56 protein-coding genes (2 of these 56 running past the window's edge) are annotated in these 57,671 nt (G+C 45.0%); 39 read left to right on the forward strand and 17 right to left on the reverse strand.

Annotated elements, in window-relative coordinates:
* The 6 genes in view from ACHUFN_RS13255 to ACHUFN_RS13280 are tightly spaced (at most 9 nt apart) and all read left to right on the forward strand, a layout consistent with a single transcriptional unit that may run on beyond the window.
* On the forward strand, positions 1–1,587 hold the 3' portion of the coding sequence (locus ACHUFN_RS13255) for a chemotaxis protein CheA (RefSeq protein WP_394222885.1). 498 nt of this gene lie to the left of the window's left edge; 1,587 of the gene's 2,085 nt are visible here — the last part of the coding sequence; the start codon falls outside the window, past its left edge; the stop codon is at positions 1,585–1,587.
* Positions 1,571–3,607 carry a HAMP domain-containing methyl-accepting chemotaxis protein gene (locus ACHUFN_RS13260; RefSeq protein WP_394222886.1) on the forward strand — a complete coding sequence of 679 codons (2,037 nt, stop codon included), beginning with the start codon at positions 1,571–1,573 and terminating at the stop codon, positions 3,605–3,607. The genes ACHUFN_RS13255 and ACHUFN_RS13260 overlap by 17 nt, the downstream gene beginning before the upstream one ends.
* 9 nt (positions 3,608–3,616) lie before the next feature.
* On the forward strand, positions 3,617–4,132 hold the full coding sequence (locus ACHUFN_RS13265; RefSeq protein ID WP_394222888.1) for a chemotaxis protein CheW: 516 nt from the start codon (positions 3,617–3,619) through the stop codon (positions 4,130–4,132).
* A complete protein-coding gene (locus ACHUFN_RS13270) occupies positions 4,125–4,946 on the forward strand; it encodes a CheR family methyltransferase (RefSeq protein ID WP_394222889.1) in 822 nt (273 codons plus the stop codon). The genes ACHUFN_RS13265 and ACHUFN_RS13270 overlap by 8 nt, the downstream gene beginning before the upstream one ends.
* Positions 4,943–6,025 (forward strand): protein-glutamate methylesterase/protein-glutamine glutaminase, encoded by a 1,083-nt coding sequence (locus tag ACHUFN_RS13275; RefSeq protein ID WP_394222891.1) that lies wholly within the window; start codon positions 4,943–4,945, stop codon positions 6,023–6,025. Before ACHUFN_RS13270 ends, ACHUFN_RS13275 begins: the two co-directional genes overlap by 4 nt.
* Complete coding sequence (locus ACHUFN_RS13280; protein ID WP_394222893.1) at positions 6,012–6,530, forward strand: chemotaxis protein CheD; 519 nt, start codon at positions 6,012–6,014, stop codon at positions 6,528–6,530. The genes ACHUFN_RS13275 and ACHUFN_RS13280 overlap by 14 nt, the downstream gene beginning before the upstream one ends.
* 57 nt (positions 6,531–6,587) lie before the next feature.
* Here the strand turns inward: ACHUFN_RS13280 and ACHUFN_RS13285 are convergent, their stop codons facing one another.
* Positions 6,588–8,750, reverse strand: a complete 2,163-nt coding sequence (locus ACHUFN_RS13285; RefSeq protein ID WP_394222894.1) for a molybdopterin oxidoreductase family protein — start codon at positions 8,748–8,750, stop codon at positions 6,588–6,590.
* Positions 8,751–8,881: 131 nt separating this feature from the next.
* On the opposite strand from ACHUFN_RS13285, the gene ACHUFN_RS13290 reads away from it, so the two are divergent.
* The 8 genes from ACHUFN_RS13290 (at position 8,882) to ACHUFN_RS13325 (ending at position 17,616) form a co-directional block, all read left to right on the forward strand.
* Complete coding sequence (locus tag ACHUFN_RS13290) at positions 8,882–9,142, forward strand: hypothetical protein (RefSeq protein WP_394222895.1); 261 nt, start codon at positions 8,882–8,884, stop codon at positions 9,140–9,142.
* Between the two features lie 184 nt (positions 9,143–9,326).
* Positions 9,327–9,890: a hypothetical protein gene (locus ACHUFN_RS13295; protein WP_394222896.1), complete on the forward strand. Its 564-nt coding sequence runs from the start codon at positions 9,327–9,329 to the stop codon at positions 9,888–9,890.
* Between the two features lie 21 nt (positions 9,891–9,911).
* Positions 9,912–11,168 (forward strand): hypothetical protein, encoded by a 1,257-nt coding sequence (locus ACHUFN_RS13300; protein ID WP_394222897.1) that lies wholly within the window; start codon positions 9,912–9,914, stop codon positions 11,166–11,168.
* 73 nt (positions 11,169–11,241) lie between these two features.
* Positions 11,242–12,702 (forward strand): hypothetical protein, encoded by a 1,461-nt coding sequence (locus tag ACHUFN_RS13305; RefSeq protein WP_394222898.1) that lies wholly within the window; start codon positions 11,242–11,244, stop codon positions 12,700–12,702.
* Positions 12,703–12,713: 11 nt separating this feature from the next.
* A complete protein-coding gene (locus ACHUFN_RS13310; RefSeq protein ID WP_394222899.1) occupies positions 12,714–14,696 on the forward strand; it encodes an SUMF1/EgtB/PvdO family nonheme iron enzyme in 1,983 nt (660 codons plus the stop codon).
* Between the two features lie 125 nt (positions 14,697–14,821).
* Entirely contained in the window at positions 14,822–15,592 is a 771-nt protein-coding gene (locus tag ACHUFN_RS13315) for a MotA/TolQ/ExbB proton channel family protein (protein WP_394222900.1), read from the forward strand.
* 15 nt (positions 15,593–15,607) lie between these two features.
* Positions 15,608–16,666 carry a VWA domain-containing protein gene (locus ACHUFN_RS13320; protein WP_394222901.1) on the forward strand — a complete coding sequence of 353 codons (1,059 nt, stop codon included), beginning with the start codon at positions 15,608–15,610 and terminating at the stop codon, positions 16,664–16,666.
* Positions 16,666–17,616 (forward strand): VWA domain-containing protein, encoded by a 951-nt coding sequence (locus tag ACHUFN_RS13325; protein ID WP_394222902.1) that lies wholly within the window; start codon positions 16,666–16,668, stop codon positions 17,614–17,616. The genes ACHUFN_RS13320 and ACHUFN_RS13325 overlap by 1 nt, the downstream gene beginning before the upstream one ends.
* A 36-nt stretch (positions 17,617–17,652) precedes the next feature.
* On the opposite strand, the gene ACHUFN_RS13330 is transcribed toward ACHUFN_RS13325, so the two are convergent.
* On the reverse strand, positions 17,653–19,197 hold the full coding sequence (locus ACHUFN_RS13330) for a hydroxymethylglutaryl-CoA reductase (RefSeq protein WP_394222903.1): 1,545 nt from the start codon (positions 19,195–19,197) through the stop codon (positions 17,653–17,655).
* A 439-nt stretch (positions 19,198–19,636) separates the two neighbouring features.
* Here ACHUFN_RS13330 and ACHUFN_RS13335 point away from each other — a divergent pair, with 439 nt between their 5' ends.
* The 5 genes from ACHUFN_RS13335 to ACHUFN_RS13355 all read left to right on the forward strand — a co-directional run bounded on the left by ACHUFN_RS13335 (position 19,637) and on the right by ACHUFN_RS13355 (position 24,706).
* Complete coding sequence (locus ACHUFN_RS13335) at positions 19,637–20,890, forward strand: HlyD family secretion protein (protein ID WP_394222904.1); 1,254 nt, start codon at positions 19,637–19,639, stop codon at positions 20,888–20,890.
* 2 nt (positions 20,891–20,892) lie between these two features.
* Positions 20,893–23,085, forward strand: coding sequence for a peptidase domain-containing ABC transporter (locus ACHUFN_RS13340; protein ID WP_394222905.1), 2,193 nt, complete (start codon positions 20,893–20,895; stop codon positions 23,083–23,085).
* Positions 23,082–23,393, forward strand: coding sequence for a helix-turn-helix domain-containing protein (locus ACHUFN_RS13345; protein ID WP_394222906.1), 312 nt, complete (start codon positions 23,082–23,084; stop codon positions 23,391–23,393). The genes ACHUFN_RS13340 and ACHUFN_RS13345 overlap by 4 nt, the downstream gene beginning before the upstream one ends.
* Before the next feature lie 46 nt (positions 23,394–23,439).
* Entirely contained in the window at positions 23,440–23,646 is a 207-nt protein-coding gene (locus tag ACHUFN_RS13350; protein WP_394222907.1) for a hypothetical protein, read from the forward strand.
* Positions 23,647–23,758: 112 nt separating this feature from the next.
* Entirely contained in the window at positions 23,759–24,706 is a 948-nt protein-coding gene (locus ACHUFN_RS13355) for an ATP-grasp domain-containing protein (protein WP_394222908.1), read from the forward strand.
* 127 nt (positions 24,707–24,833) lie between these two features.
* Here the strand turns inward: ACHUFN_RS13355 and hslU are convergent, their stop codons facing one another.
* Together hslU and hslV are read right to left on the reverse strand one after the other, a co-directional pair.
* A complete protein-coding gene (hslU, locus tag ACHUFN_RS13360; RefSeq protein WP_394222909.1) occupies positions 24,834–26,162 on the reverse strand; it encodes an HslU--HslV peptidase ATPase subunit in 1,329 nt (442 codons plus the stop codon).
* Positions 26,163–26,245: 83 nt separating this feature from the next.
* Complete coding sequence (gene hslV / locus ACHUFN_RS13365) at positions 26,246–26,770, reverse strand: ATP-dependent protease subunit HslV (RefSeq protein WP_394222910.1); 525 nt, start codon at positions 26,768–26,770, stop codon at positions 26,246–26,248.
* Positions 26,771–27,008: 238 nt separating this feature from the next.
* Between hslV and ACHUFN_RS13370 the strand changes: the two genes are divergently transcribed.
* The gene (locus ACHUFN_RS13370; protein WP_394222911.1) at positions 27,009–27,422 is read left to right on the forward strand and encodes a DUF1294 domain-containing protein; all 414 of its coding nucleotides are present in this window, start codon (positions 27,009–27,011) and stop codon (positions 27,420–27,422) included.
* Between the two features lie 124 nt (positions 27,423–27,546).
* Complete coding sequence (locus ACHUFN_RS13375; protein WP_394222912.1) at positions 27,547–28,215, forward strand: hypothetical protein; 669 nt, start codon at positions 27,547–27,549, stop codon at positions 28,213–28,215.
* 77 nt (positions 28,216–28,292) lie between these two features.
* Here ACHUFN_RS13375 and ACHUFN_RS13380 read toward each other — a convergent pair whose 3' ends face one another.
* Both ACHUFN_RS13380 and priA read right to left on the reverse strand, forming a co-directional pair.
* Positions 28,293–28,871 carry an SPOR domain-containing protein gene (locus ACHUFN_RS13380; RefSeq protein ID WP_394222913.1) on the reverse strand — a complete coding sequence of 193 codons (579 nt, stop codon included), beginning with the start codon at positions 28,869–28,871 and terminating at the stop codon, positions 28,293–28,295.
* Between the two features lie 132 nt (positions 28,872–29,003).
* Positions 29,004–31,193: a primosomal protein N' gene (priA, locus tag ACHUFN_RS13385; RefSeq protein ID WP_394222914.1), complete on the reverse strand. Its 2,190-nt coding sequence runs from the start codon at positions 31,191–31,193 to the stop codon at positions 29,004–29,006.
* Between the two features lie 386 nt (positions 31,194–31,579).
* Here priA and rpmE point away from each other — a divergent pair, with 386 nt between their 5' ends.
* Positions 31,580–31,792, forward strand: coding sequence for a 50S ribosomal protein L31 (rpmE, locus tag ACHUFN_RS13390; protein ID WP_394222915.1), 213 nt, complete (start codon positions 31,580–31,582; stop codon positions 31,790–31,792).
* A 177-nt stretch (positions 31,793–31,969) separates the two neighbouring features.
* Here rpmE and ACHUFN_RS13395 read toward each other — a convergent pair whose 3' ends face one another.
* Positions 31,970–32,287, reverse strand: coding sequence for a hypothetical protein (locus tag ACHUFN_RS13395; RefSeq protein WP_394222916.1), 318 nt, complete (start codon positions 32,285–32,287; stop codon positions 31,970–31,972).
* A 634-nt stretch (positions 32,288–32,921) separates the two neighbouring features.
* Here ACHUFN_RS13395 and ACHUFN_RS13400 point away from each other — a divergent pair.
* Positions 32,922–34,157: a malic enzyme-like NAD(P)-binding protein gene (locus ACHUFN_RS13400; protein ID WP_394222917.1), complete on the forward strand. Its 1,236-nt coding sequence runs from the start codon at positions 32,922–32,924 to the stop codon at positions 34,155–34,157.
* Between the two features lie 148 nt (positions 34,158–34,305).
* Here the strand turns inward: ACHUFN_RS13400 and metJ are convergent, their stop codons facing one another.
* Entirely contained in the window at positions 34,306–34,638 is a 333-nt protein-coding gene (gene metJ / locus ACHUFN_RS13405) for a met regulon transcriptional regulator MetJ (protein ID WP_394222918.1), read from the reverse strand.
* Between the two features lie 161 nt (positions 34,639–34,799).
* Between metJ and metF the strand changes: the two genes are divergently transcribed.
* Complete coding sequence (metF, locus tag ACHUFN_RS13410; RefSeq protein ID WP_394222919.1) at positions 34,800–35,687, forward strand: methylenetetrahydrofolate reductase; 888 nt, start codon at positions 34,800–34,802, stop codon at positions 35,685–35,687.
* Between the two features lie 222 nt (positions 35,688–35,909).
* Positions 35,910–36,794, forward strand: coding sequence for a virulence factor BrkB family protein (locus tag ACHUFN_RS13415; RefSeq protein ID WP_394222920.1), 885 nt, complete (start codon positions 35,910–35,912; stop codon positions 36,792–36,794).
* A 113-nt stretch (positions 36,795–36,907) separates the two neighbouring features.
* Here ACHUFN_RS13415 and ACHUFN_RS13420 read toward each other — a convergent pair whose 3' ends face one another.
* Together ACHUFN_RS13420 and ACHUFN_RS13425 are read right to left on the reverse strand one after the other, a co-directional pair.
* Positions 36,908–37,546: a DUF2959 domain-containing protein gene (locus ACHUFN_RS13420; RefSeq protein ID WP_394222921.1), complete on the reverse strand. Its 639-nt coding sequence runs from the start codon at positions 37,544–37,546 to the stop codon at positions 36,908–36,910.
* Positions 37,543–37,785: a hypothetical protein gene (locus ACHUFN_RS13425; RefSeq protein ID WP_394222922.1), complete on the reverse strand. Its 243-nt coding sequence runs from the start codon at positions 37,783–37,785 to the stop codon at positions 37,543–37,545. The genes ACHUFN_RS13420 and ACHUFN_RS13425 overlap by 4 nt, the downstream gene beginning before the upstream one ends.
* 188 nt (positions 37,786–37,973) lie before the next feature.
* Between ACHUFN_RS13425 and pip the strand changes: the two genes are divergently transcribed.
* The 3 genes from pip (at position 37,974) to ACHUFN_RS13440 (ending at position 40,446) form a co-directional block, all read left to right on the forward strand.
* A complete protein-coding gene (gene pip, locus ACHUFN_RS13430) occupies positions 37,974–38,951 on the forward strand; it encodes a prolyl aminopeptidase (RefSeq protein ID WP_394222923.1) in 978 nt (325 codons plus the stop codon).
* Complete coding sequence (gene dtd, locus ACHUFN_RS13435) at positions 38,948–39,385, forward strand: D-aminoacyl-tRNA deacylase (RefSeq protein ID WP_394222925.1); 438 nt, start codon at positions 38,948–38,950, stop codon at positions 39,383–39,385. Before pip ends, dtd begins: the two co-directional genes overlap by 4 nt.
* 146 nt (positions 39,386–39,531) lie before the next feature.
* Positions 39,532–40,446: a bifunctional GNAT family N-acetyltransferase/hotdog fold thioesterase gene (locus tag ACHUFN_RS13440; RefSeq protein WP_394222926.1), complete on the forward strand. Its 915-nt coding sequence runs from the start codon at positions 39,532–39,534 to the stop codon at positions 40,444–40,446.
* Between the two features lie 121 nt (positions 40,447–40,567).
* Here ACHUFN_RS13440 and rpoH read toward each other — a convergent pair whose 3' ends face one another.
* Positions 40,568–41,422 (reverse strand): RNA polymerase sigma factor RpoH, encoded by an 855-nt coding sequence (rpoH, locus tag ACHUFN_RS13445; protein WP_394222927.1) that lies wholly within the window; start codon positions 41,420–41,422, stop codon positions 40,568–40,570.
* Between the two features lie 606 nt (positions 41,423–42,028).
* Here rpoH and ACHUFN_RS13450 point away from each other — a divergent pair.
* Positions 42,029–43,255 (forward strand): EAL and HDOD domain-containing protein, encoded by a 1,227-nt coding sequence (locus ACHUFN_RS13450; protein WP_394222928.1) that lies wholly within the window; start codon positions 42,029–42,031, stop codon positions 43,253–43,255.
* 148 nt (positions 43,256–43,403) lie between these two features.
* The gene (locus tag ACHUFN_RS13455) at positions 43,404–44,639 is read left to right on the forward strand and encodes an EAL and HDOD domain-containing protein (protein WP_394222929.1); all 1,236 of its coding nucleotides are present in this window, start codon (positions 43,404–43,406) and stop codon (positions 44,637–44,639) included.
* A 96-nt stretch (positions 44,640–44,735) separates the two neighbouring features.
* Here ACHUFN_RS13455 and ftsX read toward each other — a convergent pair whose 3' ends face one another.
* Genes ftsX through ftsY form a run of 3 tightly spaced genes read right to left on the reverse strand, consistent with a single transcriptional unit; the run spans position 44,736 to position 48,030 of the window.
* Complete coding sequence (gene ftsX / locus ACHUFN_RS13460; protein WP_394222930.1) at positions 44,736–45,716, reverse strand: permease-like cell division protein FtsX; 981 nt, start codon at positions 45,714–45,716, stop codon at positions 44,736–44,738.
* Positions 45,713–46,426, reverse strand: coding sequence for a cell division ATP-binding protein FtsE (ftsE, locus tag ACHUFN_RS13465; protein ID WP_394222932.1), 714 nt, complete (start codon positions 46,424–46,426; stop codon positions 45,713–45,715). Before ftsE ends, ftsX begins: the two co-directional genes overlap by 4 nt.
* Before the next feature lie 26 nt (positions 46,427–46,452).
* Positions 46,453–48,030, reverse strand: coding sequence for a signal recognition particle-docking protein FtsY (ftsY, locus tag ACHUFN_RS13470; RefSeq protein ID WP_394222933.1), 1,578 nt, complete (start codon positions 48,028–48,030; stop codon positions 46,453–46,455).
* A 66-nt stretch (positions 48,031–48,096) separates the two neighbouring features.
* Between ftsY and rsmD the strand changes: the two genes are divergently transcribed.
* Complete coding sequence (gene rsmD / locus ACHUFN_RS13475) at positions 48,097–48,768, forward strand: 16S rRNA (guanine(966)-N(2))-methyltransferase RsmD (protein ID WP_394222934.1); 672 nt, start codon at positions 48,097–48,099, stop codon at positions 48,766–48,768.
* 45 nt (positions 48,769–48,813) lie between these two features.
* Here the strand turns inward: rsmD and ACHUFN_RS13480 are convergent, their stop codons facing one another.
* Positions 48,814–49,392, reverse strand: coding sequence for a YjaG family protein (locus ACHUFN_RS13480; protein ID WP_394222935.1), 579 nt, complete (start codon positions 49,390–49,392; stop codon positions 48,814–48,816).
* A complete protein-coding gene (locus tag ACHUFN_RS13485; RefSeq protein WP_394222937.1) occupies positions 49,393–49,995 on the reverse strand; it encodes a YhgN family NAAT transporter in 603 nt (200 codons plus the stop codon).
* A gap of 476 nt (positions 49,996–50,471) precedes the next feature.
* Here ACHUFN_RS13485 and ACHUFN_RS13490 point away from each other — a divergent pair, with 476 nt between their 5' ends.
* Entirely contained in the window at positions 50,472–50,654 is a 183-nt protein-coding gene (locus ACHUFN_RS13490; protein ID WP_394222938.1) for a helix-turn-helix domain-containing protein, read from the forward strand.
* Between the two features lie 134 nt (positions 50,655–50,788).
* Here ACHUFN_RS13490 and pepB read toward each other — a convergent pair whose 3' ends face one another.
* Positions 50,789–52,072 (reverse strand): aminopeptidase PepB, encoded by a 1,284-nt coding sequence (gene pepB / locus ACHUFN_RS13495; protein WP_394222939.1) that lies wholly within the window; start codon positions 52,070–52,072, stop codon positions 50,789–50,791.
* 179 nt (positions 52,073–52,251) lie between these two features.
* On the opposite strand from pepB, the gene sfsA reads away from it, so the two are divergent.
* The 7 genes from sfsA to panC all read left to right on the forward strand — a co-directional run.
* A complete protein-coding gene (gene sfsA / locus ACHUFN_RS13500) occupies positions 52,252–52,968 on the forward strand; it encodes a DNA/RNA nuclease SfsA (protein ID WP_394222940.1) in 717 nt (238 codons plus the stop codon).
* Between the two features lie 242 nt (positions 52,969–53,210).
* Entirely contained in the window at positions 53,211–53,660 is a 450-nt protein-coding gene (gene dksA / locus ACHUFN_RS13505) for an RNA polymerase-binding protein DksA (RefSeq protein WP_025257553.1), read from the forward strand.
* 70 nt (positions 53,661–53,730) lie between these two features.
* On the forward strand, positions 53,731–54,660 hold the full coding sequence (gene gluQRS, locus ACHUFN_RS13510; protein WP_394222941.1) for a tRNA glutamyl-Q(34) synthetase GluQRS: 930 nt from the start codon (positions 53,731–53,733) through the stop codon (positions 54,658–54,660).
* A 98-nt stretch (positions 54,661–54,758) separates the two neighbouring features.
* On the forward strand, positions 54,759–56,078 hold the full coding sequence (gene pcnB, locus ACHUFN_RS13515) for a polynucleotide adenylyltransferase PcnB (RefSeq protein ID WP_394222942.1): 1,320 nt from the start codon (positions 54,759–54,761) through the stop codon (positions 56,076–56,078).
* The gene (folK, locus tag ACHUFN_RS13520; RefSeq protein WP_394222943.1) at positions 56,071–56,568 is read left to right on the forward strand and encodes a 2-amino-4-hydroxy-6-hydroxymethyldihydropteridine diphosphokinase; all 498 of its coding nucleotides are present in this window, start codon (positions 56,071–56,073) and stop codon (positions 56,566–56,568) included. The genes pcnB and folK overlap by 8 nt, the downstream gene beginning before the upstream one ends.
* A 58-nt stretch (positions 56,569–56,626) precedes the next feature.
* On the forward strand, positions 56,627–57,421 hold the full coding sequence (gene panB / locus ACHUFN_RS13525; RefSeq protein WP_394222944.1) for a 3-methyl-2-oxobutanoate hydroxymethyltransferase: 795 nt from the start codon (positions 56,627–56,629) through the stop codon (positions 57,419–57,421).
* A gap of 11 nt (positions 57,422–57,432) precedes the next feature.
* Positions 57,433–57,671, forward strand: the 5' end (the start) of a protein-coding gene (gene panC, locus ACHUFN_RS13530; protein ID WP_394222945.1) for a pantoate--beta-alanine ligase. 610 nt of this gene lie beyond the right edge of the window; the window shows 239 of its 849 coding nt (coding positions 1–239); the start codon lies at positions 57,433–57,435; its stop codon lies off the right edge, out of view.

A 57,671-nucleotide genomic window follows, 5' to 3' on the forward strand; every position in this document is an offset into this window, starting at 1 on the left:
CGCGAATTGAGCGAACTTGGGGAGTGCGTGGTGTCTACAAGCCTCAACCCACGCGAAAATTTAGAATTTGAGCCAACAATGTGTCAGCTCTCTTTCGTTGTATTGCTAGATGGCAACATAGATGAAGCTTCAGTCATGTCTGCATTCATGTTTGTAGAAGATGAGTGGCAGATCGAATGTGACTTTCATTCCTTAGAGGAAAGCAGCAGATTAGGAGACATCCTTGTGTCAATGGGCGCGGCAGAAGAGTCGACCATTGAGGATACACTGGCTGACAAACCAAAAGTCGGTGAACTGCTTACCGAGCGCGGCGTGGTGTCTGAACGAGATGTGAAACAAGCGCTTGATCAGCAAAGTTTTGTTGAAACGAAACAAGTACAAAGCGCTAAAAAGCAGGCGAACGTAAAAGTCTCTGCAGATAAGCTTGATAAACTATTAGATCTTGTCGGTGAGCTTGTCATCGTTCAGTCTGCGGTTAACCAACATGCCGAAAACCAAAGCGATTTATACCTAACGAATATTGGTGAAGAGCTGAGTAGACTAACCACAGAAATACGCGACACAACCTTCGGGATCCGAATGCTCCCCGTTGGCTCTACTTTTGCTCGATATAGAAGGCTCATTCGCGACCTCAGTCAGTCGCTCGATAAAAAAGTTCAGTTGGTTACCAAAGGCGCTGACACCGAGGTCGACAAAATGGTACTTGAAAACCTTAACGACCCGCTTATACACCTGTTAAGAAATAGCATGGATCACGGTATTGAAACGCCCCAAGTCCGCCTTGATGCTGGCAAAGAAGAGACCGGTACCATTCTACTGGAAGCCAGCCATAGAAACGGCAAAGTCAGTATAGTAATCAAAGATGATGGCGCAGGACTGTGTACAAAGAAAATTAAGGAAAAGGCACTTAAAAACCGACTCATTCAGCCTGACGACGTGCTCAGCGATCACGACATTCACCAACTTATTTTTGCGCCAGGTTTTTCTACCGCCAGCGAAGTCTCTGACGTCTCAGGTCGCGGCGTGGGTATGGATGTGGTTAAAACGTCCATCGAGAATATGCAAGGCAGTTTAATTTTACACAGTGAGGAGGGGAAAGGTACTTCAACAGAGATTTTATTACCTCTAACGCTGGCCATAATCGACGGACTGATGGTGAACGTGGCCAATGAAATTTTTATCATTCCACTTTCAACTATCGAAGAGTGCGTTGAAATAAACCAACCTAAAAGTCGTCGAGAAGATGGTGCGTTGTTGGTAAAAACAAGGGGAGAGTTAGTCCCCGCCATTTCGCTTAGAAGCCATTTTTCGATAAGGGGGGATTTTCCCCCTTACCCTCAATGCGTCATTGTAAACTCAACTGAGAGTCGTTTTGGCATTATGGTCGATAGCGTCATCGGCCAACATCAAACTGTCATAAAAAGCTTGGGAAAACTTTATCACAATGTTCGAGGCCTGATGGGAAGCACAATATTAGGAAATGGAGATGTAGCCATGATTATTGACACTACTCAACTTTTCGAAGATGTCATTTTGCCTCGACAAGAAAATTCCTTCACGGAGAAAAGCTATGTTGACGAAAATTAACTTAAATTCACTCGTCGTCGCTGGTTTTAGTATCTTATTGATACTGTTGTTACTAAGTGGTGGTTATGCCGTAATATCCGCATCAGGTCTAAACGATGCTTTGAGCAACGTTATTGACGGCCCTGCTGAGCGTGTAAAGATAGCGGATAGAGTAAAGCAGTCTACCCTTACGCTAGCTGGGCAAAGCAGAAAGCTTATCCTCGCCAAATCTCCTGAGCAAATGAAGCGTATCCAAACCGTCATTTCTAATGAGCAGCAGCGATTAGATGAACGCATCGCTGCACTGGAAGCCATAACACCCGTAAGCGCCAAACCTCGCCTTCAAAAAATTGCATTAGAGGTCGACACCTACGGCGAAATTCTTGAAGAAGTGATCACCCTTGCGTCACTGAATTCCAATGCAAAGGCAAGGCAAATTAGTGAAAACCAAGGTGCAGATGCCTTCGATGCACTGCTGGCAATAATTGCTAATATAAAAACCGCAATTAGAGAGAGCGCCGCGCGCACCGGCGTTACCCAAGCTAATCAACAACAACGTGAATATCTAGACAACATTTCAGAACTTGCAGCACGCTTAATTCGTCAAGAAAAGAACTATATTCTGGCGACCAATCCACAGCGTTTAACTGAAGTAGAGCAAGACATAAATAACTTACGCTCTGATCTGAACACCGAAATTCAGAGGCTTGCCTCCAGCGTAACCTCTTCACTTACACCAGTAGTTAACGACTTAAAAAGCACTGCGACCACTTACCTTAGCTTTCAACAAGACGTTGTTTCGCTCTCTAAGGAAAATGGCAACAATCGCGCTTTCAAGCTATTGAGTGAGCAAGGTGAAAACGCAATCGACAATATTGAAGCCCTTGTTGGAGATATTGCTCAAGACAACGACACTCAGCTGGTAGACGCTATCGCAGCAACAGACAACGAATACGTGTCAATTAGACGAAGCCTTCTCATCGCTGCGACTATTTCCTTACTTCTGGGAGTGATTATTTCTTTTGTCGTATCAAAACGCTTGAAAGAAGTGTCGAAAATTGTTTCCGAAATTGGTCAAGGTAACTTGAACAACCAGTTCAAAGCTGGGTATAGCGAGAAAGATGTGTATACCAGCTTGAGCAATATGAACACCAAGCTCACAAACATAGTGAGCGACATTCAACAGTCTGCCGAAAATGTATCATCGGGAAGCAGTGAACTTGCCAGCACGGGCCAACAGATAGCGCAAGGCGCAACCGAGCAGGCTGCGTCACTTGAAGAGGTTGCCTCTTCTATGGAAGAAATGTCCTCTAATATTGCACACAGCGCAGACAACGCGAAACAAACGGAAAGTATTGCGCAGCAGTCTGCAATAGAAGCACAGGAATCGGGAAATGCGGTAAGAAATTCCGTTTCGGCAATGCAAAACATTGCCGAAAAAATAAGTATTATCGAAGAAATTGCTCGCCAAACGAACCTGCTTGCATTGAATGCCGCCATTGAAGCTGCTCGCGCAGGCGAACACGGTAAAGGCTTTACCGTTGTTGCAGCAGAGGTGAGAAAACTGGCTGAAAGAAGTCAGCATGCGGCGTCTGAAATTGTCGATTTATCAACAGAAACGCTTACCGTATCTGAGCGTGCTGGAAAAATGCTCGACTCGTTAGTACCCAACATTCAGAAAACAGCCGAACTAGTGCAAGAAATAAGCGCTGCGTCGGTTGAACAAGACAAAGGGGCAGCAGAAATTAATAAGGCGCTTCAAGAGCTTGATCAAGTCGTACAGCAGTCGGCAGCTTCCGCTGAGGAAATGGCATCGACGTCAGAACAGCTTAGTGCGCAAGCACAACAGCTAACTGCCTCAATGTCGTTTTTCACCATTGACGATAGCAATCCCCCTTCTTCGCCTCCAAAGGCAAGGCCCGGCAATACCTCAAGAACGCTACCAGCACGCACAACAACCTACTCACCGTCTAGTGGTAGCACAGGCGTAGATATTTCGCTAGATGATGACGATGGCTTTGTAAAATATGGAAATCAATAGGAGGGCTCCGTGGAAACACAAGATCATGTTGAAACGTTACAAGTGCTCTCTTTCGTACTAGACGGTGACTTTTTCGCTATCGGGATAGATAGTATTCAGGAAGTAATTGAGTATAAAAATGTGACTCGCGTTCCTCGTTCTCCTGAGTTTATGCAGGGCGTAATCAACCTGCGCGGCCAAGTAATTCCCGTAGTTGATTTGCGCGTTCTTTTTTCTATGCACGTGTCAGAAGTCACCTTAGACACGTGCATTATCATCATAGATGTCGACGTAGACGGTGAAGAAAACCCCATAGGCATTGTCGCTGACAGTGTAAAAGAAGTTGTCGAATTCAACGTCTCCAAGATACAAGCAGCCCCTAAAATAGGATTATCAGTAGATAATCGGTTTATTTACGGCATGGTGGAGCAAGAGCATAATTTACTCATTCTGTTAAGCATTCAACAAGTTTTCAATGCTGATGACATTCAACAACTTCTTGTTCCTGTAGAGGATACGGTGGCCGTTGAGGAAGCCGATGCCTGAAAGCACAATAAGCTATGACAGTTTAAGTGATAGAGATCATACTCGTGTTTCTCAATTTATGGACAGGCACGCGGGTATACAGTTACCGAAGAATAAAAAGAACCTTATTGAAACCCGTTTGCGTAAACGTCAGCGGGCATTAAATTTCAAAACACTGTCTGAATATATTAAATTTGCGCTCGAATCCTCTGAAGACGAACAAATCCATCTTATTGATTCACTCACTACAAATAAAACAGAGTTTTTTAGAGAAGCGAGCCATTACGACCACTACATCTACTATCTACAAAGTGTGCCTAGTAACACACAAGTTAAGATTTGGAGTGCCGGTTGTTCAAGTGGTGAAGAGCCCTACACCTTAGCGCTATTGGCATCTGAACATCGTCCTCAAAGTACGGCAATATTCGCCACGGATATCTCTGTTAGCATGCTGCAACGAGCTCGCCGTGCCATATACCCACACTCAAGCATATCCTCTATCCCTCTGACAATGCGCAGGCGGTATCTCCTAAGAAGAAAAACCGAAGCTGCAGACGAAATAAAGATATCAGCGCCAGTTAGACAACTTGTTAATTTCGATACGTTTAACCTTATTACAAGTAGCTACAAAAGCTTGCCGGTGTTCGACATCATTTTTTGCCGAAACGTGATGATTTACTTTAATGCGCAGCAACGAGAGTCCATTATCCGGCAGTTCTGTAACCGACTGAAACCTCAGGGTTTACTTTTTATAGGTCATTCAGAAACTTTGAATAATGAAAAACCGCACTTACGCGCCGTTGCACCAACGGTTTATCAACGGGAGTCGACATGACAAATGCGCAGCCCATTAAATTAATGCTAATTGATGACTCTGCACTTGTGCGCCAAGCATTTACTTCGCTCTTTGAAAAAGTAGATGACATTAAGGTGGTAGCCGTCGCGCCAGATCCCTTTATTGCGGTTGAAAAACTTAAAAAAACGGTGCCAGATGTGATACTTCTCGATGTTGAAATGCCCAAAATGGACGGCGTCACCTTCCTGAAGAAGCTAATGGCGCAGCACCCCATTCCCGTTATTATCTGCTCTACCTTGGTTGGTCAGCAAAGTGCTACCCATATGGCAGCATTAGAGGCAGGTGCGGTCGACATTATTCCTAAACCGTCTGTCGGTATTAAACAATTTGCACAAGATGCAGCCACCATACTTTACGACGCGGTACGCGCTGCATCTAATGCAAAAATTAAGTTAATTAAAAAGCAGGCTAAGCACGTTCAAAAGCTGAAAGCAGATGCAGTCATTGCTCGAAAGCCAACCTCAGCAATGCATGAAACCACAGACAAAATAATATGCATTGGAGCGTCAACAGGAGGGACTGAAGCCATCAAAGCCGTGCTAATGAAAATGCCACGAGACTGCCCAGCCATCGCAATAGTTCAACACATGCCAGAAGGATTTACCGCCTCCTTTGCCAAGAGGCTGAATGATCAATGTGCAATTTCTGTAAGCGAAGGAACTCATGGTATGAGCCTGTTACGAGGGCATGCCATCATTGCGCCTGGTAATCACCACATGACGATTCGAAGAAGCGGTGCCAAATACTTTGTTGAGATTAAAGACGGGCCTTTAGTATCTCGGCATCGGCCTTCGGTGGACGTACTATTTCGCTCTGCCGCCAATACTGCGGCAAGTAACTCAGCTGCTGCCATCCTCACGGGAATGGGAGATGATGGTGCGCAAGGGCTTTTAGAGCTACGCGAAAGTGGCGCTGTTACCTTTGCACAAGACGAGGCCACAAGCGTTGTTTGGGGAATGCCGCGAATGGCTATTCAAAAAGGTGGGGCAGAAAAAGTGATTGCGTTAGAGAATGTTGCCCAGTACTTGTTAAAAGCATCCGGCTATGCAAGCAAATAAGCGCAAAAATAGTGAACGTAATTATGTTGTCTTACACGCGGGAGAATTGTTGTTTGGCAAGGGAGACAAAACGGTGAGCACGGTTTTAGGCTCATGTGTATCCGTCACCTTATTTCACCCAAAACTCAAATATTCTGGCATTTGTCACTTTGCGTTGCCTTACCCTAAAAATAAAGACAAGGATGAATTTGATCCAAGGTACGGCTCAGCATGCTTTGCCCTTTTTCAGCTTAATGCTAAAAAATTACACGTTAAACTGAACGAGTTTGACGCAAACATTATTGGAGGCGGAAACATGTTTGACGACCCAACCAATACATTTATCGATTCTTCTGAACGCGACACCGTAGGGGAAAGAAACGCAAGAATGGCCCTAGAACAAGCAACAAAACTTCAGCTTAATATTCAGAGCATAGATGTAGGTGAATTTGGGTATCGAAAGCTAATATTCGATACAAAAACGGGCGAACTAACTGTGACGTTTAATCCTAACGCCTTGTCTTAACAGAGAAAGCGTTCACCCAATCTTTACTTATTCATCAATATTTAAATAAGCTGGCACTTAACCCGCCTTTTCCAACTCAACAGGTACACCGTTTAATACGGCATTGCCAGATAGCACATCTACCTGCCTGTCGTCGGTAAGAATATTAGTATTTACTCCCGGGTGCTGGCTAGCCACCGACAGCTTAATGCCCTTTTTGTTGTGCCCCCACCCATGAGGAATCGACACCACGCCGGGCATAATCGCATCGGTAACTTCGGCTTCAATGGTTAGCTGACCCACCCGCGATTTTACGTGAACGCTATTTCCGTCTTTTATACCGTATTGCGCACTCGTTTCTGGGTGAATTTGCAATGTACAGCGGTTGTTTCCTTTTACCATACGAGGGCTGTTGTGAAGCCACGAGTTGTTAGTTTTAATGTGCCGACGCCCAATAAGTAAAGTTTCTTGAGCTTTACTTTTATTAACCTTATCAAAGAAGTGAGCACTCACTCTTTGTAAGTCCGCCATAAAGTATTCGAAGTCTAAATGAATCTTTTTATCTTCGTGATACAGCGCGTCAGGTAATGCTGATTGAAGCGGCCCAAGGTCAATGCCATGTGGGTGCGCACTGAGCCTTTCGAGCGAAAGCCCATGAACGGTGCTTTTATTATTGCCATTAACATTGCCTCCATAAAGCCCAGCTTGTAAAAGGTCGTCCACGACTCCCTTTGGCTGCTTTTCCCATAGTGCAGCATAATGCGCTGTACTTTTTTCATTTAATCGGTCAAGTCGTTCAGCCAGTGACAAATAAATTTGCCAATCGGTTAACTGATCTTCATCAATCTGTACTACTGCCTTGGAGTATTTTGCAAAGTTACGCACTGCGAAATTGTGAAACACAATGTCGTAATGATCGCGTTCAAGTGCAGTAACAGGAGGCAGAATAATATCGGCATGTCGGGTGGTTTCGGTAACGTAGAAGTCAACAGCAACCATAAAATCTAGTTGTGAAAAAGCGCTGTCGAGTTGCTCTGCATTTGGCGTTGTTACCACAGGGTTTCCAGCCCCAATTACCATTGCCTTTATCTGCCCTTCACCGGGCGTTAAAATTTCCTCGGCAAGGCAAGCCACAGGGTATTCACCGGCGAAAGCGGGTAGCCCGCGAACACGAGACGTAAACCCACCCATACTTCCCTTCCCAGAAACGGGAAGTACGTCGGCCGCAGGCTGTGTGAACATCATGCCGCCACGCTTATCTAAATTCCCGGTAAGCATATTAAATAGCATTATCAGGTACTGAGTTAATGTGCCAAAAGTTTGTACACTAGCGCCCATTCTGCCATAGCAAACCGCAGATTCCGCCTCACAAAAATCCGTTACCAGCTTCACAATTAGCGAAGGTTCGATACCTGTGAATTCACTGACTTCCTGTGGCGAGAATCCACTCACGTAATGCTCTACCTCTTTGATATCTTCAGCATAAGGTAACAATGCATCAACCTTGTAAAGCTGCTTTTCAAACAGCACATGTAGCATTGCAAGTAGCAGCAATACATCGCTGCCTGGGCGAATAAAGTGGTGCTCGCAGCTGATATCGGCAGTTTCACTTCGCTTAGGGTCAATAACCACTACTTTGCCGCCACGCTTTTGAATGCCTTTCAAACGCTTCTTCACGTTAGGCACCGTCATAATGCTGCCATTTGATGCCAGTGGGTTGCCACCAATAATCATAAAGTGCTGAGTGTGATCGATGTCGGGAATAGGAATTTGGGAGATATGACCGAACAGCCTGCGGCTTACGATATGGTGCGGCAATTGATCGACAGAGGTAGCCGAGTAGCGATTGTGCGTTTTAAGGGCGCGATAAAAATACGGCCCGAACAAAATCGCCCCCATGTTGTGCGCGTTAGGGTTTCCTAGGTACATTCCCACCGCGTTGTTTCCGTGCGCTTGCTGAATGTGGTGCAGTTTATTGGCAACAAGGTCAAATGCTTCGTCCCAGCTGATTTCTTCCCATGTATCACCCACCCTTTTCACTGGGCGTTTTAAGCGGTCGGGGTCATCATACAAATCTTTGAGAGCACTGGCTTTGGGGCAAACATGCCCCTCACTAAACGGGTTCGCTTTATCCCCTTTTATTGAAAGTATTTGTCGCCCCTTTGTCGTTACCTCAATTCCACACATTGCTTCGCAAAGTGTACATGTAGAGTAATGCAGTTGTTGTTCAGCGTTTCCCACGGTAGTTCCACCCAACAAAATGTAAATAGCTTGTTACGAAGCTAGCGACTATTGCTGTAATAGACAAGCATCACTGAAAGTGATGAATAAGCTTATTGATGCAGACTTAACGCTTAAATCGCATTGCCTGAATGCATATTGAGTACTTTGACTGGATGCCAGATAGCAGCAAAATAGTGTATTGGACAGGCGCTAAGTTCCACACTATCGATATTAAAGATAAAACCACCCGCACGCTGGATGTCATCATTGAGGGCAAAGTAAAATTCGCAGACGCACTGCGTTTTGACGTAGATGTAGCACCGGATAAGTTTGACGTTCGCATGATTCGCCGGTTGCAAATGTCGCCAAATGGCACTGGGAGCATTAATCACTTTTTTGCTTTTACCTAAATGAGTAAAAATAAAGCCGATAAAACAATGATGTATTATCGGCTTTTTTGTGTTTATCCCCTGCGTGATTAAGGCACAATGTTTTGTCTTTCATAAAAGAGTGATATATATACAAAAAGGATTTAGACTGGCGAATAGCAAGCGGCGTCAGGTTCTCGTTTTCGAGTTAAAGGATTACATGGTAATGCCTCATTTCTTACCTACTGCATTTATAGCAATTGTTTTTGTCCACAGTCCGCTGTGCGCGCAACAAAACAGCTCGCTTAACCACAATTCAAAAAATAGTAGCGCCCCAACCTATTTCCAAGACTGTACTGTTCTCGACTTCGGTGAACAAGATATGTCGACCATGACCGAAGCTGAAAAAATACAAGCACTTGACGACTCCTTCTTCGGCGCATTAAACCAAAGCGAAGATTGCATGAATGCCGCTGCACAATCTAGCGCCCAAAGCGTTGCCAGTGCAGCAGGACAAGGCGCAGGTGCGGGAAATACTTCAGGCGGCTCCTCTGCAGGGATGGGCGCTGGCCAGTCAAGCACTCAAAGCAGTACCGAAACGCAAGAATCATCAGCAAATACACGAACGTCTACCACCACCTCTAACTCTTCAAAGCAATCAGTTGGTGGCCCAGCAAAAGGTGGAAGTTCAGCGGTATGTGACGCCGTAATTGCCGGCTTAGAAGGCGCGACAACTGAGTCTGAGAGGGCTCATTTTGAAGCATTAAAAGAGCAATACGGCTGTAAATAAAACTCAGAGGAAGGAAAGGATATGTCTTCATTTAAACCAAAGGCCCTGTTTACAGTGGTCGCTACTGCATCGTTTATACTCTTGGGCGGTTGTGGCTCAACGCAATCCAACGTAACAAGTGTAGGCCCGTCAATGGTGGGGCCAGGCACAGGCCAGCCATTGGGCACTCAAAGAAATGCCTACAACTACAACTCCGAAATATACATGGACGTAGCCATACCTGTGTTTGACCCAGGCTTTCCGACTGAAAGTGACGGCACTATCGATTACGATGAAATTGAAGAAGAAGGTATTTGGCCCCAAGTAAGACGGTTAGAGGCTAATCGTTTTGCGGTAGCAACCAAAGAAGCGCTAGGTGAAACCAAATCGTTTGGCAGCATCAATGTCACTCCTGACGCATCAGCGCTAGCCGATGTGTACGTACTTGGGAAAATTAATTACTCAGACACAGAAACCGTAGAAATTGGCGTAAAAGTAATGGACGCTAAAAACACGGTATGGGGTGAAGAAGAGTTTGAATATCGCGTAAGTGAAGGCTGGTATCGCGATGCCATGTCACGCGGCGAGAATCCCAACGGGCCTGTTTTCGATCAAATCGCTAAATTCGTTTATGACTTACTTATCAAAAAGTCAGAGGCTTACAAGCGAGAAGTGCAGATGGTCTCAGATCTTCGCTATGCACAAATGTATAGCCCTGAATCGTTTAGCCAGTACCTTTCGCAAGGGCGACGCGGCGAGATTGAGTTAGTAAGCGCCCCTTCAGACAACGACCCAATGCTTCGCAGAGTACGCGCTATTCAAGCGAAAGACGAGCAGTTCATTGATAGCCTGCAGGAAACCTATGATGCATTTTGGGTAACCACGGAAGGGCCGTACAGAAAGTACCAAAAGGAAACCCTTCCTGAAGCCAAGAAAATTAGAGAGCTAGAAGCCGAGCGCACTACACAGCAAGTCACTGCGGGTCTATTCGCTGTAGCCTCTGTACTTTTAGGCTCTAATTCTAATTCGACCGCTGGCCAAGTTGCGGCTGCGGGTGCAGGTATCGCAGCCATTGGTACATTAAACGAAGCCATAAAAACCAACAAAGAGCTTCACGCACAGCGAGACTTGTTTGATGAAATGGGCCAAAACCTTGATATTCAAGTTGCCGATCAAATTGTTGAGATAGACAACCAACGCATTGAGCTTCAAGGCACCGCAAGCGAGCAATATTATCAATTGCGCGCCCGTCTAAAAGACATTTACGATAGAGAAGCAACGCCAATGACTACGCTTTAGGCGTAGTCGTTACCTTTTATTATTGTCTTACAACTCACTAGTTTATAGATAGTTAGAAAGTGAAGGATTACGCATGCCAAGCGTTGAGCAGCAAATAGAGCAAGGCCGAGCAAAGAAAAAAGCCCTGATTAAAAAAGCGCTGCTTGGCTTTACTGTGGTGCTATTAATTGGCGCGGCAAGCGCAATTCTTGTTACTTTAATACCAACCGCTGTGCCTGATGCTGACGAATCAAATATTGGAGTAAGTGACAGAAGCACGGCGGTAAACCAATCACCACAACCAACTACCCAGTCTAATTTTAGTGAAGAAGAGCGAAAAGCGCTTCAAATGGCGCTAAGCGAAACTAAGCAAAATGTAACTGACTTGGCTCAGCGCGTTGCCCATACCAACGTTTTTTCACACAGAGCAAAAGAGATTGAGCTTGCTCTTGAAAATGCATTTAACGAATACGGCGCCGCCAATTTTCATGCGGCTAAAGCAGCGCTTGATAATATTAACCGTTCGGTTACGGCATTAAGTAATGAGTACGAAATTGCCTATACACAACCGTTTGAAGATGCACTTGGCGCCTTCAACAACAATGATATATCCAGCGCTTTTAACTTCAATAGAGAGTCACTGTCAATTAACCCCGACTTCGGCAAAGCAAAAGCACTACAGCAGCGCATTGAAGTATTTAACGAGGTACAAGATGCCTACGAACAAGCGCGTGTTGGCAAGGTAGAGAACAACATTGAAAAGCAGCGCGATGCCTATGCAAAAATTGTCAGCCTTGATCCTCTGCGCCAAGATGCCAATAACGCGCTTGATAATATTAATGAACAACTGATAAACAGCCGGTTCGATAGCCTTCTAGCCAAGGCTAATCAGGCTATTGAGCAGCGCAATTTTACTGCAGCAGCGCAATACATTAACGAGGCTAAAAGGATAAACCCATCCAGTAACGAGCTGGCAACCATTAATAAAAAGTTGGCTACGTTGGTTGCCCAAGACGATCTCATTAAAATTGAAAGTCAGGTGACATTATTTGCAAGCAGTGATGAGTGGAAAACGGTTCAGCTTTTAGCAAGCAAAGGGCTTGCGTCGCACCCCACCAGCCCAACGTTGCAAACAGCAAAGCAAAACGCAGACGCTATATTAGCTGCTAGTAAACGCCTTAATGTTTATGAACAAAGGCCACAGCGACTAGCCGACAACAATGTAAGAAACTTAGCGCAACAAGACATTAATCAAGCACGCTCCTACGCAGATAAAAGCGCGAAGCTACTTAAACAAATTACAGCGCTAGAGCAGATAGTGGATGATATTAACAAGCCCCGCCCTGTTACGATAACTTCCGATAATGACACCTATATCAAGGTACTTGGTGTGGGCCTTGTGGGCGAAGTCAAAAGTAAAACTATCCAGCTTAAGCCAGGCACTTATCGCATTGAGGGTAGCCGTGAAGGCTATCGCTCTACCATACAAGAAATTGTGGTATCACCAACAGCAACTAACCTCTCAGTGCATGTTGTATGTACTGAAAAAGTATAAGGACGTAGATTTTGAGCAGTATTGATGACGCCATTGCCAAAGGGAAAAAGCGACGCAAAGGCGTGGCTATCGCCTCATTAATCGGGCTTGCCGTTGTACTTATCATCTATTTTAGCTGGTTGTTTTTGACGAAGGGTTATGCCTTTGTCGTGTCGCCGGAACGCGCCGCTAAAGCCCCTCAGTTTGCTGTAACAAGCGGCAGCGCTATGTTCATCGGCAACAAGCTTTATGTCTTTGGTAGCCATGCTGAGGTGTTGGTGTCAGCCCCAAAATATAAAGATGCCAGCGTGGTCATTGACGACAACTCGCCAAGCACAATTAGCGTTACACTTACGCCTCTACCCGCCAAATTAGTCGCCTTAACCTCTCCTTCATTAAGCGAAATCACATGGCGCTTAAACCGTGAAAAAGTATCGGTGTCGCGCACCTACTCTGCTGAGCTAAGTGAAGGAAGCTATACCATTAGTGCAAGCCACCCTTATTATCAAACTGCTGAGGTTCAATTCGATGCAGATATTGCACAAGAAATCGAAAAACTTGTGCCAATTACACCTATGGACGGTGTAATAAGCATCAACTCAACGCCCTCAGGCGCAAATGTTTCTCTTGATGGAAACGATATAGGTGTAACACCGCTTAATATCGATATGCAGGGCGGGAAGTACGATGTATTGGTATCAAAGGACGGGCTAGAGCCTCTAGAAGATACCATAGAAGTCACTAATCAACGCCCAAACCCCACGAGAAACTATAACCTTCAGTCTCTTCAAGCGCAGATATCAGTTATCACAAAACCGCAAGGTGGCGTACTAACGGTAAACAACAAACCTGTGGATTCCAATGCGCGTGTCGATGCCAACGTACCTCATGTTGTTAAATATGAAAAAACGGGGTTCATCGCCCAAAGCCAGCGACTTACGCTAGCGCCAGGTGAAAATAAAGCACTTACCTTCGACCTTGAAAAAGAAATTGGTGAAGTAAACATTTCCGCCTCGCTGGCAGCAAACGTTTCTATTAACGGTGTGCCTAAAGGGCAAACGCCGCTTAAACTAAATCTTCAGGCATTACCAAGCACAATAACCTTCGAACGCCAGGGTTATCGCACTGTCACAAAAACCGTAACTGCCAGCGCAAAAGGGCCCACCAAAGTACATGCCGAAATTCTCACTGAATTTGACGCCAGACGCCGAGAAGGTAAACCACTTTTTGCGAATACTTTAGGCATTCAGTTGGCCCTAGTAACGCCCAAGTCTTTCACCATGGGCTCGCCGGCAAATGAAAAGGATCGTCAGCGCGACGAAACGCAACGAGACATTTCGTTTACTCGTAAATTTTGGGTGTCAAAACATGAAATTACGCAAGCGCAGTTTGCCGCGTTTACAGGTAAAGGTGGTGGTAGCGCCCTTCCCGTCACCAATGTGTCGTGGAACGATGCTGCCGCGTTTACTAACTGGTTAAGTGAAAAAGAAGGCTTAACGCCATTTTATAGTATTCAAAACGGCAGAATAGTTGGCATTGATAAAACGTCTAAGGGGTACCGCTTGCCAACCGAGGCCGAATGGGAATTCGTTGCTAAATTGAACCGTCGTGCATCACCTACCATCTTCATATGGGGCAACCAATACCGACTTCGTGAAAAACAAGGGAACTTTGCTGACGCGTCGCTAAGCGGCAAGCAAACCTTTGTTTTGAAAGACTATGACGACGGATTTGCCGATAAAGCGCCGGTTGGCTCTTTTAAAGCAGAGCGTGGAGGCTTTTACGATTTAGACGGCAATGTACGTGAATGGGTGCACGATGTTTACTCTGTCACACCATCGAATCAATCGGGTACTTATGCCGATTACTTAGGACCCGTTGGCCAGGGTAAGCACGTGGTGAAAGGCGCGTCTTATCAAACCGGACGCCTTAAAAACATACGCGCAAGTGTGCGCAGTGGCGAAAGCAGTCCTGCAGAAGATATAGGCTTTCGCATAGCGAGATACGAGAACTAATATGAAAAAGAAACTATTAATTGCTGCTGTGTTGGTGGCATTGGCCAGTACTGCAAGTGCGTACTTTGTGTCGCTCGATTCGCCGCAAGACTTCCCGGTTAATATCTAGATATCAAGGATAGATAATGAATAAAGATAACACCTTGTCTATGAACCCCAGTTTTCTTGTAAGCGGTGGGGTATTTTTGCTTATTTTTGCTCTCGTACATTTCTTATTTGCTGGAGTAATTCGCCCGGCAGCAGAAAAAGTGATGGCCACAGCAGGCACCGCGTCTCTTTCTTCAATTTGGGTCATACTGAAAGATATTGAGCAGCAAGTGTGTATTTCGCTGATGTTGTTTTGTATTTTTTTGATGGTATACAAGCTTTGGAAACTGCTTGATGAAGAAGAAATTTACTCACGAGATTTACTGCCCGAGCACAACAAAGATACACCGTTAAATGTGGACAAAGCGCTTGATGAATTAACCTCTTCTTCGTACAGCGAAACGCCAGCCTACAGCACATGGATAAACTGTATTCGACGCTTTAAAAACACGCAAAATGTGCAGCATGCGGCTGATGCCATTCACGCATCGGTAGAGAATATTGCAGCGCAGCTTGAAAGTGGCAATAACGTTATTCGCTATATTATTTGGGCCATTCCTTCTATTGGATTCGTTGGTACGGTGCGCGGTATAGGGGCAGCACTTGCACAGGCAGATGCGGCGTTAGACGGAGATATTGCCGGTATGACGGCATCACTGGGTGTTGCCTTTAACTCAACCCTAGTAGCACTTTTTATCTCGCTGGTATTAATGCTGCTAATGCACCTGCTAAACGGCCGTCAAGACACCATGGTAATTCGCACACAAGCATCTTGTGAGCATCATTTATTGTCTCACCTTCACAACTAATTAGGCGATATCACAATGCCTAAAGTGCGCAAAGCCGTAGACGGATTTAACCTTGCCTTTTTGGACGTAATGGCCTGCGGCCTAGGCGCAGTTATTCTTATCTTTATCCTGGTCGACTTTAAAGCGTTTACCCCTACCCCAACACAAGAGAAAAAAAAGCTAGAACAGGAACTGGCGGCGGCCGAGCAAGAACAGCAAAAACTCAAAAAGTCGATTGATGAAATAAACGATAAAATTGCACTAGAGTCTGCAAAACAAGAGGACGCGCAACAGGCACAAGCCGATACCACACAAGACCAGTCTAAACTTTTGCAAGACATGTCCACAGAAATGGCTGTGGTTGCCACACTCGAAAATCAGCTTGCCGCGCTGTCTAAAGAAGTAGAAAAATCGGCCAATATCCAAATGCAGGGAACTGGAGAGCAAAACTACATAACGGGCATGAAAATAGAAGGCCCTGAAATAGGTCTGCTTATTGATAAAAGTGCTTCAATGATGGGCGACAACCTGCTGGATATATTAGGCAAATTGGCATTAAGTGATGCGCAGAAAGTTTCTACTCCCAAGTGGATTCGAACTAAACGCGTAGCTCAGTGGATGCTTGCCCGCGTGCCGTTAGAGTCGAGAGTTACCGTAGTAACATTTTCAGACACCGCGACAACGCTAGGGCGTCGCAATGTGAATAGTGCCAAAGTGAGTGGCTCTATGAACGCCATCGTGAAAGACTTGGGCGCCGTAGTGCCCAATGGCGGAACGAACCTTCAAGAAGGCTTGAGTGTACTTTTTAAAGCCAATCCTAGCATTACCGATGTGTATATTGTCACTGATGGCTTACCTACGCTTGGCGACGGGTTACCCAGTAGATGTAAAAGCTTTATCCGCAGTAAAAAATCTATTTCATCAGATTGCCGCCAGTCGTTGTTTGTAGAAACCGTAAAACGCGCCAAAAAGGGCGTACACTACAACGTGATTTTGCTACCTATTGAAGGCGATCCATTCGCTTCACCTATGTATTGGGAATGGACCCGTACGACAAGCGGTACATTCCTATCTCCTGCTCCGGAGTGGCCCTAATGCGTAAAATTCAACGTGCTCCTGTTGAGGTATTCAACATTGCCTTTCTCGATATTATCTCTTGTGCCTTTGGCGCCGTGGTAATGCTAGTGCTACTGGCCAAGAATGGAACCGAAGATACCGAACGCGGCCCCAGCAACGTAAGTGTGCTTATTGACCAAGTACTACAAGCCCAAGTTAACGTTGAAACGCTTAAAGGTGCGCTTTCAGACAAGCTATTGGAGCTTCAAGCAGCCCAAAACAAAACCGCTTCGGTGACAACAGAGAAAAAGAACCTTGATTCCTCTATCCCCCGCGCCCAGCAAACCATTGATCAGCTAAAAGACAAAGCCTCTTCGCTACGTAACGAAATACGCCAAGCCACCGCTATGCTAAATACGCCAAATCCTTCAGATACACCGGACGACGACGTAGGGGGAATTCCAACAGACGCAGAGTACGTTATTTTTGCCATAGATAACTCTGGGTCTATGTCGTCTGGCAGTGGTTGGAATCGCGTGATAACCGTGGTCAACGACATCTTAAAAAATCACCCTAAAATGAAAGGCTTTCAAATAATGTCTGCTGACGGCAGCTTTATGTTTTCAAGCAGAGCTGGGCAATGGCTAGATGATCGCAAGACAATGCGAGATACGGCAATGAGCCAGATGAAAAACTTTAAAGGCGGCGCTAGTCAACCAGAAGCAGGCATCCTTAAAGCCATTAAGCTTTACAAAAATACAAAAGGGCGCGTGAGCCTATATGTATTTGGCGATGATTACCAAAGGTCAAACTTAGACCAAATTGTTAGCCAAATAACCAGTGCGAATCAAGGAGCCAACGGAAAGCCTGTTATTCGTATACACGGTGTTGGTTTTAGCCGTAGTAACGGAAATGCACAGCGTTTTAGCGCGTTCATGCAGGCGGTAGCAAAGCGAAACCGCGGCGCTTTCATCGGCCAATATTTTTAGCATATTGACCAAATGAAAGCGGCACTATTAAACGTGCTATCTATTGCGTCCGTATTGCTCGTGCGACGACACCCAATCTGACGAGCTAATGGCTGAGGCAAGCGATATCTCACCGGCTAACACAACCGAAGCGACGATCTCCGCAAACTTATACACGCGATCTCGCCCGTAGCAATCCAGCAATTCTAAGCACTCGCGCTGCGTTCCAATACCTGTACCGCCGCCATATGTCGCTACAATCAGCGATGGAATGGTAATCGACACATACAGGTCTCCTTCTTCGGTAAGCTCCGAATACATCATTGCAGCCGACGATTCGGACACGTTGGCTACATCCTGCCCTGTAGCTATAAACATAGCGGTAATACCATTTGGCGAATGAAGGCCCGTGTTATTAACACCCGACAAGAAAGACCCAACCCCTGCAACACGACCATGGTAATCAATTTGTTTCGGGTCAACGCGCATCACCTCTAACAAGTGCTCACGTTTAATGGTGGCTTCAGCTGTAACGCGCTTACCACGAGTACGCATAATATTTATTTGCGAGGCTTTTTTGTCGGTAGCGAAGTTAGATTCAAGGTAGAAGTTTTCAATGCCCTCATAATGGTCAAGGATCCATCCACAAGCGGCGAATGTTGCTCTTCCCACCATGTTTTGTCCGGCTGCATCGCCCGTTTTAAAGTTAAACCGCAGAAATGCAAACTTGTTTGATAAGAAATGGTCAATATAGGTTAGCTTTGCGACGCTGGACGTTGCTTCCGCTTCTTCCTTAATTTTCTCAAAGTTTTCTTTTATCCATTTAACAAAATCTCTGGCACCTCGAGCATTTTGAAAAATAAATACTGGCGCTCGCTGCATGGCGTCATCCACCACCGTAGCCGTTACACCACCGCTCATGTTAAGTAGCTTCATGCCGCGGTTGTAAGATGCTACTAGCGTGCCCTCGGTAGTGGCCAATGGCACGACAAATTCACCTTGTGCGTGCTCACCATTTATCTTCAATGGCCCTGCAATACCAATAGGAACCTGCGCAACACCTATGAAATGTTCAATATTGCCTTTCAGCGCTTGCGGGTCGATAGAATACTTACCAACATGGTCTATTTTCTTTCCTGTTGCGCTTTCGAAATACTCTTGGCGTGTTTTTATAATGCTTTCGCCGTAGTCTTCCATGTCGTCGCGAGGAATAGAAGCGCTGCGCTGGCCAGGGGCTGTAATGTTGTCTTCAACTTCAAACTTAAGCTTTCCAAAAGGCGATGCTGAGAAACAAATTCCCAGCTTACGCTTTTCAGGGCAAGGCGCTTCATCTATATCCAAATGCACAGTGATGGATTGACGCAAGCCAAAAGCTTTCCCTTCTGATTTATTCAGCTCTTCTACAGAAATGCAGGAGTCAGCAGAGAGTTGCAGTGAGATTTTATGCTCTGGAATTTTTTCTCCATCGAGCGATATCCATTTCACTTCTTTAATGGTTGCGTCTTTCAATCTATTTTTTAGAGAGAAAGATAAGCCCTTATCTGTCTTGGTTAGACTTGCGCGTGTATATAGTTGTTTTAATAGTATGCTGGGCACAAACATGAGGCTTCCTTCTTTATCTTACTTTGTTGTTGTCATATTCCTTTATTTTTTATAGCACACTCTTTGTACAGTTCTATGACTTCTTTTCGCTTCTTCAACATTTTTTTGAGTGATATCAACTTTTAAATGCGAGCCAAACGCTTTCAAAATTGCGCCAAGCCCAGAGAAACTGCGGCCTCCTGAAAACAGGACCTTTGCAATAATTCTTCGTCCTCTCCAAAAATTTAAAGTGAATACCGTCATCACATTAGTGTTGACCAACGGTATCTGGTAGTTGCAAAAGGAGGCGTCAAGGATTGTGATGCCAAGGATTAATAGTCTGCAAGGAAGCAGCAACCAGATACCTTTTATTTACGCGCTTCATTCTTTTTGCACTGCTTAGTGCCATTTTTAAAGCGACGAATTACAACCCAAAAGATTTAAAATTCAAGGATAGAAAATGAGAACAGGACTGTTTAGAAAAGAAGTCGTTGATGAGCAATCAAATGCCGTTGATGGAAGCTTTCTAATGACACCAAAACCTGTTTACTCTGCGATTGCAGTTATGCTGGTGGTATGGGTTGTTGCTGTGCTCATTTATTTAAACATGGGCACATACACGCGAAAAGCTTCCGTTCATGGGTGGCTAGAGCCAAGCCAAGGTGTGTTCAAACTGTATGCCGATGGAAAACGCGGGAAAGTGGCCCATGTATTGGTAAGCGAAGGGCGATACGTTGATAAGGGCGCGCCTTTAATAACCATACACTACAGCGCCAACGACGCTTTAGGCAATAAAGTGAGTGTGCAATTACTAAGCGAGCTTGAAGCAAAACAGCAGCGTACCCATCAAAGCATTTCTCGCCTTAAAACGCTGCACAAGGCACAGCAAGATGGTTTAGAAAAGCAATTGCTTCAAGCAATGCGTACTGTAGAGTCGTTAAGCGCTATAGAAGTATTGGCTCAAAAACAGTGGAGCGTGACCTCGCTACAATGGGAAAAAACGCAAACCTTACTAGAGAAAGGCCATATCAGCCGCGCCGAGTTTGAAAATCGCACGCTCCAGCGTTTAACAGCAGAGCAACAGCTAAAGCTTGCAGAAAAAGACCTAAGAGCCGAGCAAGCAAAAATAGCGACAATAAACCACGAGCTTGCCACCTTACCTCAGCAGCAAGCAAATGAGCTTGCGAATTTTGAAAATACCCTGAGCGATCTTAAACAACAAATTGTTCGCCATAAAAACGACTTTGAACAAACCCTTTATGCCCCGCACAGCGGCGTGGTTTCAGGTTTACATGTTAAAGCCGGATACACCGTAGACAGCACAAGACCTTTAATTACGCTGCTACCTAACAACACCAACATTCAAGCTCGTATTGCTGTTCCAGTACGCTCAGCTGGCTTTTTACGAGAGGGCCAGGCCCTGCACATTCGATACGATGCATTTCCTTATCAAAAGTTTGGCGTGCAGTCGGGTGAAATTACCAATATCTCACCATCGTTGGTGCTGCCGGGTGAACTTGCCGATGTGCCAATCTCAATTAGTGAACCCGCCTACCTCGTTACAGCATCGCTAAGCACGAAAGATATATTGGCATATGGAAATAGTATTTCTTTAAAAGCGGGAATGACCTTTTCTGCTGACGTGCATTTAAGTCAACGCACGCTTGTAGAGTGGCTTATGGAACCGCTTTACAGCATTTCAGGGAAGCTATAATCATGATAAGTATTACCACCCCACATGCAGCACATACACTTCATACTAAAAAACGTGTTCCCGTTGTATTGCAAAGCGAAGCAGCAGAGTGCGGCCTTGCCTGTATAGCGATGATTGCCCAGTTCTATAAAGACAAACGCGACCTTAATGCGTTACGGCAAACCATGTCGGTATCACTGCGAGGCACGACGTTAAAAGATGTGATGAAGATTGCCAGCGACCTGGGTTTTCAAACGCGTGCCATAAAGATAGAAATGGAGCATCTGGCACAGCTGTCGTGCCCTGCCATATTGCATTGGAACATGAATCACTTTGTTGTGCTCACAAAGGTTAAAGGAGAGACCATTACCATTCACGACCCAGCACTAGGCGAAAGAAAATTGTCCTTTGCTGAGGCTTCAAAATGTCTGACAGGCATTGCACTTGAAGTGTCGCCAAGCGACACATTTACGCCGAAGCAGTCCACTCCACGCCTTGGCCTTTCACAATTTTTCACTCGTATATCAGGTTTTAAACGCAACCTTCTTACGCTCTTCGCATTGTCGGTTGTTTTGCAGCTATTCGCGCTGGCCGCGCCTTACTATATGCAAACCGTGGTCGATGATGTGCTGATTTACAACAACGCAACACTTCTCAAAGCTCTCGCCATCGGGTTTGCCTTGCTGTTGATGATAGAAACGTTTACCAGCGGAATAAGGAAGCTGGTTATCTTATCCGTGTCATCTCGCCTTCAGCTGCAAATGTCGGCATCAGTATTTAAACACCTACTATCTTTGCCACTGGATTATTTTGACAAGCGCCATGTTGGCGATGTGGTATCTCGATTTGGTTCGCTTAGCAGCATTAGAGAGTTTTTAACTACGGGCGTGGTTACGGCGCTGTTAGATGGGCTAATGGCGGTTATCACATTGGCAGTGATGATGTTGTACTCGCCAATACTTACGTTCGTTGTTGTGGGCGTTATGCTTGCTTACCTTGCAATACGTCTTGGATTGTTGCCGGTTATTAAAAAGCTTACAACAGAGCGAATTGCACTTGCCGCTTCAGAGCAAAGCCATTTTATGGAGAGCGTACGCGCCATATTGCCTATTCGCGTATATGGCCAAGAGGTGCAGCGCCACAGCCATTGGCAGAACAAACTGGTTGCCACGCTAAACAAAGATATCACGCTTGGCAAAATAAATATTGGTAGCACCCTTACCAACCAGTTTTTGTTTGGTATAGAAAACCTCATTGTGGTTTACGTGGGAGCCAGCCTGGTTATGGAAAGCTCGCTTTCCATTGGAATGCTGCTTGCCTTTATGGCCTATAAAACGCGCTTTGTAAATGCTCTTGACGGCGTGGTAAACCAACTAATAGAACTCAGCATGCTGGGTGTACACTTCACGCGCTTAAGCGATATTTTATTGACGCCCAAACAAACCAAGAACAAGCTTCAAACCCTTACTAAAGATGGTTACCCAATTCAATCTGAAACGCCAAAGCTATCCGAACAATCCGCAAGTAATACGCCACTAGCGCTCCAGGCCTCGGGCCTTGGGTATCGGTACAGTGAATCAAGCGAATGGGTATTTAAGGATATCGAGCTGTCTGTTAATGCCGGTGAAATAGTCGCAATTATTGGTGAAAGTGGATGCGGAAAAAGCACGCTTCTGAAATGTTTGATGGGGCTTTACACGCAGTCTGAAGGGCATATCAAATACCTTCAAAAAAATACACCTGTTGTCGCGTCAGTGCTGCAAGAAGATGTTTGTCTTAGCGGCACCATTGCGCAAAACATTTGCTGCTTTGAACAAACGCCCAACTTACAAAAAATGGTGCAAGTAGCACATATCGCCTGCATTCATGACGATATTGTGCAAATGCCGATGCAATATCATTCGTTGGTTGGCGATATGGGCAGTAGCTTAAGTGGCGGTCAAAAACAGCGGTTGCTTCTCGCAAGAGCGCTCTATCAAGAGCCTGACATTCTGTTCTTAGACGAAGCCAGTAGCCATTTAGATATGGCTAACGAAGCCAAAATCAATCATCACTTAACGTCACTTCGCATGACACGAATTATTGTGGCTCATCGCCCGCAATCTATAGCTATCGCAGACAAAGTATATCGCCTGAAAAACGGCACTTTACACCTCTGCTCTTCCGCTGAATTAACAGGGAACGCAATATCAGATAAACACGGAGAAAACTTATGAAAACCCATGAAGTACGAGAACCCGCCGTTCTGATAACTGCTGCTGAGCGCATGCAGATTGAAGAAAACGGTATTACCGCGCTAAACAGTGTTATTCCAATTAACTGTCTATCAAAGCGCGAGCTACAAGTAGCGCACAAAATAATGGAAGGTCGCTCAAACAAAGTCATTGCTTCAGAGCTTTTTATCAGCGAGCGAACAGTAAAGTTTCACTGCGCCAATATTTACAAAAAACTAAATATCTCAAGCCGCTCTGCATTGATCGCTGGTTGCTTTAGAACAATTTACCAAGGAGCTGCTTCGCTGTAAGCGAAGTTAGTTTTTAAACCACAACGCCACTACAAGGAGCGTAAATATGAAACACCATCAACCTACTCACACTCTAGGTGAAAACAAAAAACCGGTTAACTTAGCTGAAGATCAGCTGTTTGAAGTTTCAGGCGGAATGCGAGCTCGACTCAGCGATAGTGCCCTTTTAGTTAGGGAAGTACCGAAAGAGCCAATTTACATCACACTGGCTATAGGTGAAGGAGGCGGTAAGTTGCCAGACATATTGTCGTAGCACATTTTATCGACACTACGATTCACAAAGTAAGGCACGCGATTGAATTTTAACGCGGTATTTAATTGCGCGCTTTCTTTCCCAAAATACTTTTAAAAGGCTAAAAACGCAAATGCATGTGGCATTACTTGGAAACGAACAAGACCCTCAAATTCAACATATCGCTATGGCGCTTGAACAACAAAGCACGCCTTATTTCTTTGCCAACACACAACTTTTCGGCACTGACTGGACGATAAGTTACGACCCCGATTTTGACGATGGGTTAATTCACTTTAAAAAACCGACGCTGTGCAATCAGCCACGAGTCACGTTCTCAAATACCAAGGCCGCTTACTGGCACGAATACTTACCCGGCGCATTAAAACGTACGCCAAACGATGAACCTTCCACCTCAATGGAAGATTTCGGCTGGGCAGAGCAAGAGCGCGCAAGTACGCTGCTGTGCTGGTTTAGCTATAGCGACATCAAGTGGGTGAACTCTATTAACGCCGTTCGAAGTCATCAGTGTAAGCCGTACCAATCGCGAATAGCTGGCAAGCTAGGCGCTCATATTCCCTATTCGTTTGTGGGTAACGCGCCAGAGGTGGCATCTCAGTTTTGTAACAATATGAGGGAAGTGGTATACAAGCCGGTTCGCGGTGGTCGCACAGCCCAGTTTGTAAACAAGCAGCCAAACATGCGCCCACTGCTTAATACATTATTGAACGAGCGCCCCGTTACGTTTCAAAAGTATATTGCTGGCGTAAACGTACGAAGCTACGTGTTAGGTGATGATGTACTTAGCATACAAATTGATTCGGATGAGTTGGATTATAGAAACGACGACAACGCCAGTGTAGCAGTTACCATTATTCCAAAGGCCGTTCAGCAACTTGCTGTGGAAATTTGCAAGGCGTTAGGCATGCACTGGTGCGCTATCGATTGGCGCAAAAGCCTTAAAGGCAATTTCTTCTTTTTAGAGGCCAACCCTAGCCCCTTCTTTTTAAAAGTAGAAAAAGATACAGGCCTAGATATTACGGGAAGGTTAGTGGCGCTGTTGACCCAAGCTCGGCACTGAGTAACGCCACAAAAAAAGCCCAGCACTCAGGCTAGGCTTTGCTATCTAACTTTGTTTTAAGAATATCGAGAGACTTGAAGAAAGCTCAATTAAAACTCTTACAAGTCCACTTCACTATGTGTTTACATTACAAAATAAAGCGCGATAAGTCTTCGTTATCGACTAGCGTTTCTAGGTGGCTGTTAACGTATGCTGCGTCTATCACGAACGACTCGCCACTTTTCTCTGAGGCATCAAACGAAATATCTTCCATTAAACGCTCTAGAACGGTGTGAAGTCGACGGGCACCAATGTTTTCAGTGCTTTCATTTACTTGCCATGCGGCCTCTGCAATACGCTGAATACCAGAATCATCGAAACTAATATCTACGCCTTCAGTTTTCATTAAGGCGATGTACTGATGCGTTAACGACGCATTTGGCTCGGTAAGAATACGTTTGAAGTCACCGACTTTAAGCGCAGATAGCTCAACGCGAATAGGTAAACGCCCTTGTAGTTCTGGAATAAGATCAGACGGCTTGCTCATTTGGAACGCGCCCGATGCGATAAACAAGATGTGGTCGGTTTTAACCATACCGTGTTTAGTCGATACCGTTGAACCTTCAACAAGCGGTAGCAAGTCGCGCTGTACACCTTCGCGAGATACGTCAGCAGAAGAGTTACCTTCACGCTTACAAATCTTGTCAATTTCGTCGATAAACACAATACCGTGCTGCTCTACCGACTCAATCGCTTTTTCTTTCAAGTCTTCTTGATTAACAAGGCGAGCGGCCTCTTCTTCAATAAGTAGCTTGAACGCTTCTTTAATTTTCAGCTTTTTCTTTTTCTTCTGCGAACCCGACAAGTTTTGGAACATGCCTTGAAGCTGATTGGTCATTTCTTCCATACCTGGAGGCGCCATAATTTCTACGCCAACTTGAGGAAGTGCCACATCAATCTCAATCTCTTTGTCGTCTAAGTCGCCCTGACGAAGCTTTTTACGAAATGCTTGGCGTGTACCGCGATCTTCAACGTCTTCTTTATTTCCCCACGCGTCTTCTGGCGGAGGAATCAATACGTCTAAGATACGATCTTCCGCTGCTTCTTCCGCGCGAAATTTCACTTTCTTCATTTCGTTTTCTTTCGTCATTTTCACCGCAATGTCGGCAAGATCACGAATGATGGTTTCAACTTCTTTGCCCACATAGCCCACTTCGGTGAACTTAGTCGCTTCTACCTTGATAAAAGGTGCATTAGCCAGCTTGGCAAGACGACGTGCAATTTCGGTTTTACCAACACCCGTAGGACCAATCATAAGAATGTTTTTAGGCGTAACTTCTTGGCGCAGCTCTGGCTCAAGCTGCATACGACGCCAGCGGTTTCTAAGCGCGATAGACACGGCGCGCTTGGCATCTTGTTGACCAATAATATGACGGTCTAACTCGTGAACAATTTCTCTTGGTGTCATTTCAGACATGAATAAACCCTTTTCTAACAAGTGCTGGCTGTAACTGGCATTGTCTTAGCTACAACCGGCAGATAACAGCATGTCGCTATTACTTAGTAATCCAGTACATCTACAGTTTGGCTATGGTTGGTGAATACGCAAATATCACCGGCAATGGTCAATGCTTTTTCAGCAATATCTTTTGCACTTAGCTCTGTATTGTTAAGCAGAGCCGTTGCTGCCGCTTGCGCGTAATTACCGCCAGAACCAATGGCAATCAGGTCTTGCTCTGGCTGTACTACATCACCATTCCCCGTAATGATGAAAGATGCGGTTTCATCTGCTACCGCCAATAGGGCTTCTAACTTTCGAAGCGCCCTATCCGTCCGCCAGTCTTTGGCAAGTTCAACGGCAGCTTTGGTCAAATGTCCCTGATGAGCTTCAAGCTTGGCTTCAAAGCGTTCAAATAGCGTAAACGCATCAGCCGTACCGCCAGCAAAGCCAGCCAAAATTTTATCGTGGTATAAGCGGCGCACCTTGCGCGCATTACCTTTCATTACGGTGTTCCCTAGTGATACTTGACCATCACCGGCCATCACCACCTGATTTCCACGTCGTACAGATACAATCGTTGTCACGTTTTATTCCCCGTTTAGCTGGGTGCTGCTGCGTTTATCGTGTTGCAAAGGCAGCAGCGTACAGATTCAATATCAAATAAGTGGGGTGAAGCTGGTCAATTTCAAGGGTATTGAATAATAAAGTGCGCCCAGACTGCGCGAAGATAAAGGCATCGCGTTGTAGCAAATGCATTGAATAAGCTAGCCGTAACAAGCATACTCATGCCAGTTGTAATTGTTATTACTTAATGGAGATGTAATGAAATATCAGGGAAGAATTTTTCTTACGTTGGCTTTACTTGTTTTGTTTAGTGGTGCAATTGCACTGCTTGTTTCGCTGGGCCAGTTACCATCAACCGTACTTGTAGCTTATTTCACATTAAGCACCATTGCATTTTTGCTTTACGGCGCTGATAAATCAGCGGCTAAGAAGAATAAATGGCGCGTTTCGGAAACTAAACTGCACTTTTTGAGTTTATTGGGTGGCTGGCCGGGGGCCTTCGCTGCACAGCACGTATTTAAACATAAACGCAGTAAACCCGCTTTTATGAGAGTGTTTTGGACTACCGTCACAGCGAATATCGCCGTACTTGTATTGGTAGCATTTGAGGTTATCCGTATAAACGCGCTAGATGCCTCAGCCATCCCTCAGGCGTTGCGTTTCTGGCAATAAAGCGCCAAATAAAAGCGCATAACCAAAGTTAAAAAATGACAACTGTTGTTACAAATCAAAGTTGCAACCGATTGAAATTTATCGCGTAATGATTTCACTTTAAACTTATTCTCTGGTTCTCATTATGCAGCTTCAGCGTGCGGGTGGCATCGCAGCCATTGTTTGTGCTCTTACCTACCTGTTTGGTTTTGTGCTTTTTTTCGGTCTCATTGACCCACCAGCCGACACTTCTGACATCGGTCATTTGCAGTTTCTTGTATCTCAGCGCGATACCTTTTACATGGGGTATATCGTAATTGGTATTGTGTTTAGTTTAGGCTTGCTTTTACTGAATCAGTCGCTGCAGGCAGTATTTAAAAATCATTCTTCTATTATCGCTCGCTACAACAGCACCATTGGGAACATGTGGGCAACGTTTGTAATGGCTAGTACCTTTATTTTTTTAGTAAGCCTTCCGTTTTTAGCCAATTACGCTGATACCAATGAAGACAGTGCTGCTGTTGTATTAAAGAGTGTGGATATAGTAGTTGATGCACTAGGCGGAGGCATAGAGCTACTTGGCGCAATATGGGTATTGCTAATTAGCTACATGGGCATTAAACATGGCGTTTACGCTAAGGCAACTCATGTACTTGGTGTTGCTGTGGGAATTGCGGGCATTCTCACCCTGTTTTCAGGGCTTTCATTCTTTTCGGGTAATGTACTTTTTGAAGCGTCTACCGCTATATTCGGTTTAGGCCAAATAGTGTGGTTTATACTCATTGGCCTGCATATGACTAAAGCATCTCGTTAGGAAAGGCCATGTAGCATAGTGGAACGCAGTCCGCGTTCCACTCAGAGCTTTTTTCACATAAGTTGCAACAACAAAAGTTACAAATTCCAGTACCAGATTTGACAGGTCGCAATATTCACTTTACGTAGGCTGTGCTTGGCTTTTTCTGCATCGCGTTTAGACTCGAAAGGGCCCAAAATTACGCGGAACCAGTCGCCATTGCTGCCCGAACTGTGTCTGATCAGCGCTTCTAAGCCCTGAAACGCAATTTTCGCTTTCATCTCTTCGGCTTGTGCACGGGTTCTAAACGACGCGCACTGCATAAGATAACGTTTGTCAGACTTTTCTTGTTCTTTAACTTCTACTTCTACCTCGTATCCTGGGAGGGTTTTAATGTACTCCCATTCTTCTTCGGGTAATTCAGGTAAAGACTCTTCGGTAGGTGCAACAGGGCGCGAGGCTTGTGTATCTACATCGTCTTCTACATTGTCTTTAATCGACCACAAAAACGCACCAAAACCAATGACAAGGGCGAACACGCCAACAAGGCGCACAATAGGAAGCTTTTGACCTGTCGGAACATTTGCTTGCGCGTTTCCTGACGGCTTTCTACCTTTACTCGCAGGCTTCTTTTTTTGAGGGGAGCGTCCACGTGAGACATAATCGCGTTGGGCCATAGTCGGCAAAATTCCTACTTGTTATCGTTTTTCGTATGCGTAAGAAAACGTCATATACCAAATCTATTTAAAGGGTCATTGTCACCACACCTTTAAGCACGGTGAAATTTTAACGTATTGCTACTCAACAAGCTAACTGAAATCGGTAGGATCGATATCAATCGACCACCTTACTTTGGTTGCTTGAGGCAGCGCCTGCAAATAGGGCAATGCTAAGCGCAGGGTGTTATGAAGCGGCGCGCGCTTTTGATGGCTGCACACAAGCATAAATCGAAATCGACCTTGTCGCTTTTCAATCAAGCACGGGAATGGACCATTAATATCAATGGCATGCTGCTGATTAATCACTTGCTTACACTCTTGCAAGAAACGATAGGCCAAACTACTGTCAGTTGCCTCGGCTCGAATAACAAATTGGCTAATAAACGGCGGCAATGCCGCTGCTTTTCGCTCCATTAACGCATGCCTGGCGAAATGCCCGTAACCATTGTGCACTAAATCTTGTAAAAGCGGATGATGAGGGTTGTGCGTTTGAAGCCACATTTCTCCAGGCTTGCTCGCTCGCCCTGCTCTACCTGCAAGTTGAGTAACTAATTGGGCAAGCTTTTCTGGCGCTCTGAAATCAGCGCTAAATAATGCACCATCGCAATCGAGAACAGCCACCAAGGTTACATGCGGGAAATGATGACCCTTCGATAAAATTTGGGTGCCAACCAATAGTTGATACTCTTGGCGGTTAATAGCATCAAGGGTTTGATGCAACTTGTCTTTACCGCGCACGGTATCACTGTCTATTCGTACCTGCTTTACGCCGGGAAATAAACTAGCAAGCCCTTGTTCAACTTGTTCTGTACCTGTTCCCGCTGTCACTAACTCGTGGTGGCCGCAAGCTTCACAGTTTGAAGGCATTGAACGCATGCTACCGCAATGGTGACATTGCAATCGATTTTGTGCTTTATGCACGGTATAAGGTCGGTCGCACCGTTTGCACATTACGGTTTCGCCACAGTGATGGCAAAGCAATGCTGGCGCATAGCCTCTTCGATTTACAAACACCAACACCTGATTGCCTGCGCTGATGTGTTGGCGCATTATTGTAAGCAGACCTTGTGATATGCCGTAATGAATAGGCTGATCTCGAGCGTCTAATACGTGCTGATGCGTGCTTTTTGCTCCACCTGCTCGCTTAGTTAGCTGCAAATGCGCATATCGGCCACTTAACGCGTTATTAAGCGTTTCTAAAGCAGGCGTTGCGCTACCTAATAACAAAGGAATATTGTGCTGCTTTGCACGCATCGCCGCCAAGTCTCGCGCATGGTAGCGAAGGCCGTCTTGCTGTTTAAATGACTCGTCGTGCTCTTCGTCAACAATTAACATGCCCGGGTTGAGAAGCGGAGTAAAAATAGCGGAACGCGTGCCTATAATAATACCTAGCTCGCCCGCTTTTGCGCGCTGCCACACCTGTAAGCGTTCTTTATCAGAAAGCTGAGAGTGTAGAACACCCACCGCAATACCAAAGCGCTTTTCAAAACGAGACACCGTCTGCGGTGTAAGCCCAATTTCTGGCACAAGAATAAGTACCTGCTTCCCATCGCGCAGCAAAGGCTCAATAGCTTGAAGGTACACTTCCGTTTTACCGCTACCGGTAACCCCTTCCAGCAAGCTCACCGCAAATTTCCCTTGCTGACGATTCAGCGCAGCAATAGCTACCGACTGCTCAGCATCAGGAATGGGCTTTTCAGAAAGTGACAATGAAGATAGCCAGCCGCTCGGCTCAAAATTTGGGATGACTTCTTTAATGTGTACCAGCGACTTTTCCACCAATGCTTTTACTGCTGGAGCGCCGAACTGTTTGCGTGCCTGTGACGCTAGCATTGCATTGCCCAAAAGCGCTTCAAAACATGCCTTTTGCTTCGGCGCCCGTGACAAGGTGTCTGTCGTTATTTCCTTACTGTCTTCGGTAAGCATTAATATGTCTTGTGGCGTTGGTGCCGTCGATTCCCCTTTACGCAGTAAAACCGGCAACATAGCGTGCAAAACTTCGCCCGGTGCGTGATGATAATACTGCCACAGCCACTGGGCCATTTTCAGTAACACGTTATCTATTATTGGGGAATCGTCTAATACCGACTCAATGGCTTTTAGCTTGTTGGAATTGTCAATTTCGCTTTCAGATTTTTGTAGTGTTTCAACCACTACGCCAACGAGCTTACGAGGACCAAAAGGCACAACCACTCTTACACCTGCACTAAGCGCGTTTTCGTGGGTATATGTGAAAAGTTGGCGCAGTGGCACTGGCACGGCAACTTGAATAAAGGCCATTGCGAACGTTCTACCTTATTTAATTAGTATAAATGCGTATTCCGCGGTTTAGCGTTATGATTAGTGCTATGTCATTATTAGTGTAACTAGGAACCGGCCAACATAATGCTAGTTTACATAAATATTTAGCAAACAAGGTTGCGTTGACCATTGGTGAAATATTTAAACATACTTTAACCGTAAGCATAAAAGGAATGTTAATTTGTCTAGCCTTCTTGTTTAGCAATTAGTCAAAAACCGCTTGATCAAGCCCTTGCCTTCCTTTATTATGCGCCGCTCTTTTGCGATAGGCTGTTCTTTGAACGACTTATCATTTGAATTAAGTAACGTATGGTGTGCGACTTCGGGTTGTATAGCGATACGGCCTTATTATGTGAGGTAACCCAATGAAACAAGATATCCACCCTAAATACGAAGAAATCACAGCAACTTGCTCATGTGGTAACGTTATGAAAATTCGCTCTACGCTTGGTAAAGACATCAACCTAGACGTATGTTCTTCATGTCACCCATTCTACACTGGTAAGCAACGTAACGTTGATACTGGTGGCCGTGTTGATCGCTTCAAGAAGCGTTTCGGTGCATTGAGCAAAAAGTAAGCCTGATATCGAGTTTGAAAAAAGCGCCTTCATGGCGCTTTTTTATTGCTTAAATTTCGTTATTTTTGTATTTAACGAAACCTTGAATACCAATTTTTGAAAATTTTATAGTGTCTTTGGGTTTTAGCTTTTTATATTAAAGCCCGCTATGTGAAAACCTATCAATGTAATCAGTGGTTAGTGAAGGCTGCCCAGCCTAGATAAATGCTTCTCCCAATTACCGCCACTCATTTTCTTACACGCTTCCTCGCTATCAAAAGAAACAGACGCTGGTGTTGATTTGATTGACGCCAATGCAATATTCACTTTATTTATGAAGTCCATATCCCACCCATTAACGAGAGCAGCCTGCTTTTCACGCTCGGTACTAAATACAGCAATAACCTGAGGCGCCCTCCAATGCCCAACATGAGTTAGCCAAACAAACCCGTCGTCTTCGCCTTTTACTGCTTCACAGACATCAGTGAGTACTGCAACTAATTTTCTTTCCGTCATTACATTCACCTCGGTACAACTTTCAATTGCGTTTTTCATCATTTTATCAAATTAACGGGAGATGATTTAGCAGCAAGCACCTAGTGGTAAAAATCTGCGTATTTGCCTGTGTTCAGTTCACATTAAGCGGATGATTACGATGCGATGATTGTTTTTAGTGACTGGGCGTATAAATAGATCACCGTAATCATCATAGACATAAAAATAAATAGTATGAATGGCAATTATAGCTTTGTTTTACTGGTCTAATAAGTATGCCTACCCTACATTGGTTTATGAGAATTCTGATCAGATATGTACACGGTTGCAGGCTGTGTTAGAGTTGCCATCGGCACTTTGATAGCGAGCATTAATTCTATGAATAATGGCTTACTTTCAAGCTATGGAGCGTTTAGAAATGAAGCTAAACACCTTCAAATTAAAAAAAGTACATCGGCAAATACAGCAAAAATTAACACTAATACTGCTATTTCCATGTATCAGCTCCAGTGCTAATAATTATTTAAACAATTTTCGTCACGACTTGGTTGTGGCACGCTCACGTTCAACTATCTATAACAATAACAACAATAAAATAGCTACAGCGCGTGAACGAATACATCGATGAACCCTACATCTAAGGATACCTTTTTACATGTCAGATTTTAGACAACGCGCACTCGACTATCACGCCAAACCAACGCCTGGAAAGATCTGCGTAGAACTGTCGAAACCCGCTGATAGCGTAGACGATCTTGCTTTAGCTTACAGCCCTGGTGTTGCCGAGCCTGTCAGAGAAATTGCTGAAGATGCAGACAATGCTTACAAATATACGGGTAAAGGCAACTTAGTTGCGGTAATTAGTAACGGTACCGCTATTTTGGGTTTAGGTAACTTAGGCCCACTGGCGTCGAAACCTGTTATGGAAGGCAAAGCGCTATTGTTTAAACGCTTTGCTGGATTAGATGCGATTGATATTGAAGTAAAACATCGCACGACCGAAGAATTCATCAATACCGTTGCCAACATAGCCGACACGTTTGGCGGCATTAACTTAGAAGACATTAAAGCGCCTGAGTGTTTTGAAATTGAACAAGAGCTGATTAAGCGCTGTAAAATTCCAGTATTCCATGACGACCAACACGGTACTGCTATTGTAACCGCAGCAGGTATGCTCAACGCCTTAGAAATTCAAGGCAAGAATATTGAGAGCGCTAAAATAGTATGTATGGGTGCTGGTGCGGCAGCGGTTGCCTGCATGGAGCTACTAATTAAATGCGGCGCCCAGCGCGAGCGAATTTACATGCTAGACAGAAAAGGCGTTATCCACACACGTCGCGAAGACTTGACCGAGCATAAAAAGCTTTTTGCTAACAATACCGATAAACGCGCACTTGAAGACGTGATGGAAGGGGCCGATATTTTTGTGGGTGTATCAGGCCCAGATGTGTTGCCGCCAGAAACACTCGCGCTAATGGCTGAGAACCCGATTGTATTTGCATGCTCAAATCCAGACCCAGAAATAAAACCAGAGCTTGCTCACGAAGTGCGTAAAGACCTAATTATGGCCACCGGACGTTCTGACTACCCTAACCAGGTTAACAACGTTCTATGCTTTCCGTTTATCTTCCGCGGTGCATTAGACGTGCGCGCAACAGCCATTAACGATGAAATGAAAGTGGCGGCAGTAGAGGCCCTTCGTGCTATTACAAAAGAACCTGTACCCGAGGAAGTCCTTTCGGCAAGCAAAAGCGAAAGCCTGACATTTGGTAAAGACTACATTATTCCTAAGCCTATGGATCCACGCCTGTGTGAGCGCATCGCAAGTGCGGTATCCAAAGCAGCGATTGAATCTGGTGTGGCTCGCGTTCCTGAGAGCCCTGAAGAGTAAGGCAAGGTCAGAAGAGAGTTAAGGCTTGGCGTTTTAATTCCAACAACGTTCTTTTAAGGAACGAGTGAAATAAAAAGCGGCGCTGTGTTTCGAATAACGTTATCGTTTAGTTCGCCACACAGCGCCGTTTTTGTCTAACCGTTAAAGGTTAAACGTCTTCAGATACATCGTTTTCGAAACTGGGGTCAATGCCCATTTCTTCCATTATACGTCTTGCTTCTGCAGGCACGCGATTTGGGTTGTCTTTGCGTAAGTCATCATCGTTTGGCAATGGCTGACCAGTAAACGCGTGCAGAAACGCTTCGCACAGTAATTCCGAATTAGTAGCGTGACGCAAATTGTTTATTTGGCGGCGAGTACGCTCATCAGTAAGTGCTTTAAGCACATTAATTGGGATAGAGACAGTGACTTTCTTTACCTGTTCGCTTTTTTTGCCATGCTCTGCGTAGGGGTGGATATATTTACCATTCCATTCTGCCATCGTACTAACTCGGTCTACTCTTTTTTATGTTATGAATAGAAATTCTAAACAAGTTCACGAAAAGGTCAATTGAGCAGTGTAAACCTCTTGACGTCTAGACATATATTCTTTAGTTTAGACGTCTAAACGTCTATAAAAACACATTTTTGAGAGAAAAAGCCATGGTTTCTTACGCACAAGGTATCGATGCATTAAATCAGTCCCTATCGGAACTGCGTGATATTGATGTATCGTTTGAATTCTTTCCGCCTAAAACCGAAGCCATGGAGCAAACCCTCTGGAAGTCAGTGGAGCGACTTGCACCGCTAAAGCCAAGCTATATGTCGGTGACTTACGGCGCAAATAGCGGTGAACGAGACAGAACTCACGATGTTGTTAAACGTATTCAACAACAAACTGGTGTAGCTGCGGTTCCACACTTAACTTGTGTTGATGCTAGTCGTGATGAACTAAAGCAAATTGCAAAAGACTACTGGGACTCAGGCATTCGCCGTATTGTTGCGCTTCGTGGTGATTTACCGCCAGGGGTAGAAAAAACAGAAATGTATGCGTCTGACTTGGTTTCGCTTTTAAAAGACGTGGCCGATTTTGATATTTCCGTTGCAGCTTACCCAGAAAAGCATCCTGAAGCACCAAATGCCCAGTTTGATTTGCTGAACCTTAAGCGCAAAGCAGAAGCAGGCGCTACCGAAGCCATTACTCAGTTTTTCTTTGATTCTAGTGTTTATCTTCGCTTTAGGGACCGCGCTGCCGCAGCAGGCGTAGACCTAGATATTGTTCCTGGTATTCTGCCGGTAACTAACTACCAAACACTAGTGAAGTTCGCGGGCTTTACGAATGTTCACGTACCGGGCTGGCTACACAAAATGTTCGATGGCCTTGATGCTGACGACCAAGCTACTCGTAACCTCATCGGTGCCAATATTGCCATGGACCAAGTGAAAGTACTGGCTAAAGAAGGGGTAAAGCACTTCCACTTCTATACGCTAAATCGCAGTGAATTAAGTTATGCTATTTGCCACATGCTAGGTGTACGCTCAGGCGTGTAAGGCATTTTGGTTTTATCTAGCCAACGCTGTTTCTAAACTACTTCTGCATAGAAGGCGCATTTAATGCGCCTTTGTTACATAAAGCCTGCATTAAACTTTTGCCACCAAGGTCTACCCCAGTTACCATTCGATATATCATGTACTATCAAAATTTTAAGACCCCTTATAATTAAGGCTTACATTTTTCGTATTTCTAAAAGCGGTACGGTCAGGAGAAATTGAGTGGATTTGGGCAAGGTTAAGACCATTTATGACAACGTGACCCCTCAAGTAAAGGACCTCTTCAGCATTTTTATTAAACGCTGCAAAGAAGACAACATTACTATTTCTGCAGGGCATCTAGCTTATGTCACCCTGTTGTCGTTAGTTCCATTCATCATGGTCACCTTTACTATCATGTCGGCATTTCCTGCATTTGCGTCTGTGAGAAGTAAACTTGAGCATTTTGTCTTTAGCAACTTCGTTCCCACTGCCAGCGATGTAGTTCACAAGTACATGACAGACTTTGTTGGAAATGCCTCTGAAATGAGTGCAATCGGTATATTGTCGCTTTTAGTCGTTGCGCTTTTGCTTATCTCTAACGTTGATAAAACCCTTAATAGAATTTGGCGCACACAAAGCGACAGGCCAGTGGTTTATACCTTTGCTATTTACTGGATGGTGATTACCCTTGGGCCCTTACTTATTGGCTCAAGCGTGGTAGTAAGCTCATATTTAACCGGCTTAGCTGCTTTTACAGAAGAATACACGCCGGGCCTGGGTACATTTTTATTAAGCCTAGTGCCGAGCGGCGCAGCGATGCTTGCTTTTGCTATTTTATATATGGTGGTGCCGAATAGAAGGGTGTACGCGCGCCATGCTTTTGTAGGCGCTATTGTAGCCACGATTGCGTTTGAACTTACCAAGTCTGGCTTTGCACTTTATGTAACTAACTTCCCTTCTTACGAACTTATTTACGGGGCACTGGCTGTTGTTCCTATTTTGTTTTTATGGGTGTATTTGTCGTGGGTAATTGTGCTGTTCGGTGCAGAGTTTACTTGTAGCTTAGGAGAGGCATTCGAGAATCGAAAAGCGGAAAACGAACCTCGAAAAGTACCTCAAGAGTAAGCACTATCAGCAATAAGAAAGCTGAAAGAAAAGCCGTGTTTTGATAACTCAAGAACAAACAAGCGCAAAAAAGGGAGCAAACGCTCCCTTTTTCTTTAGGTATTGATTAAATACTAATTTTTCATTGAGGCAATGAAAGCATCAGACTCAGCAATAGCAGACTTCATTTGCGCAACCAACTGTGCAACATTACTTTCTATAGTCGATAACTCACCTTGTAAGGCCCCAATTGCGCTGGCATTAAGGTTATGCTTTAAGTAAAGCACATTGTCCTGTAGTGCGTTTAGTACCGGCGGCATTTTCCCTTCAGCGTTACGCATAGCTTTGGTAAGAGAAGCATAGCGGCGCTTAGTCTCACGAAGTTTCGATTCGCTATCACGCTTTAACGTGGCATTTTCGTATTTATCTAGCTCTTCTTCCCATTCGTCAAATAAAGCTTCGGCAACACCTTCCACTTTATCAATTCGCGCACTCACTTCATTAGCGGCAGCTAAGCTGTCTTGATACTCGCCATTCAGTCGGTCGTACACATCCTCAAGTTCACCACCGTCGAATGAAACTGCCGCTCTAAATGCTTCTAAAGCCGAGCTGAACTGCTCTTGCGCGTCTTCTTGTGAGTCTTTCGCGTTTTCTACACGGTCTACTAAAATGTCGCGTTTTTCAACGCCTACTTTTTCCCATGCTGCGTAATATGCTGACTGACATCCGCTAAGGGCAAGCATAGCAACAAATGCCGATGCGATTAGTTTCATGCGGTTACTCCACCTCTAAATCGTGCTGCACTAATAATACTGATTAAATGTAATATGGCACCTAATGGCCAAAACACAATAGCTAGCACAACCGTGGCTGCCAAGGCGTAGCACACACCCACAGTGATAAAGAAGAAGAGCGCACCTAAAATTCGGCCTTGTACCAAATGACCTAAACCAGGAATAAAAAAGTTACAAATTGCGGCAATTACGTTACCGCCTGATCCTTGACCCGCCATATAAACATCCTCGCAATTATGACTATAATATGATTAGCTAGTACGTAATGACACTTTTTCAGTAGTATACACCAAGTATTTATTGCTTTATTTAAAAGCGTAAACAGCGTTGAAGCAGTCAGCACGCAAACGTTTGTATAACAATAAACTAAACTAAAACAGGCACTCACACAACGCGCAGAAACAAAATGAAACGACTTTACCCCGATGTTACCTGCTATGAAAATGGATTTATTGAAGTGGGAAGTGGGCATTCGCTTTACTTCGAGCAAAGTGGTAATCCAAACGGCATCCCCGTGCTTTTTATACATGGCGGCCCTGGCGCCGGCTTGCCCCCTAACTATAAATGCTTTTTTGATAGCAATAAGTATCGAATAATTGGTTATGAGCAGCGTGGCTGCGGCCGTTCAACGCCCATAGCCGACACGCTGAACAATGACACTTCATCAAATGTTGAAGACATTGAAGTTTTAAGGTCGCATCTTTCTATACCTAAATTTCTGCTGTTTGGTGGCTCTTGGGGCTCAACCCTTGCGCTGCTTTATGCATTAAAATACACGGCGCGAGTGACTGGACTCATTCTTCGTGGGGTATTTCTGGCAAGGCAGGAAGACAGAGATTGGTTTTTAGCACCCAGCGGTTGTGCCGCGCAACTGTTTCCTGAGTATTATCGCAAGTTCACTAAAGACATTCCCAAACCACTAAGTGCAGCCGCCGTCTGCGATTTTTACAGTGTAATGGTGCGCTCGAGCAATGAAGTACTGCGACACGCAGCACTGAAACGGTGGTACCAATGGGAAGAGCGTCTTTCACGCATTACTTTGCCCCCCGGTGTAGGTGATTCTACCACCCATTACCCTATGCAGCTGGTCACCTGTTTAGCCACGTTAGAATGCCACTTCCTTTCGAATCAATGCTTTTTAGAAGAGAACTACATTCTTGAAAACATTAATAAAATAAGCCATATTCCTGGAACCATCATTCATGGTCGCTACGATATGATTTGTAAAACTGAAGCGGCGGAAGCCCTTCATAAGGCATGGCCTCAAAGCCAATTACAAATCATCCCGGATGCGGGTCACAGCACGTCAGAACCAAGTATTGGCTATGCGCTTTGCCGCGCCACCCGCGATATGTCACGCTTTATTCAGGAGTCAACTAAGTGATAGGACTAGTTCAACGTGTCTCAGAAGCCAACGTTACCGTTGATGGCCAGGTTATAGGCGAAATTGGTAAAGGCATGCTGGTGTTGCTTGGCGTTGAAAAAAACGATGGCGATGCAGAAATAGAGAAGCTCGCTAACAAATTATGCCGCTTTCGAATGTTTAACGACGAAAACGAAAAGATGAACCTGAATATCGAACAAGTGGGTGGAGAAATTTTGGTTGTGTCACAATTCACTTTAGTGGCAGACACTCAAAAAGGGAACCGTCCTGGGTTCTCTCGCGGCGCGTCGCCTGAGCATGGTCAGGCCATATACGAGAAGTTTGTTCAAGTGCTTAAAAACAAAGGTGCAACCGTCGCTACTGGCAGGTTTGGTGCAGACATGAAAGTTGGCCTTATCAATGACGGTCCTGTGACCTTTCCATTCAACGTATAAAAAGGTGCACGAAAGGCCCTATGGCCGCAAGCCGATAGCGTGCCCTCAACTTGCTTACATAATTAAGCTTGTACCTCTTGTATTCTTACGTTTAAATAGAGTTCGTTCAGTCTAGACGTTCATTTATTTAAGAAGGCCGGTTTATTGTGTACAAGGTAGTCACACCAAAGAGCGATGCCGAGTTTGAAGCCTATTTTCATTTTCGGTGGGAACATTTGCGCCAGCCATGGAACTTTCCTCCAGGCTCTGAAAAAGACGAATATGAACAAGTCGCAGAGCATCGTATTATTACTAACCGAAATGGCGACATCGTTGCCTGCGGACGTGTGCATTTGAATACCGCTGAAGAAGCACAAATTCGCCACATTGCCGTTCACACAGAGCATCAGCGCAAAGGCTTGGGTCAAATGATCTTAGCTGCGCTTGAAAATGTTGCTAAAGATTTAGGCGCTGAACGTGCCGTCACCAATAGCCGCGAAATTTCTATCGATTTCTTTAGTGCTTGTGGGTTTCAAATTGAACGCGAAGCGCCTAACGAGCTTGGTATGTTAAAACGTCAACAAATGGTAAAGAAGTTTACCGAGAACAATACCCTTGTGCTGCACCCCAAATGGTGTAAATCGCTTCAAGAAACCTGGTCTGAAACCATTCCCATTACCGAACACATGGGCATTAAGCTATATCAATATACGGGGCGTACCTTAGAAACCCGTGCATCACTTAATAAAAACATCAATATTCACGGCACCATGTTCGCCGGCAGTATTTTCTCTTTAGCCACACTCACAGGCTGGGGCATGATTTACCTTCAGCTAAAAGAGCGCGGGCTTGATGGTGATATTGTTTTGGGCGATGGCGACATTCACTATCACAAGCCCATTACTATGAAGCCAAGAGCAATTTGCAACATCGAAACTTTGTCGGGCAAATTTAAACCGCTAGAGAATGACAACAAGGCGCGGTTTGAGCTGAGTGTAGCAATACTAGATGGCGATACCCCAGTTGCAGAGTTTGAGGGCGTATTTTACGTACTCCCTATTTCAAAGACTGACGAAAAATAGATTCCTTTCATCCAGCTAAAGGTCTGCACTTTCACTTAAATTAAACAAAAAAAGCGCCATAAAGGCGCTTTTAATATTTAAGCTGTTAATTTAGCAATGGTTTCACGTACTAAGCGAAAGGCTACGCCACCATCGCCGCTTGAAGCTTTTTCATCGCATTCTTTTCAATTTGGCGAACGCGTTCTGCAGATACCTGATATTTATCAGCTAAGTCTTGCAATGTAATTTTGTTGTCTGCTAACCAACGGGTTTCAATGATGTCTTGGCTACGCTCGTCTAACGTTTTAATGGCTGAGTACAAACGCTTGCTCGCAGCGGTATCCCAGTCATTATTAATGACGTCAGCTTCAACATCCGAAGACTTATCTTCTAAGTATTGAACTGGCGCAAAGTTGCCTGTTTCATCTTCGTCCGCAGTTAGGTCAAACGCCTGATCTTGACTACTCATGCGCGCTTCCATTTGAAGCACTTCTTTAGTACTCACGCCCAGTTCGTTTGCAACGGTTTGCACTTCGTCATGCGTGAACCAACCAAGGCGCTTTTTCGCCTTACGAAGGTTAAAGAATAATTTGCGCTGCGCTTTTGTTGTCGCAACCTTAACTATTCTCCAGTTTTTAAGTACAAACTCGTGAATTTCAGCTTTAATCCAATGTACCGCAAAAGAAACCAAACGCACGCCCACTGTAGGGTCGAAGCGTTTAACGGCTTTCATTAGACCAATATTACCTTCTTGGATTAGGTCAGCTTGTGGTAATCCATAACCTGAGTAAGATTTTGCAATGTGCACTACAAAGCGAAGGTGTGACATTACCAGCTTACGAGCGGCTTGTAAGTCTTCGTCTTCACGAAGGCGCACTGCCAACTCGCGCTCTTCCTCAGCGCTAAGCATATCAATAGTGCTTACAGCTTGGATGTAGCCTTCAATGCTACCGCTGTGTGGCACTGACAGGGCCATAGATTGCAAATTGTTGCTCATTGTTCACCTCATTTATTGCCGCTTCATATTAGCAAAGTAACCGAAGCTGCGCGAGACCTAATTAAGATATGAAGTCTAACCGATATGTAGGTATAGCGACTATTTCCACAATATCAAGACCTGAATAAAGAAAAAAAGTTCAACTCGCTCTTTTTGAATGCCGCTCTTATGTTTGCTATTAGAAAGGTAACGCCCTATGGCTGTCTAATTAGCGTCTAAAGCAACGCAGGCCATCTCTCATCAAGTCACATTCACTATAGTTACCGCAGTATAAAAACCTACTGCTGCGCTTATAGGTCAATGATTAAACCATAAAACTATTATACTTTGATTACATTGCCAAGTAACCAAGCTAGTCTCACTGGTATGAATTTCAACGCGTAATTCTTGAACCGCGCCTCGTAAATGCATTTTTACTAAATAATATAAAAATTATTAATTCAATGTTATATCTTGCTTTTCATAAGCGAAACTGAAAATAATAGATTGAACTAATCGATTTTGCACTACAACCGCTGTACAGCATTTTCCAGACAACAATTATAAAAAACTGGAAGGGAAATACTTAAGGAAAGGAGTAAGGCAAGTGAAGCAAAGAGGATTCTGATGTTTGCTTACGTCGCTAGACAGCCCATATTCGATGTAAACAGAGAAGTTTACGCATACGAACTACTTTTTCGTGTTGGAGAAGACAACTGCTTTCCTGATATTCCACCAGATGAAGCAACCTCTAAAATACTCACCTCAACCCATTTGAGTTTGGGTATTGAAGAAATTACTGGCGACAAGAAAGCCTTTATAAACTTTCACCGCGACACGCTAATGTTTCGTTTTCCAACGTCGTTAGATGCAAGCAAAGTAGTCATTGAAATAGTCGAAACTGTCGACGTCGATGATGCTCTCGTTGCAGCTTGTAAACACATTAGGGGCCTTGGTTACCCTATTGCCCTCGACGATTACGACATGAAAGGCAAATGGGAAGCCTTCATTCCTTTTACCAGCGTCGTCAAAATAGACATCACCGAAATCCCCCACGAAGAAATACCAGCACTAGTTAAGCGCTTCAAATCGAATAAAATTAAATTGGTAGCGGAAAAAATTGAAACCTATGAAGAGTTCAACAAATTCAAGGAAATGGGGTTCGATTATTTCCAAGGGTATTTCCTAGCAAGACCTGAGATTGTTAGACACAGAAAGCTAGGCCCTAGTAGCCTTACCATGATGGAACTTTTGACCTTAAGCAGCCAACCTAAGCTCAACTTCGATGAAGTAAACAAGATCATTGAGCGCGATCCATCACTGACTTACCTCTTACTGCGCTTTATTAACAATCCACTGGTGAATAAGCGACACAAAATAACGTCGCTTAAGCATGCACTCACCTTTATGGGTGAGGTAGAAGTTAAAAAATTCATTTCATTACTTGCACTTGCAAACTTAAATGATGGACAACCTACCGAGCTCATGCAAATGGCTTTAGTTCGCGCTAAGTTCTGCGAACTGATTTATACACAGCTAAAAGGTGAAGATAACCCTCTAACAGGCTTCCTCACCGGCCTTCTTTCTTTACTCGACGCTATGATGGAACAGCGTATAGACGACTTGGTAAGTAAAGTCCCTATTAGTGATGACGTTAAAGAGGCACTGTGCGGAAACCCTGGCGTGCTTCGCAACTGTTTAACCCTTGCACAGTTTTTTGAGCGAGCAAAATGGGCTGGAATACAACAGTTCGCAGCAAAGTACGATATAAAGCAAAGTCTTCTGCACAGTTATTACAACGAAGCTATTAAGTGGGCGAAACATATCCACAGCGCAGCACTTAATACAGATTAACTCATTTTAAGCGCATTCTAGTGTGAAATTAGTTGTTGAATAGTTGTTAGATTGCGTTTACTTATCATAGACTAGAGTATGGCTTGGTAGGATCTGAGCCCACCTTATAACGACAATCACCAGAATTGTGTTCTACCAGGAATTGTATATGTTCGCGTTTATAGCTCGCCAGCCTATTTTAGACAAAAGCAAAAGTGTGTTTGCCTACGAACTTCTCTTTAGAGATGGCAAGTCTGGCGCTTACCCAGAACATAACGAAGAAAAAGCGAAATACATTTCTGAGCACTTTCATCCTTTAGGGCTTGATGACATTAGCGGTGAAAAGACGTCGTTTATCACATTTTCTTCTGACACCATCATTTCACGGTTCCCAACATCGCTTAATCCTGCGTCGGTTGTTGTAGAACTTGCTGACCCTACTGATAACACTAGCGGGCTGTTCGAAGCCTGTCAGCACATAAAGCAATTGGGATTTAAGCTGGCTATTGACGACCCTATGATGGTGGGCTCAAAGCACGATATTTTTCCGCTTATCGATATTGTTAAAGTGGATGTCACCCGAACACGCTTTGAAACCATCGAAAAGCATATTCCGCGATATCACGATGCCAACGTGCAACTAGTGGCAGAACAGGTCAACACGCAAGATAATTTTTCAACATGCGTAGATTTGGGCTTCGACTTCTTCCAAGGTTACTTTTTCTCACAGCCTGAAGCGCGAATTTTAAGACAACTTCCAGCGTCTAAAATGAACATCGTTGATTTGATGGGAGAAAGTTCTAGCAGCGATTTTGATATTGACCGAATTAACCAAATTATTGAACGCGATGCCACATTAAGCTTTTTGCTATTAAAATTTATCAACAACCCAACAATCAATAAGCGATACAAAATTACATCTTTAAAACACGCACTTAATTACATGGGTGAAGTGGAAATAAAGAAATTTATTGCGCTGTTGAGTTTGACAAATTTAGGCGACACCAAACCTCTTGAAATTATTCACATGTCTCTTGTTCGTGCCAAATTTTTCGATTTATTGGCAGAGCGCAGAGGCATCAAAAACAATCCTCCAATATCATTTTTAGTTGGACTCTTCTCGTTACTCGAAGGCTTGCTTGATCAGTCTATGACAGACATCGTGAAACAGCTGCCACTTTCAGATGACGTCAACGATGCATTACTTGGCAAAAACTTAGAAATGAATAATTATATGACGTTAGTTCGCGCTTTTGAAAGTGCCCTATGGATGAACGTCATAAAGCAGTCAAAAGTGCTTAACATCGATCAAAAGCAGCTACATATGCTATACAACCAAGCCATTATTTGGGGCAATGGTGTGCGAAGCACTATTTCTGCTCACTATCCACGCGCTATCGCTTAATTTAACGTTAATTTAGGCGCCAGTGTTTACACAATTCCCACGCATAAAGTGCACTCAAATAGGTGCACTTTCCACATGTAAATAAGTTAAAACCGACTATTTGGGCTCTATTTCTCTTACGTGACGTTGCACTGATATAAGTGAGCCTAACAAGCCAAGTAGTACAGAAAGTCCTAGCATTGTTAGCAATGCAGACCCCGTTAACCCGGTGATATTGAAGTCTTTCTGATACATGGCAGCAAACGTGGTAATGCTGCTATCCATCCACCACAATATAATGATAACGGCGAACCACGCCATGAGCCCGCCCAGTAAACCATACCAGAAGCCCGTGTATAAAAATGGACGGTGGATAAACGCATCTGTTGCGCCCACCAGCTTCATTACAACGATTTCGTCATACTTATTTAATATGTTCAAACGAATAGTGTTACCAATAATTAGCACAACGGCGATAAACAGCAGTAACCCTATTAGCGTAACTAAGTCTCTAGCAATATCGATAACAGCGTATAGACGCTCTAGCCACTCAATATCCAGTTTGCCAATATCGACTTCACGCTGTTGGCGCAATTTGTCCAACAGTGCTTTAGCGGCCGTTGGCGAAGCGTGCTTCTCATTGGGAGTCACAAGCACTACATCGGGTAGCGGATTTTTTTCAAGATAAGCGATGGCATCGCCCAGTCCCGATAAGTGCTGGAATTCTTTTAGCGCATCATCGGCAGGAATATAGACAACACTGTCTATTTCAGACCAGCTGTTTAGTCTTGCCACCAGCTGCTGTGAGCTTGCGGCAGTAATATCCGGCTTTAAAAAAAGAGAAATCTCTGACGCTTGATCCCAGCCCGCCGTAATTTTCTCTGTGTTTTTTACCATAATATAGAGAGTACTGGGCAGTGTAATACTAAGACCCAATACCCCAATGGTCATTAAAGACGCCAGCGGCTGACGCCACAATTCACCAAGGCTTGCCAGTGCCTGACGCACGTGGCTAACAAAGAACATCACAATAGACTGAAGAAAACCCACTTTGGCAGAAGACGCCCCTTTTGCTCGCCCTTTAAACAATATGCTCATGCCCAGCCTCCATCACCGTTACCAGCAGTGGTGCTATCAAGGTCCTCAGTAAGGCCATCTGTGATCATTTGACCATTTTTGAGCGTTAGCGTGCGATAACGCATACGAGCAATAAGCCCTAAATCGTGAGTTGCGATGAGTACTGATACGCCCGCTTGATTAAAATCTTCAAACAGGCGAACAATTTCCATAGAAAGTTTGGGGTCGAGGTTTCCCGTGGGCTCATCTGCCAGCAGCAAAGGGGGCTTGTTTACTACCGCGCGTGCAATACCAACACGTTGCTGTTCACCACCAGACAAAGTAATAGGCAGACAGCGCGCTTTGTCTCTTAGGCCCACCATTTCAAGCGCGGCTTCTACCCGCTTGCGTATTTCTTTGTGCGTGTAACCTTCTATTACCAACGGCAACGCTACATTATCGAAAACCGATTTATCCATTAGCAACTGATGGCTTTGAAAAATCATGCCGATGTCGCGGCGAATATAAGCAACGTCTCGGCGTGTTATAGCATTTAGGTCGTGGCCATTGATGAGAACGCGCCCTACCGTTGGGCGCTCCATAAGGCTGATAAGTTTGAGTAACGTGCTTTTCCCCGCACCTGAGTGCCCAGTTAAAAAAGCCATCTCGCCAGGCGCAATATGAAAATTTACCTTACTAAGGGCGCGCTGCCCCCCCGGATAGGTTTTGCTTACCTGCTCAAACTTTATCATTATTTTTCCCTACCGCTTTGCTGGTTTTAGCCTTCAGGTGTATCCATTTCGCTAAACAACGCATCAATGAACTCTTGTCCATCGAACTGGCGTAAATCATCGATACTTTCGCCTACACCTATATACCTTATAGGAATTTTGAACTTATCGGCAATAGAGAATATAACACCACCTTTTGCGGTACCATCTAACTTGGTGAGGGTAATGCCTGTTAAGCCCACAGCTTCATTAAACAGTTTGGCTTGGCTGATAGCGTTTTGCCCCGTACCGGCATCTAACGTAAGCATTACTTCGTGAGGCGCGTTTGGATTAATCTTCTTCATGACGCGAACCACTTTCTTAAGCTCTTCCATCAGGTTGTTCTTGTTCTGTAAGCGCCCTGCGGTGTCGGCAATAAGGATATCTGTGCCTCTTGATTTTGCCGCTTCTAGTGCATCATAAAGTACCGATGCACTGTCAGCTCCGGTATGCTGGGCAATAACAGGAATATCGTTGCGCTCGCCCCATACTTGAAGCTGTTCGACCGCTGCAGCTCTGAATGTATCGCCAGCAGCAAGCATGACTTTCTTGCCATCTTGTTGGAATTGCTTAGCCAACTTACCAATAGTGGTGGTTTTACCAACTCCGTTTACACCAACCATTAAGATAACGAACGGGCCTTCGCTTGAGTCGTGAGCTTTCATTACTTCAGGTAGGGGCTGATTGACTTGTGACAGCATACCTGACATTTGCTGCTTCATAATTTCAAGCAAAGCTTCTGCGTCTTTTAAATCTTTGCGCGATGCACTGTCGGTCAGGTGGTTAATGATCTTCTGTGTGGTGTCCATGCCAACATCAGCCACTAGAAGCTGAGTTTCTAGGTCTTCATATAGCTCGTCATCAATGGCTTTGCCTTTAAACAAGCTAACGATACCACTGCCTAGGTTTTCCTTGGTGCGAGACAGACTTTCTTTCAACCGTGCGAAAAGCGACTTTTTCTCTTTCGGCTTTGCTTCCGCTTGGGCTTTGGCCTGTGCTTCAGCTTCCGCTTGGGCCTTCGCCTGTGCTTCGGCTTCTGCCTTAACGCGGGCCTCTGCTTCCGCTTGGGCTTTCGGCTTTGCTTCAGCTTCTGCCTTAGCGCGGGCTTCTTCTTCCGCTTGGGCTTTCGCCCGTGCTTCTGCTTCTGCCTTAGCGAGGGCCTCTGCTTCCGCTTGAGCCTTCGCCTGTGCTTCAGCTTCTGCCTTGGCACGGGCTTCTTCTTCCGCTTGCGCTTTCGCCTGTGCTTCAGCTTCTGCCTTGGCGCGAGCCTCTGCTTCCGCTTGGGCCTTCGCCTGTGCTTCTGCTTCTGCCTTTGCGCGGGCTTCCGCTTCCGCTTGCGCCTTCGCCTTCGCCTGTGCTTCTGCTTCTTCCTTAGCGCGAGCCTCTGCTTCCGCTTGTGCGCGGGCCTCTGCTTCCGCTTGGGCCTTCGCCTGTGCTTCTGCTTCTGCCTTGGCGCGGGCTTCTTCTTCCGCTTGGGCCTTCGCCTGTACTTCAGCTTCTGCCTTTAAACGCGCTTCTTCTTCGATTTGCGCTTTTTGTTTCTCTGCTTTTTTGTTCTTACTGAACCAGCCAAAAAGTTTCGACATAGTTAGGACAAATCCTTATAAATTCTGAGCAAATTCGGCTACACTTGCCGTCTATTGTATGAACGCATGATACCATTGTCAGCTACTATGAAGCGAGTTTCTCGCCCTACTCGGGCACCATCTTCTGCAAAAAAACGTCATTCAGCTAAAAATGCAAATGTCCTACGTGCAAAAAGCACCGGGCAAATTCGCATTATAGGTGGCCAGTGGCGTGGTAGAAAACTACCTGTACTGAACGCAGAGGGGCTAAGACCCACCACCGATAGAAATAAAGAAACCTTATTCAACTGGTTAATGCCGTATATTAACGAAGCCCGCTGTCTTGATGTATTTGCGGGTTCTGGTGGGCTAGGTTTAGAAGCACTGTCCCGCTATGCAGCGCATTGCGATTTTATCGAGCTTGATAAGCAGACGGCAACACAACTCAAAAGCAACCTCACGCTGCTTAAAGCGAGTAAAAAAGCATCAACTAATGTGCATCAGGGCGATGCGTTGAGTATTTTGAAAGGCGTTAGCGAAACGCCCTACGATATTGTTTTTGTCGACCCACCATTTGCAAAAGGCTTAGTGGAACCTACCCTCACTGCATTAAAAGAAAAACAGCTCGTGCATAGTGGTAGCGTGATATACCTAGAACACGAAAGCGCGCTTGCAACACCTGCTTTACCTGCACATTGGCAGATTATTAAAGAGAAACAATCCAGCGCTCTTCGGTATATGCTCATTGAAGTTTCATAAGCCGCGAGTTTCTACTTTACAAGCAGCTTAAGGTTAATAGTACTGTTACAGCTCAAGGCCAATGTTGGAAATACCTGCTTCCAATGCAAGGGCTTTCATTTCATCAGCGGCCTTGGCTGGGTATTTCGCTTGCTCTATGTAATCTAGCAATTCGTTTTGTACCTCAACTTCAAACTCCATAAGCGGGTGCCCTTTAACGGTCTCGTCATCGGCTTCTCCACTTTCCAGCAAATACGCTTCAACGCTTCCTTGTGATAGTTTACTTATCACCACCGCCCCTTGTGGGTCGTCGCCTGCCATCAAGTTGAGTAGACCGGCTAATCCAATTGCAGCATCAATGGCTGGATACACGCCATAATTGTCGTGTTCGCTGGTATCAGGTGTGGCCACTTCAACTTTTTCAAGCTGCACAGCAATATTGAATTTGCTTTTAGGGGATTTGAGTGTTTCCCACACTAAGTTCAAACAGTTGCGCAGTGCGCTTGCATCACCGCTTTCTGTTAATTCACAAAAAAGTGTGTAGTTAGGCAGCATGCGCTCAAGCAATGCGGCACCGAATGCAACAGCTTTCCAGCCTTCCAGAGCGCGCACACGCCCGAACGTATTTAGTTTTTGCTTTGCCATTTACAGTGCTCCAGTGGCATGCATGAAATATTGTGTAACGCCATCTAGTAACATTTGAATGGCGATCATAACTAGGATCATACCCATTAATCGCTCCATCGCAACTAGGCCGCGTTCCCCTAGAATTTTGTGGAATACATTAGAAAATAATAAGATCACGGCGCTTATTGACCACGAGGCCGCCAACGCAATGGACCAGTCGGCCATTCTATCTGGCGCTTGATTGGCCAGTAAGATGAGCGCCGCTAATGTCGAGGGCCCAGCAATCATTGGAATTGCAAGAGGCACAAGAAAAGGCTCTTCACCCACCGCTAACCCACTAGGGTTGCCCGAAGAGGGAAATATCATTTTCAATGCTATCAGAAACAGAATGATACCTCCGGCTATGCTTACCGTTTCCTGCTCTACATTCAAAAAGTTAAGGACCGATTGACCACTAAATAAGAATAAAAACAGAATAGCTAGGGCAAACAGCAGTTCTCGAATAAGGATAATTTGACGTCGTTTTGGCTCAATCGATTTAAGTACCGACATAAACACAGGCAGGTTGCCTAAGGGATCCATGATCAAAAAGAGCATGATGGCAGCAGACCAAGTATCCATTTTATTAGTGTCTCCGATGTTTGAGCGAGTGCCCACTCTTAGCGTAAACCAACGAGTATAACTCAAGATTCGTGCAGAAGGCGGTTATTGGCGCGCAATGGTAAACCAAGCAGGCGAAGTTAAAAACACATTTTAAACAACGGTTCTGTTATGAGCAGTAAATTGTGTGCATACTGCATCCACAAAGTTGCTAAAAATACTCGAAAATTAAAAAAAATGCGCTTTACTAAAGCGTAGAGCTGACACGTTTAAACTTCTCGCTTTACGTATTGTCTTAGCTCGACACGCACATAATCAACAATTATGTACAACCACGGGTTGATAACCTAATTGGCTTTTTCTACACCTTTTGGATAATGTCTTATCTTGAGGGCTTTTGATGTAATAGTGCGTAGAAACCGTTTGTTCGACACTTTGTTCGACATTGGAACCTGTTAATCCTCTAATAAGAACAACCAAAAATAGGAAATATTGCAATGAGTTTGATGACAGTAAAAGAAGTAGCTGCATTTCTTGACGTACAAGAAGTTCGCGTGGAACGTCTAGAGCGCGAGAGTCTTTTAGTATCTAAAGAAAAAGATACTGACGGCAACCCACTTTTCGACAGCGGCGACGTTGAGCGATATAAAGTGCTTGCAGAGCGTTTAGGCGGTCTTTAATTTACAAAAAGGGGCGTGACTTTTTGTCAAATCACGCCCCTTTTTAGTTTCCACTTAAAACTGGCTTAGCCTAGTTGCATTGCGTAATACGCTAAACATTCGCACTGTTACTTACAACGCGAACGTTTTGCATGTTATGCCGTAAAGTCTTTTAACATTCGAGCAATTGAACGAATGCCTTTTGCGGTTGCACCTACAGGCATTTCGCTGGTTGCCCCACCGTGATAAGCCGCCGCTAAATCTAAATGCACCCAGCCTTCTGGCTTAACAAATCGCGACAAGAAACCCGCTGCGTTTGACGCACCGCCACCGCCGCCGCCTTTCTGCGGACGACTATTTGCCGTGTCTGCAAATGCTGAAGGACAGCGTTCTGCGTGGAAATCTTCAAGTGGTAGCGGCCAAAAACGCTCGTTCTCTGCTTTTGCGGCTTGCAGCATTTGCTCACGAGCATTGTCATCTAGTGAGAATACGCCGTGATAATCAGACCCAAGTGCCACAACCGCTGCTCCAGTTAAAGTAGCGGCATCAATAATTAATGGTGCGCCAGTTTCAGTTGCCAGCATTAGGCCATCGGCTAGCACTAAACGGCCTTCAGCGTCGGTGTTTACCACTTCAACGGTGACGCCATTTTTGTAAGTCAGTACGTCTCCTAGCTTATAAGCGTGGCCGCTAATGAGGTTTTCTGCACAACATAGTATTAGCTGAAGTCGTTTTTCACTGCCTTGCGTAATAGCCAAACCAAGTGCACCTGTCACGGTTGCAGCGCCGCCCATGTCACACTTCATGTCCAGCATACCTTCACTAGATTTTATGCTGTAACCACCGCTGTCAAAGGTAATACCTTTTCCAACTAGCACAGCATCTACTGGCGCATCGGCGTTACCTGTTGGGTTGTAATCAAGTACGAGCATGGCAGGCGGGCGTTCACTGCCGCGACCAACGTTGTAAATACCAATCCAACCTTGCTCTTTAAGCTCTTCACCTACTGTCATTGAGTAGGATACTTTGTCGCCACCTAGTGACTTAATCCACTGGGCTGCGCGCGTTGCAAGGGTTTCTGGGCTTAAGTCTTCAGGTGTTTCGTTCACTAATTGACGGGTAAATAGCAACGCCGCATATTCTTGCTCTAGCGCTGCTTTGTCGCTGGTATCTGCCCAAACGATAGAAGCAGGTTTGCGCGCCCGCGTGAAACTTAATGCGAATGCCCACTGCTGCTCTTTGTGCCAGTCACCCGTTAGCGTAACTTTTGGTAAACTTAAGCCATCTAACTTTCTTGCCGCTTGTTGAATTAAACGCTCGTTAAGCTTGTCATCGGGTAGGTGAATAACAGCACCAGATTCGTTAAATGAAAGCTTAGCACTTTCGCCCCACACTGCCTCTGCACTGTCTGTTGAAAGGCTAACGGTAAATTCTGCCATCGCGTTTATTCCTTATACTTCGTTATGAATTCAGTAAGCGCTTTTTGCGCTTACACAAATGTTTGTTACTCTTTGCCGCTTAACTAATAGCGCGTTTGTAGTTCGCTATCTGCATTTTTTATGCGCCATTAAAATTCAATGCAGTTTCATCTCAATTCGTTAATCAAAAAAGGCATCTCATGGAATTTTCACCTTCTTTACTACGCGGTACGCTTATAAAAAGGTACAAGCGATTTCTTGCCGACGTTGAACTAGAAGACGGTACCGTTGTTACCGCACACTGCCCAAACACTGGTGCAATGACGGGTTGCGCGCAGCCGGGTTACACTGTGTATCTTAGCGAGTCGAATAACCCTAAACGAAAGCTTAAATATACATGGGAGCTTGCGCAAACCTTTGACGGCCATTTTATCGGCATTAATACTCACAATGCTAATAAGTTGGTGGCAGAAGCACTAGATAACAAGGTGCTAGACGAATTTTCCGATATAACGGATTGGAAAGCAGAAGTGACGCCCCCTACTGCCAATAGTCGCTTTGACTTTGCGCTAACCCGTCAAGATGACGGGCACCAGAAATTGATGGAATATATGGAAGTTAAATCTGTAACCTTGGCCGAGCAAGATAAAGGCTTTTTCCCAGATGCAGTAACACAGCGGGGCGCAAAACATTGCTTGGAGCTTGCACGTTTAGCTGAAAGTGGTATAAAAACTAGCCTATTATTCTGTGTACAACACACGGGCATTCAAAGCGTGCGAGTTGCTGAACATATTGATCCAACCTATGCTAATAGCGTAAAGGTTGCCGCCAGCGCTGGTGTTTCGATATTTGCCGCAAGCTGTGCAATAGACGAACAAAAAATACTATTAAATCAAGCACTCCCCTTGATTTTATAAAAAAGAGGTTGATTTTTTTCATTTCGCCTTCATATTTGCGCCTTGTTTTAGTGGGAGAACGCATTAATGCGTTTTTTGCTGGTAGCCAGCTGCCTAGATGAAAAACACCTGGCTAAATAAGAAAGAAATACACCAGCATAATAATTACATAGACACGATTGATTGCCTGAAGTTGTCGAGTCTGATATAGATATCGATCGAATCAGGACAAGATGGATGTCGTAGTGTAGGAGATGTGGCACATGCCAACAGGAAAAGAAACAAAATCCCTAGGACTATTAGCGCTGGCAGGTTTACAGCCGTACGAGCCGAAAGCTGACGAAGAGTATATGGGCGAGCCCCAAATGGAGCACTTCCGTCTATTGCTTAAGGCATGGCGCAACCAGCTGCGTGAAGAAGTTGATCGTACGGTAACGCACATGAAGGATGAAGCAGCAAACTTCCCTGACCCTGTAGACCGTGCAGCTCAAGAAGAAGAGTTCAGCCTTGAGTTACGTACACGTGACCGTGAGCGTAAGCTAATAAAGAAAATTGAAAAGACGCTTAAGCGAATTGAAGAAGACGATTTCGGGTTCTGCGACTCATGCGGTATCGAAATTGGTATTCGTCGCTTAGAAGCTCGTCCTACAGCAGATTTATGTATCGACTGTAAGACTATGGCTGAAATCAAAGAAAAACAACTTCAAGGTTAATAATTAACCCGGCATGTTGATATAGAAAGCCTCATCCCGAAAAGATGAGGCTTTTTATTAAGCCTTTATTATGCATAATCACTATGTAGGGCGCTTTGCTCCCTCCCCTTCAGGTAAACTTCACTTCGGTTCATTAGTTACCGCCGTTGCCAGCTATCTAGACGCTAAAAGCCACAATGGAAAATGGCTTGTTCGTATGGAAGACATTGACGAGCCACGCTGTATTGCCGGCGTCGACAAAGACATATTAGCTGCGCTAGAAGCCCATGGACTGTGCTGGGATGATGAAGTGATTTATCAAAGCCAGCAGCACGCCAGATATCAAGCTGTACTCGATGACTTGATTGAACAACACCGCGCTTATTTTTGTACCTGCACTCGCAGACAAATAAAAGCCATGGATGGTATGTATAACGGTCACTGTCGCGACAAACACATTGCGCCTTGTGATGCTGTAAACTGCGCTGTTCGGCTAAAGATGGACGATCAGCTTGAAGCCTTCATTGATGTGATTATGGACAACGTCGAACCCGATACCTCATTGCCCCACACAGCGCGAGCTGAAGATGTGGTGCTAAAACGAAGAGATGGCTTGTTTTCTTATAATCTGGTGGTGATCCTCGACGATGTATTTCAGCAGGTAAATCATGTGATTAGAGGGTGTGACTTAATTGACGTAACGCCTTTGCAGCGCGCGGTTTACCAAACGCTAGGTTTCACGCCCCCTACGTATGGTCACGTTCCTGTGGCTGCTGTGGCACCAGGTAGAAAACTTAGCAAGCAAAACCGCGCAGCACCAATTGATAACACCACCGCCTTAGATAACATTGTTCGCGTGATGAACTTTTTAGGTTTCGCTTTTCCAAATGCTTCGGAGTTTGACGGTGTTGATTCGGCCCTTAACCACGCAATTTCGATGTGGGATAGGAAAAAAGTAGTGAAAACAGCCGAAATTATTGTTCCACAGCATGAATCCACTTATTATAGCGGACCTTTATAGTCTGCGGAGATACCATCATCATTCATCGTGTTTTTAAATCTGTTAAGCGTGCTTTTTCAAAAGAGAGTTCGTCCACTAACGCTTTAAAGCCAAGGACTATGACCCGTGGGGAACACGGTATATCTCGAGAAGACGTTAGTGCAAATGCATTGAAAGTAATGTATCGCCTTAATGGAGCTGGCTTCGAATCCTATTTGGTGGGAGGCTGTGTACGCGATATTTTGATGGGTCACGAACCAAAAGACTTCGACGTAGTGACCAATGCCACGCCTGAGCAGATAAAAGGCTTGTTCAGAAATTGCCGCCTTATAGGCAGGCGCTTTCGCTTGGCCCATATTGTATTTGGCCGCGAAATCATTGAAGTAGCCACGTTCCGCGGGCATCACCAAGAATCAGACGAAGACGAGAATCTTCTAAAGGGTAAGGCTATTGCGAAACGCGATGCCCATGGTCAGTTAGTGCGCGATAACGTATTCGGCACCATCGAAGAAGATGCTGAGCGTCGTGATTTTACCTTTAACGCTATGTATTACAGCGTAGCAGACTTTACAGTTAAAGACTTCGCCAATGGCCTTGCTGCTATAGAAAAACGTGAAGTAGAGCTAATTGGCGACCCTGAAACACGTTATCGTGAAGACCCGGTTCGTATGCTACGCGCAGTGCGCTTTGCCGTTAAGCTAGGCATGAGTATTGAAGCAAAAACCGCAGCACCGATTAAATCTTTAGCGAACCTTTTACAGAACATTCCACCCGCGCGCTTGTTTGAAGAAACCTTAAAGCTGTTTTTATCAGGCAAAGGCGAAGAAACTTTTTTGATGCTGCACGAATACGGCTTGCTTGAGCCACTATTCCCGCAGCTAACGCCGTTTTTGAAAGACGAAAGCAGCCGTGAGATGCAGTTTGTTCGCCGCGTTCTTGCCAATACTGACGAGCGCATAAACAGCAACCAACGCGTAACACCCGCGTTTCTTTACGCTGCGTTACTTTGGTACCCTGTTGAAGAACAATCGCAGCGCTTACAAAGCGAGTCTGGGTTAAACGCACATGATGCGTTTAATATTGCTTCAGGCGATGTGCTTGCCCGTCAAACTCAGCGTATAATGATTCCGAAACGCTTCTCTACCGTAGTTCGCGATATCTGGATTTTACAGCAGCGCTTACCAAAGCGTTTTGGCCGTCGTGCTTTCCAGTTACTCACGCACCCTAAATTTAGAGCTGGCTATGACTTTTTGCTTGTTCGTGGTCAAATAGAGGGCGGTGACTTACTTGAACTGGCGCAGTGGTGGACACATTTCCAGCACGCTGACAGTGGCAAACAAAAAGGCATGCTTAACGCGCTACGCAAAAGTGAAGGTGGTGCAAAAGGCGCTCCGCGCAAGCGAAAGCGTAAACCAGCTAAACGAGGTCCAGATGCATAAAGAGCATGTTTATATAGGCGTGGGTAGTAACCTTGGCGATAGCCAGGGTAAAGCACAGCGCGCATTTGATGCTATCAATGATATTGAAGACACGCGCGTACTCAAGACCTCTTCGCTTTATTCCAGTAAGCCAATGGGCCCTCAAGATCAACCCGATTACATAAACGCGGTATGCTTAATTGAGACGGCGCTTAAGCCTCATAGCCTGTTAAAACAACTTCAACGTATAGAGCTTGAAGAAGGACGAGAGCGAAAAGGCGAGCGCTGGGGTCCACGCACCCTTGATCTCGACATATTGCTATACGGCAGCGAAAATATAGACACCGCCGATTTAATCATTCCACACTACGGAATGGCAGAACGCGAGTTCGTCATGGTGCCATTGTTTGAAATTGCGCCCAACATGGTGATGCACGACGGCAAACCCATTTCGGCTTGGGTAGCCAACTGCTCACTAGACGGACTTAGTCGCCTGCGCTCTTCCAATTAGCCGCAAAATCCGTATAGTTCGCCACACGATATCAACAAATATCAATCTGAGACATGTCATGAAGAAAGTAACAGTTTCGGGCTTGCTTAAGAAAAAGCAGGCTGGGGAAAAGATCACATCCTTAACCGCTTATGATGCCAGCTTCGCAAAAATGTTTGACGAACAAGGCGTGGATGCACTCCTAATTGGGGATTCTTTGGGCATGGTCCTTCAAGGTGAAGATGACACCCTTCCTGTAACCATTGATGACATTGCTTATCACACGAAAAGTGTGCGTCGCGGTACTGAACGCGCTTTTGTATTAGCCGACATGCCATTTATGTCATATGCCACTCCAGAGCAAACCTATGCTAACGCTGCTAAATTAATGGCGGCAGGAGCAAGCATGGTGAAAATGGAAGGTGGAAGCTGGCTTTGCGATACCATAAAAGGGTTAAACCTTCGTGGTGTGCCTGTGTGTGGCCACTTGGGCTTAACGCCGCAATCTGTGCACGTTTTCGGTGGTTTTAAAGTGCAGGGCCGCGAGGCAAGCCAGGCAGAGAAGTTACTCAACGAGGCGAAAGCGCTGGAAGAAGCCGGCATTCAACTTTTAGTACTTGAATGTGTACCTTCCTCACTTGGTAAAGCCGTGAGTGAAGCACTGACTATTCCTGTAATCGGTATCGGCGCAGGTAAAGACACCGACGGTCAAATTCTGGTGATGCACGACATGTTTGGCATTAGCGCTAATTACATGCCAAAGTTCTCTAAGAACTATCTAGTCGAAACAGGCGACATGCGCAAGGCCGTATCAAAATACATTGAAGAAGTTCAAAACGGTGCATTTCCATCGTCTGAACATAGCTTCGAGTAACGAGGTTAAATATGAAGGTGGTTGATAGTATTTCAGCATTGCGCAGCACGGTGAGTGCATGGCGACGTAATGGTGAAACCGTAGGATTTGTTCCCACCATGGGAAACCTACACAATGGTCATCTTAAATTAGTAAAAAAGGCAAAAGCACACAACGACAAAGTTGTAGTGAGTATTTTTGTAAACCCAATGCAATTTGGCGCTAATGAAGATTTAGATGCCTATCCACGCACTATAGAAGAAGACAAAGC

This window comes from Alteromonas gracilis, assembly GCF_043642145.1.
GTDB lineage: Bacteria > Pseudomonadota > Gammaproteobacteria > Enterobacterales > Alteromonadaceae > Alteromonas > Alteromonas gracilis_B.

What these genes read in the sequence shown, in the direction of transcription:
- ACHUFN_RS13260 (WP_394222886.1), top strand. Translation starts at nt 1,571, where the DNA reads ATGTTGACGAAAATTAACTTAAATTCACTCGTCGTCGCTGGTTTTAGT.
- ACHUFN_RS13270 (WP_394222889.1), top strand. Translation starts at nt 4,125, where the DNA reads ATGCCTGAAAGCACAATAAGCTATGACAGTTTAAGTGATAGAGATCAT.
- ACHUFN_RS13275 (WP_394222891.1), top strand. Translation starts at nt 4,943, where the DNA reads ATGACAAATGCGCAGCCCATTAAATTAATGCTAATTGATGACTCTGCA.
- ACHUFN_RS13280 (WP_394222893.1), top strand. Translation starts at nt 6,012, where the DNA reads ATGCAAGCAAATAAGCGCAAAAATAGTGAACGTAATTATGTTGTCTTA.
- ACHUFN_RS13290 (WP_394222895.1), top strand. Translation starts at nt 8,882, where the DNA reads ATGCATATTGAGTACTTTGACTGGATGCCAGATAGCAGCAAAATAGTG.
- ACHUFN_RS13295 (WP_394222896.1), top strand. Translation starts at nt 9,327, where the DNA reads ATGCCTCATTTCTTACCTACTGCATTTATAGCAATTGTTTTTGTCCAC.
- ACHUFN_RS13300 (WP_394222897.1), top strand. Translation starts at nt 9,912, where the DNA reads ATGTCTTCATTTAAACCAAAGGCCCTGTTTACAGTGGTCGCTACTGCA.
- ACHUFN_RS13305 (WP_394222898.1), top strand. Translation starts at nt 11,242, where the DNA reads ATGCCAAGCGTTGAGCAGCAAATAGAGCAAGGCCGAGCAAAGAAAAAA.
- ACHUFN_RS13315 (WP_394222900.1), top strand. Translation starts at nt 14,822, where the DNA reads ATGAATAAAGATAACACCTTGTCTATGAACCCCAGTTTTCTTGTAAGC.
- ACHUFN_RS13320 (WP_394222901.1), top strand. Translation starts at nt 15,608, where the DNA reads ATGCCTAAAGTGCGCAAAGCCGTAGACGGATTTAACCTTGCCTTTTTG.
- ACHUFN_RS13325 (WP_394222902.1), top strand. Translation starts at nt 16,666, where the DNA reads ATGCGTAAAATTCAACGTGCTCCTGTTGAGGTATTCAACATTGCCTTT.
- ACHUFN_RS13330 (WP_394222903.1), bottom strand. Translation starts at nt 19,197, where the DNA reads ATGTTTGTGCCCAGCATACTATTAAAACAACTATATACACGCGCAAGT.
- ACHUFN_RS13335 (WP_394222904.1), top strand. Translation starts at nt 19,637, where the DNA reads ATGAGAACAGGACTGTTTAGAAAAGAAGTCGTTGATGAGCAATCAAAT.
- ACHUFN_RS13340 (WP_394222905.1), top strand. Translation starts at nt 20,893, where the DNA reads ATGATAAGTATTACCACCCCACATGCAGCACATACACTTCATACTAAA.
- ACHUFN_RS13345 (WP_394222906.1), top strand. Translation starts at nt 23,082, where the DNA reads ATGAAAACCCATGAAGTACGAGAACCCGCCGTTCTGATAACTGCTGCT.
- ACHUFN_RS13350 (WP_394222907.1), top strand. Translation starts at nt 23,440, where the DNA reads ATGAAACACCATCAACCTACTCACACTCTAGGTGAAAACAAAAAACCG.
- ACHUFN_RS13355 (WP_394222908.1), top strand. Translation starts at nt 23,759, where the DNA reads ATGCATGTGGCATTACTTGGAAACGAACAAGACCCTCAAATTCAACAT.
- hslU (WP_394222909.1), bottom strand. Translation starts at nt 26,162, where the DNA reads ATGTCTGAAATGACACCAAGAGAAATTGTTCACGAGTTAGACCGTCAT.
- ACHUFN_RS13370 (WP_394222911.1), top strand. Translation starts at nt 27,009, where the DNA reads ATGAAATATCAGGGAAGAATTTTTCTTACGTTGGCTTTACTTGTTTTG.
- ACHUFN_RS13375 (WP_394222912.1), top strand. Translation starts at nt 27,547, where the DNA reads ATGCAGCTTCAGCGTGCGGGTGGCATCGCAGCCATTGTTTGTGCTCTT.
- ACHUFN_RS13380 (WP_394222913.1), bottom strand. Translation starts at nt 28,871, where the DNA reads ATGGCCCAACGCGATTATGTCTCACGTGGACGCTCCCCTCAAAAAAAG.
- priA (WP_394222914.1), bottom strand. Translation starts at nt 31,193, where the DNA reads ATGGCCTTTATTCAAGTTGCCGTGCCAGTGCCACTGCGCCAACTTTTC.
- rpmE (WP_394222915.1), top strand. Translation starts at nt 31,580, where the DNA reads ATGAAACAAGATATCCACCCTAAATACGAAGAAATCACAGCAACTTGC.
- ACHUFN_RS13395 (WP_394222916.1), bottom strand. Translation starts at nt 32,287, where the DNA reads ATGACGGAAAGAAAATTAGTTGCAGTACTCACTGATGTCTGTGAAGCA.
- ACHUFN_RS13400 (WP_394222917.1), top strand. Translation starts at nt 32,922, where the DNA reads ATGTCAGATTTTAGACAACGCGCACTCGACTATCACGCCAAACCAACG.
- metJ (WP_394222918.1), bottom strand. Translation starts at nt 34,638, where the DNA reads ATGGCAGAATGGAATGGTAAATATATCCACCCCTACGCAGAGCATGGC.
- metF (WP_394222919.1), top strand. Translation starts at nt 34,800, where the DNA reads ATGGTTTCTTACGCACAAGGTATCGATGCATTAAATCAGTCCCTATCG.
- ACHUFN_RS13420 (WP_394222921.1), bottom strand. Translation starts at nt 37,546, where the DNA reads ATGAAACTAATCGCATCGGCATTTGTTGCTATGCTTGCCCTTAGCGGA.
- ACHUFN_RS13425 (WP_394222922.1), bottom strand. Translation starts at nt 37,785, where the DNA reads ATGGCGGGTCAAGGATCAGGCGGTAACGTAATTGCCGCAATTTGTAAC.
- pip (WP_394222923.1), top strand. Translation starts at nt 37,974, where the DNA reads ATGAAACGACTTTACCCCGATGTTACCTGCTATGAAAATGGATTTATT.
- rpoH (WP_394222927.1), bottom strand. Translation starts at nt 41,422, where the DNA reads ATGAGCAACAATTTGCAATCTATGGCCCTGTCAGTGCCACACAGCGGT.
- ACHUFN_RS13450 (WP_394222928.1), top strand. Translation starts at nt 42,029, where the DNA reads ATGTTTGCTTACGTCGCTAGACAGCCCATATTCGATGTAAACAGAGAA.
- ACHUFN_RS13455 (WP_394222929.1), top strand. Translation starts at nt 43,404, where the DNA reads ATGTTCGCGTTTATAGCTCGCCAGCCTATTTTAGACAAAAGCAAAAGT.
- ftsX (WP_394222930.1), bottom strand. Translation starts at nt 45,716, where the DNA reads ATGAGCATATTGTTTAAAGGGCGAGCAAAAGGGGCGTCTTCTGCCAAA.
- ftsE (WP_394222932.1), bottom strand. Translation starts at nt 46,426, where the DNA reads ATGATAAAGTTTGAGCAGGTAAGCAAAACCTATCCGGGGGGGCAGCGC.
- ftsY (WP_394222933.1), bottom strand. Translation starts at nt 48,030, where the DNA reads ATGTCGAAACTTTTTGGCTGGTTCAGTAAGAACAAAAAAGCAGAGAAA.
- rsmD (WP_394222934.1), top strand. Translation starts at nt 48,097, where the DNA reads ATGATACCATTGTCAGCTACTATGAAGCGAGTTTCTCGCCCTACTCGG.
- ACHUFN_RS13480 (WP_394222935.1), bottom strand. Translation starts at nt 49,392, where the DNA reads ATGGCAAAGCAAAAACTAAATACGTTCGGGCGTGTGCGCGCTCTGGAA.
- ACHUFN_RS13485 (WP_394222937.1), bottom strand. Translation starts at nt 49,995, where the DNA reads ATGGATACTTGGTCTGCTGCCATCATGCTCTTTTTGATCATGGATCCC.
- ACHUFN_RS13490 (WP_394222938.1), top strand. Translation starts at nt 50,472, where the DNA reads ATGAGTTTGATGACAGTAAAAGAAGTAGCTGCATTTCTTGACGTACAA.
- pepB (WP_394222939.1), bottom strand. Translation starts at nt 52,072, where the DNA reads ATGGCAGAATTTACCGTTAGCCTTTCAACAGACAGTGCAGAGGCAGTG.
- sfsA (WP_394222940.1), top strand. Translation starts at nt 52,252, where the DNA reads ATGGAATTTTCACCTTCTTTACTACGCGGTACGCTTATAAAAAGGTAC.
- dksA (WP_025257553.1), top strand. Translation starts at nt 53,211, where the DNA reads ATGCCAACAGGAAAAGAAACAAAATCCCTAGGACTATTAGCGCTGGCA.
- gluQRS (WP_394222941.1), top strand. Translation starts at nt 53,731, where the DNA reads ATGCATAATCACTATGTAGGGCGCTTTGCTCCCTCCCCTTCAGGTAAA.
- pcnB (WP_394222942.1), top strand. Translation starts at nt 54,759, where the DNA reads ATGACCCGTGGGGAACACGGTATATCTCGAGAAGACGTTAGTGCAAAT.
- folK (WP_394222943.1), top strand. Translation starts at nt 56,071, where the DNA reads ATGCATAAAGAGCATGTTTATATAGGCGTGGGTAGTAACCTTGGCGAT.
- panB (WP_394222944.1), top strand. Translation starts at nt 56,627, where the DNA reads ATGAAGAAAGTAACAGTTTCGGGCTTGCTTAAGAAAAAGCAGGCTGGG.